Source organism: Allobosea sp. P2_A10 (assembly GCF_056405115.1).
In genome coordinates this window covers 333344-387172 of record NZ_JBFUCS010000002.1, presented here as the reverse complement: position 1 = coordinate 387172, position 53829 = coordinate 333344, and the positions used below count along the sequence as shown (strand labels likewise).

Annotated in this window: 57 protein-coding genes, 1 pseudogene and 1 riboswitch (1 of these 59 running past the window's edge); of the genes and pseudogenes, 20 read left to right on the top strand and 38 right to left on the bottom strand. The window is 66.8% G+C overall.

Going from position 1 to position 53829, the window contains the following annotated elements:
* Positions 1-157: pseudogene (locus AC1DZY_RS05975) on the bottom strand (IS5/IS1182 family transposase); the annotation flags it as partial.
* Between the two features lie 73 nt (positions 158-230).
* On the opposite strand from AC1DZY_RS05975, the gene AC1DZY_RS05970 reads away from it, so the two are divergent.
* Positions 231-401, top strand: coding sequence for a hypothetical protein (locus AC1DZY_RS05970; protein WP_476819156.1), 171 nt, complete (start codon positions 231-233; stop codon positions 399-401).
* Positions 402-516: 115 nt separating this feature from the next.
* Here the strand turns inward: AC1DZY_RS05970 and AC1DZY_RS05965 are convergent, their stop codons facing one another.
* Together AC1DZY_RS05965 and AC1DZY_RS05960 are read right to left on the bottom strand one after the other, a co-directional pair.
* A complete protein-coding gene (locus AC1DZY_RS05965; RefSeq protein WP_476819155.1) occupies positions 517-1002 on the bottom strand; it encodes a redoxin family protein in 486 nt (161 codons plus the stop codon).
* A 48-nt stretch (positions 1003-1050) separates the two neighbouring features.
* Complete coding sequence (locus tag AC1DZY_RS05960) at positions 1051-1902, bottom strand: protein-disulfide reductase DsbD domain-containing protein (protein WP_476819154.1); 852 nt, start codon at positions 1900-1902, stop codon at positions 1051-1053.
* Between the two features lie 180 nt (positions 1903-2082).
* Here AC1DZY_RS05960 and AC1DZY_RS05955 point away from each other — a divergent pair, with 180 nt between their 5' ends.
* Positions 2083-2694, top strand: a complete 612-nt coding sequence (locus AC1DZY_RS05955; protein ID WP_476819153.1) for a YqgE/AlgH family protein — start codon at positions 2083-2085, stop codon at positions 2692-2694.
* Between the two features lie 23 nt (positions 2695-2717).
* Here AC1DZY_RS05955 and AC1DZY_RS05950 read toward each other — a convergent pair whose 3' ends face one another.
* The 14 genes from AC1DZY_RS05950 to coxB all read right to left on the bottom strand — a co-directional run bounded on the left by AC1DZY_RS05950 (position 2718) and on the right by coxB (position 16816).
* Positions 2718-3302 carry a Fic/DOC family protein gene (locus AC1DZY_RS05950; RefSeq protein ID WP_476819152.1) on the bottom strand — a complete coding sequence of 195 codons (585 nt, stop codon included), beginning with the start codon at positions 3300-3302 and terminating at the stop codon, positions 2718-2720.
* Positions 3299-3556 (bottom strand): hypothetical protein, encoded by a 258-nt coding sequence (locus AC1DZY_RS05945; RefSeq protein ID WP_476819151.1) that lies wholly within the window; start codon positions 3554-3556, stop codon positions 3299-3301. Before AC1DZY_RS05945 ends, AC1DZY_RS05950 begins: the two co-directional genes overlap by 4 nt.
* A gap of 32 nt (positions 3557-3588) precedes the next feature.
* Positions 3589-6531 (bottom strand): EAL domain-containing protein, encoded by a 2943-nt coding sequence (locus AC1DZY_RS05940; protein ID WP_476819150.1) that lies wholly within the window; start codon positions 6529-6531, stop codon positions 3589-3591.
* Positions 6532-6601: 70 nt separating this feature from the next.
* Positions 6602-7198, bottom strand: a complete 597-nt coding sequence (locus AC1DZY_RS05935; RefSeq protein ID WP_476819149.1) for a GNAT family N-acetyltransferase — start codon at positions 7196-7198, stop codon at positions 6602-6604.
* Positions 7199-7321: 123 nt separating this feature from the next.
* Complete coding sequence (locus AC1DZY_RS05930; RefSeq protein ID WP_476819148.1) at positions 7322-8659, bottom strand: M16 family metallopeptidase; 1338 nt, start codon at positions 8657-8659, stop codon at positions 7322-7324.
* Entirely contained in the window at positions 8656-10071 is a 1416-nt protein-coding gene (gene thrC, locus AC1DZY_RS05925) for a threonine synthase (protein WP_476819147.1), read from the bottom strand. The genes AC1DZY_RS05930 and thrC overlap by 4 nt, the downstream gene beginning before the upstream one ends.
* A gap of 71 nt (positions 10072-10142) precedes the next feature.
* The gene (locus AC1DZY_RS05920; RefSeq protein WP_476819146.1) at positions 10143-10913 is read right to left on the bottom strand and encodes an SURF1 family protein; all 771 of its coding nucleotides are present in this window, start codon (positions 10911-10913) and stop codon (positions 10143-10145) included.
* Positions 10910-11284, bottom strand: coding sequence for a DUF983 domain-containing protein (locus AC1DZY_RS05915; protein WP_476819145.1), 375 nt, complete (start codon positions 11282-11284; stop codon positions 10910-10912). Before AC1DZY_RS05915 ends, AC1DZY_RS05920 begins: the two co-directional genes overlap by 4 nt.
* A 67-nt stretch (positions 11285-11351) precedes the next feature.
* On the bottom strand, positions 11352-12215 hold the full coding sequence (locus AC1DZY_RS05910; protein ID WP_476819144.1) for a cytochrome c oxidase subunit 3: 864 nt from the start codon (positions 12213-12215) through the stop codon (positions 11352-11354).
* A gap of 76 nt (positions 12216-12291) precedes the next feature.
* A complete protein-coding gene (locus AC1DZY_RS05905) occupies positions 12292-12903 on the bottom strand; it encodes a cytochrome c oxidase assembly protein (protein ID WP_476819143.1) in 612 nt (203 codons plus the stop codon).
* Positions 12903-13073 (bottom strand): hypothetical protein, encoded by a 171-nt coding sequence (locus AC1DZY_RS05900; RefSeq protein ID WP_476819142.1) that lies wholly within the window; start codon positions 13071-13073, stop codon positions 12903-12905. The genes AC1DZY_RS05905 and AC1DZY_RS05900 overlap by 1 nt, the downstream gene beginning before the upstream one ends.
* Positions 13070-14026, bottom strand: a complete 957-nt coding sequence (locus tag AC1DZY_RS05895) for a heme o synthase (RefSeq protein ID WP_476819141.1) — start codon at positions 14024-14026, stop codon at positions 13070-13072. The genes AC1DZY_RS05900 and AC1DZY_RS05895 overlap by 4 nt, the downstream gene beginning before the upstream one ends.
* A 163-nt stretch (positions 14027-14189) precedes the next feature.
* Positions 14190-15818: a cytochrome c oxidase subunit I gene (gene ctaD, locus AC1DZY_RS05890; RefSeq protein ID WP_476819140.1), complete on the bottom strand. Its 1629-nt coding sequence runs from the start codon at positions 15816-15818 to the stop codon at positions 14190-14192.
* A 92-nt stretch (positions 15819-15910) separates the two neighbouring features.
* Entirely contained in the window at positions 15911-16816 is a 906-nt protein-coding gene (gene coxB / locus AC1DZY_RS05885) for a cytochrome c oxidase subunit II (protein ID WP_476819139.1), read from the bottom strand.
* 351 nt (positions 16817-17167) lie between these two features.
* On the opposite strand from coxB, the gene AC1DZY_RS05880 reads away from it, so the two are divergent.
* The 6 genes from AC1DZY_RS05880 (at position 17168) to gcvPB (ending at position 23301) form a co-directional block, all read left to right on the top strand.
* Complete coding sequence (locus AC1DZY_RS05880) at positions 17168-17683, top strand: invasion associated locus B family protein (protein ID WP_476819138.1); 516 nt, start codon at positions 17168-17170, stop codon at positions 17681-17683.
* The gene (locus AC1DZY_RS05875) at positions 17680-18318 is read left to right on the top strand and encodes a hypothetical protein (RefSeq protein WP_476819137.1); all 639 of its coding nucleotides are present in this window, start codon (positions 17680-17682) and stop codon (positions 18316-18318) included. The genes AC1DZY_RS05880 and AC1DZY_RS05875 overlap by 4 nt, the downstream gene beginning before the upstream one ends.
* Positions 18319-18393: 75 nt before the next feature.
* A riboswitch (glycine riboswitch) is annotated at positions 18394-18493 on the top strand.
* A gap of 162 nt (positions 18494-18655) precedes the next feature.
* On the top strand, positions 18656-19819 hold the full coding sequence (gene gcvT / locus AC1DZY_RS05870) for a glycine cleavage system aminomethyltransferase GcvT (RefSeq protein WP_476819136.1): 1164 nt from the start codon (positions 18656-18658) through the stop codon (positions 19817-19819).
* A gap of 34 nt (positions 19820-19853) precedes the next feature.
* A complete protein-coding gene (gene gcvH / locus AC1DZY_RS05865) occupies positions 19854-20228 on the top strand; it encodes a glycine cleavage system protein GcvH (RefSeq protein WP_476819135.1) in 375 nt (124 codons plus the stop codon).
* Between the two features lie 158 nt (positions 20229-20386).
* Positions 20387-21727, top strand: a complete 1341-nt coding sequence (gcvPA, locus tag AC1DZY_RS05860; protein WP_476819134.1) for an aminomethyl-transferring glycine dehydrogenase subunit GcvPA — start codon at positions 20387-20389, stop codon at positions 21725-21727.
* A complete protein-coding gene (gene gcvPB, locus AC1DZY_RS05855) occupies positions 21727-23301 on the top strand; it encodes an aminomethyl-transferring glycine dehydrogenase subunit GcvPB (RefSeq protein ID WP_476819133.1) in 1575 nt (524 codons plus the stop codon). Before gcvPA ends, gcvPB begins: the two co-directional genes overlap by 1 nt.
* Positions 23302-23305: 4 nt before the next feature.
* Here gcvPB and AC1DZY_RS05850 read toward each other — a convergent pair whose 3' ends face one another.
* Both AC1DZY_RS05850 and AC1DZY_RS05845 read right to left on the bottom strand, forming a co-directional pair.
* Entirely contained in the window at positions 23306-23728 is a 423-nt protein-coding gene (locus tag AC1DZY_RS05850) for a PIN domain-containing protein (protein ID WP_476819132.1), read from the bottom strand.
* Positions 23725-23988, bottom strand: a complete 264-nt coding sequence (locus tag AC1DZY_RS05845; protein WP_476819131.1) for a type II toxin-antitoxin system Phd/YefM family antitoxin — start codon at positions 23986-23988, stop codon at positions 23725-23727. Before AC1DZY_RS05845 ends, AC1DZY_RS05850 begins: the two co-directional genes overlap by 4 nt.
* 185 nt (positions 23989-24173) lie before the next feature.
* Between AC1DZY_RS05845 and AC1DZY_RS05840 the strand changes: the two genes are divergently transcribed.
* The gene (locus AC1DZY_RS05840) at positions 24174-25433 is read left to right on the top strand and encodes a L,D-transpeptidase family protein (protein WP_476819130.1); all 1260 of its coding nucleotides are present in this window, start codon (positions 24174-24176) and stop codon (positions 25431-25433) included.
* 13 nt (positions 25434-25446) lie between these two features.
* Here the strand turns inward: AC1DZY_RS05840 and AC1DZY_RS05835 are convergent, their stop codons facing one another.
* The 9 genes from AC1DZY_RS05835 to AC1DZY_RS05795 form a co-directional block, all read right to left on the bottom strand.
* A complete protein-coding gene (locus AC1DZY_RS05835; RefSeq protein ID WP_476819129.1) occupies positions 25447-26256 on the bottom strand; it encodes a dienelactone hydrolase family protein in 810 nt (269 codons plus the stop codon).
* Positions 26257-26338: 82 nt separating this feature from the next.
* Positions 26339-26824: a F0F1 ATP synthase subunit B family protein gene (locus tag AC1DZY_RS05830; protein WP_476819128.1), complete on the bottom strand. Its 486-nt coding sequence runs from the start codon at positions 26822-26824 to the stop codon at positions 26339-26341.
* Between the two features lie 7 nt (positions 26825-26831).
* A complete protein-coding gene (locus AC1DZY_RS05825) occupies positions 26832-27389 on the bottom strand; it encodes a F0F1 ATP synthase subunit B (protein WP_476819127.1) in 558 nt (185 codons plus the stop codon).
* 69 nt (positions 27390-27458) lie between these two features.
* On the bottom strand, positions 27459-27686 hold the full coding sequence (locus tag AC1DZY_RS05820; protein ID WP_114830240.1) for a F0F1 ATP synthase subunit C: 228 nt from the start codon (positions 27684-27686) through the stop codon (positions 27459-27461).
* Positions 27687-27754: 68 nt separating this feature from the next.
* A complete protein-coding gene (locus AC1DZY_RS05815; protein ID WP_476819126.1) occupies positions 27755-28501 on the bottom strand; it encodes a F0F1 ATP synthase subunit A in 747 nt (248 codons plus the stop codon).
* 51 nt (positions 28502-28552) lie between these two features.
* Positions 28553-28930: an AtpZ/AtpI family protein gene (locus tag AC1DZY_RS05810; RefSeq protein ID WP_476819125.1), complete on the bottom strand. Its 378-nt coding sequence runs from the start codon at positions 28928-28930 to the stop codon at positions 28553-28555.
* Between the two features lie 189 nt (positions 28931-29119).
* Positions 29120-32575: a chromosome segregation SMC family protein gene (locus tag AC1DZY_RS05805; RefSeq protein ID WP_476819124.1), complete on the bottom strand. Its 3456-nt coding sequence runs from the start codon at positions 32573-32575 to the stop codon at positions 29120-29122.
* A gap of 147 nt (positions 32576-32722) precedes the next feature.
* Positions 32723-33343 carry a DsbA family protein gene (locus AC1DZY_RS05800; protein ID WP_476819123.1) on the bottom strand — a complete coding sequence of 207 codons (621 nt, stop codon included), beginning with the start codon at positions 33341-33343 and terminating at the stop codon, positions 32723-32725.
* A gap of 91 nt (positions 33344-33434) precedes the next feature.
* A complete protein-coding gene (locus AC1DZY_RS05795; RefSeq protein ID WP_476819122.1) occupies positions 33435-33929 on the bottom strand; it encodes a DUF721 domain-containing protein in 495 nt (164 codons plus the stop codon).
* A gap of 109 nt (positions 33930-34038) precedes the next feature.
* Between AC1DZY_RS05795 and mutY the strand changes: the two genes are divergently transcribed.
* From mutY to AC1DZY_RS05780, 3 genes are read left to right on the top strand one after another with little or no spacing between them, the layout of a single operon-like run.
* The gene (mutY, locus tag AC1DZY_RS05790; RefSeq protein ID WP_476819121.1) at positions 34039-35112 is read left to right on the top strand and encodes an A/G-specific adenine glycosylase; all 1074 of its coding nucleotides are present in this window, start codon (positions 34039-34041) and stop codon (positions 35110-35112) included.
* A 42-nt stretch (positions 35113-35154) separates the two neighbouring features.
* Complete coding sequence (locus AC1DZY_RS05785; protein ID WP_476819120.1) at positions 35155-35502, top strand: type II toxin-antitoxin system RelE/ParE family toxin; 348 nt, start codon at positions 35155-35157, stop codon at positions 35500-35502.
* The gene (locus AC1DZY_RS05780; RefSeq protein ID WP_476819119.1) at positions 35499-35795 is read left to right on the top strand and encodes a helix-turn-helix domain-containing protein; all 297 of its coding nucleotides are present in this window, start codon (positions 35499-35501) and stop codon (positions 35793-35795) included. Before AC1DZY_RS05785 ends, AC1DZY_RS05780 begins: the two co-directional genes overlap by 4 nt.
* Before the next feature lie 11 nt (positions 35796-35806).
* On the opposite strand, the gene AC1DZY_RS05775 is transcribed toward AC1DZY_RS05780, so the two are convergent.
* From AC1DZY_RS05775 to AC1DZY_RS05765, 3 genes are all read right to left on the bottom strand, one after another.
* Positions 35807-37012: a DNA methyltransferase gene (locus tag AC1DZY_RS05775; RefSeq protein WP_476819170.1), complete on the bottom strand. Its 1206-nt coding sequence runs from the start codon at positions 37010-37012 to the stop codon at positions 35807-35809.
* Positions 37013-37181: 169 nt separating this feature from the next.
* Positions 37182-37820, bottom strand: a complete 639-nt coding sequence (rnhB, locus tag AC1DZY_RS05770; RefSeq protein WP_476819118.1) for a ribonuclease HII — start codon at positions 37818-37820, stop codon at positions 37182-37184.
* Positions 37821-39035: a PA0069 family radical SAM protein gene (locus AC1DZY_RS05765; RefSeq protein ID WP_476819117.1), complete on the bottom strand. Its 1215-nt coding sequence runs from the start codon at positions 39033-39035 to the stop codon at positions 37821-37823.
* A gap of 125 nt (positions 39036-39160) precedes the next feature.
* On the opposite strand from AC1DZY_RS05765, the gene AC1DZY_RS05760 reads away from it, so the two are divergent.
* Both AC1DZY_RS05760 and AC1DZY_RS05755 read left to right on the top strand, forming a co-directional pair.
* Entirely contained in the window at positions 39161-39649 is a 489-nt protein-coding gene (locus AC1DZY_RS05760; protein WP_476819116.1) for a hypothetical protein, read from the top strand.
* Between the two features lie 206 nt (positions 39650-39855).
* Positions 39856-40251, top strand: coding sequence for a (R)-mandelonitrile lyase (locus tag AC1DZY_RS05755; RefSeq protein WP_476819115.1), 396 nt, complete (start codon positions 39856-39858; stop codon positions 40249-40251).
* A 165-nt stretch (positions 40252-40416) separates the two neighbouring features.
* Here AC1DZY_RS05755 and ypfJ read toward each other — a convergent pair whose 3' ends face one another.
* From ypfJ to AC1DZY_RS05735, 4 genes are all read right to left on the bottom strand, one after another.
* A complete protein-coding gene (gene ypfJ, locus AC1DZY_RS05750) occupies positions 40417-41310 on the bottom strand; it encodes a KPN_02809 family neutral zinc metallopeptidase (protein ID WP_476819114.1) in 894 nt (297 codons plus the stop codon).
* Between the two features lie 95 nt (positions 41311-41405).
* Complete coding sequence (gene cydB / locus AC1DZY_RS05745; RefSeq protein ID WP_476819113.1) at positions 41406-42410, bottom strand: cytochrome d ubiquinol oxidase subunit II; 1005 nt, start codon at positions 42408-42410, stop codon at positions 41406-41408.
* A 13-nt stretch (positions 42411-42423) separates the two neighbouring features.
* Complete coding sequence (locus AC1DZY_RS05740) at positions 42424-43854, bottom strand: cytochrome ubiquinol oxidase subunit I (protein WP_476819112.1); 1431 nt, start codon at positions 43852-43854, stop codon at positions 42424-42426.
* A 129-nt stretch (positions 43855-43983) separates the two neighbouring features.
* Entirely contained in the window at positions 43984-44802 is an 819-nt protein-coding gene (locus AC1DZY_RS05735) for a uracil-DNA glycosylase (RefSeq protein WP_476819111.1), read from the bottom strand.
* A 179-nt stretch (positions 44803-44981) separates the two neighbouring features.
* Between AC1DZY_RS05735 and AC1DZY_RS05730 the strand changes: the two genes are divergently transcribed.
* The 3 genes from AC1DZY_RS05730 to AC1DZY_RS05720 all read left to right on the top strand — a co-directional run bounded on the left by AC1DZY_RS05730 (position 44982) and on the right by AC1DZY_RS05720 (position 49812).
* A complete protein-coding gene (locus tag AC1DZY_RS05730; RefSeq protein WP_476819110.1) occupies positions 44982-46661 on the top strand; it encodes an electron transfer flavoprotein-ubiquinone oxidoreductase in 1680 nt (559 codons plus the stop codon).
* Between the two features lie 486 nt (positions 46662-47147).
* The gene (locus AC1DZY_RS05725) at positions 47148-48914 is read left to right on the top strand and encodes a tetratricopeptide repeat protein (RefSeq protein ID WP_476819109.1); all 1767 of its coding nucleotides are present in this window, start codon (positions 47148-47150) and stop codon (positions 48912-48914) included.
* A complete protein-coding gene (locus AC1DZY_RS05720; RefSeq protein WP_476819108.1) occupies positions 48904-49812 on the top strand; it encodes a 4-(cytidine 5'-diphospho)-2-C-methyl-D-erythritol kinase in 909 nt (302 codons plus the stop codon). Before AC1DZY_RS05725 ends, AC1DZY_RS05720 begins: the two co-directional genes overlap by 11 nt.
* 12 nt (positions 49813-49824) lie before the next feature.
* On the opposite strand, the gene AC1DZY_RS05715 is transcribed toward AC1DZY_RS05720, so the two are convergent.
* The gene (locus AC1DZY_RS05715) at positions 49825-50853 is read right to left on the bottom strand and encodes a polyprenyl synthetase family protein (protein WP_476819169.1); all 1029 of its coding nucleotides are present in this window, start codon (positions 50851-50853) and stop codon (positions 49825-49827) included.
* Between the two features lie 169 nt (positions 50854-51022).
* Here AC1DZY_RS05715 and AC1DZY_RS05710 point away from each other — a divergent pair, with 169 nt between their 5' ends.
* Both AC1DZY_RS05710 and AC1DZY_RS05705 read left to right on the top strand, forming a co-directional pair.
* Positions 51023-51247 carry a putative signal transducing protein gene (locus tag AC1DZY_RS05710; protein WP_476819107.1) on the top strand — a complete coding sequence of 75 codons (225 nt, stop codon included), beginning with the start codon at positions 51023-51025 and terminating at the stop codon, positions 51245-51247.
* Positions 51240-52031: a tRNA1(Val) (adenine(37)-N6)-methyltransferase gene (locus AC1DZY_RS05705; RefSeq protein WP_476819106.1), complete on the top strand. Its 792-nt coding sequence runs from the start codon at positions 51240-51242 to the stop codon at positions 52029-52031. The genes AC1DZY_RS05710 and AC1DZY_RS05705 overlap by 8 nt, the downstream gene beginning before the upstream one ends.
* On the opposite strand, the gene AC1DZY_RS05700 is transcribed toward AC1DZY_RS05705, so the two are convergent.
* A complete protein-coding gene (locus AC1DZY_RS05700; protein ID WP_476819105.1) occupies positions 52025-52318 on the bottom strand; it encodes a hypothetical protein in 294 nt (97 codons plus the stop codon). The two genes, AC1DZY_RS05705 and AC1DZY_RS05700, sit on opposite strands and share 7 nt — an antisense overlap.
* Positions 52319-52478: 160 nt before the next feature.
* Positions 52479-52793 (bottom strand): hypothetical protein, encoded by a 315-nt coding sequence (locus AC1DZY_RS05695; protein ID WP_476819104.1) that lies wholly within the window; start codon positions 52791-52793, stop codon positions 52479-52481.
* Positions 52794-53152: 359 nt separating this feature from the next.
* On the opposite strand from AC1DZY_RS05695, the gene AC1DZY_RS05690 reads away from it, so the two are divergent.
* A protein-coding gene (locus tag AC1DZY_RS05690) for a glycine--tRNA ligase subunit alpha (protein ID WP_476819103.1) crosses the window boundary here: on the top strand, positions 53153-53829 show its 5' portion. The gene runs 247 nt beyond the window's last position; only the first 677 of its 924 coding nucleotides appear in the window; it begins with the start codon at positions 53153-53155; the stop codon falls past the right edge of the window.

Below are 53829 nucleotides of genomic sequence, written 5' to 3'. Positions count from 1 at the left end.
CCTCGCGAAGGTCGGTCGTCGGCTTGCGTCCGCGCTTCGGCACTGGCGGCAGAAACGGCGCGATGAAGCGCCACTCCTCATCCGTCAGATCAGTCGGGTAGCGCTTCGCGCGCTTCTCAAATCCAGCCATCCGGCCACGGCTCGCTCGAGTCCACATCCCAAGCTTGAATCACGCCGCAGCGGCCGCATCAACCCATTCTCAAACAGTCTCTCAGGGGTTGCAGGTTCAGATGGTCCGCATGAAGGGAGAATTGAAAGTTGTATTTATGATGCCTTCTGCCTCCGGCTACACCGGCGGCAATCTTGATGGCACGCCAGTCATTCTTCCGTCAGCGACACTCGATGACCTGATCGCGTTTCTTCAGACATGTCGAGACAACACCGACTCGCCCGGAAACTGACCGCTTTCGACCCAACCAAGACGTTCCTCGCCGCGTCGCCTGACACCCGCCGCCCAATGAAAAGCCCGCGCCGACGGGCGTCGGCGCGGGCTCGATACCGGCAGAATGCCGCCGTTCAGAGCTTTGTCAGCAGCGCTTCCGCGCCGGAGATGTCGGCCTTGCCCGGGCCTTCCTCGACGTTCAGCGATGTCACCACGCCGTCCTCGACGATCATCGAATAGCGCTGCGAGCGCGTACCCAGGCCAAAGCCCGAACCGTCGAGCGAAAGGCCGATCTCCTTGGCGAAGTCGGCGTTGCCGTCGGACAGGAACTCGATCACGCCGGCGCCGCCGGTCGCCTTGGCCCATGCGTCCATGACGAAGACGTCGTTGGTGCTGGTGACCATGATGGCGTCGACGCCCTTGGCCTTGATCTCGGCCGCCTTGTCGAGGAAGCCCGGCAGGTGGTTCTTGTGGCAGGTCGGCGTGAAGGCGCCGGGAACGGCGAAAAGGACGATCTTCTTGCCTTTGAACAGGTCGTCCGTGGTCTTGGGTGCGGGTCCGTCCGCCGTCATGATCCGGAACGTCGCCTGCGGAAGCTTGTCACCCACCTTGATGGTCATGCGCCTGTTCTCCGTGAAGCCTGCGGCCACTGCCGCGAGGCTCACCGATTAGGGCTTGGCAGCGGGGATGTCGAGTTCGAGACGCGTCTCGACGGCGCCCGGAGGGCCGCGCAGCGTCACGATGAAGGGAATGGGCCCCGCCGCGCCCTTGGGCCGGTCCTTGAGCTTGACCCGGGCGATGACCGTGCCGTCGACCTGCGGGAGCAGGACGGGCTTGCCGAAGGACCACATGCCTGGTCCTTCGACGAAAACATCCTCGATCTTGCCCTCGGGTGGCGCGCGCAGGACGAATCGGAGACTACTTTCCGCGCCGCTGTCGTCGAACCGCGCCTCGGCGACCGAAAGCTTGTCCTTGTGCAGGCCGAGCTTGCCGGGAACGGGCACGCGCGCCTCGAATGCCTCCAGCCTCGGCGAGGTCACCGAGGTGACGCCGGGTTCGAGCCAGAGCGAGGCCTCGCCCTTGGCGGGAATGCAGATCTTCTCGCAAACCGCATAGTCGAGCTTCAGCACCAGCATGACCGGCCTCGTCGGATCAGCGGGCCGGACCGAAATCGGGATCACCACGTCGCCGACATAGCCGACCGAATAACCGGCGCCATCGGCAAAGCGCTCCGGCGCCGGCCAGCGCACATCGAGCCCGCTGACATTGTCCGAACCGCTCCAGTCGAACACCGGCGGCACGCCGAAATCACCGGGATTTCGCCAATAGGTCTTGAAGCCCGGCGTCATCACGATCTCGACGCCGACGCGCTGCTTGCCAGACGGAGAGGTCGCGCCCGCGATCAGGCGCAGCGACGAATAGGCGCCCTTGGACCAGGACGACATCGCCGCCTCCTGCGCGAGGGCAGGCAGGCTCGTTGCCGTCAGGGCGAGGACCAGCAGGGCGAGGGCGCGTTTCACGCCATGGACATATGCGTTTTGATGCAAGAAAGCCAATAAACCCCGCTCGATTATGCCAACGATTGCGTGATGGGCAGGCGAGGGCGAGGCTGGAGCATGATGATGGCGCAATCACGATGCCCGAATTTCGGCGCTGTCCCCCTGTTCCCAGCGCGGGGGAAAGTGATCTAGCATGGCGGCATGAAGATCGGCTCACATCAGCGCGTCAGAGGCCGGAGCTATCTCGATGGGCAATGCCTGATCGCGATGCCCGGCATGAGCGACAACAGGTTCAGCCGCAGCGTCGTCTATGTCTGCGCCCATTCCGAGGATGGCGCGATGGGCATCATCGTCAACAAGCCGGCGGCGGACACGAAATTCCCCGATCTGCTGGTCCAGCTCGACGTCATCCCGCCCGACGAACTCATCCGCCTGCCGAGCCAGGCCGAGCGCATGCAGGTGCTGCGCGGCGGTCCGGTCGAGACCAAGCGCGGCTTCGTGCTGCACAGCGCCGACTTCTTCCTCGAATCGGCGACGCTGCCGATCGATGACGGCATCTGCCTGACAGCGACGCTCGACATCCTCAGAGCCATCGCGATCGGCAGCGGGCCGGAGAACGCGATTCTCGCACTGGGTTATGCCGGCTGGGGCGCGGGTCAGCTCGAATCCGAGATCCAGTCCAATGGCTGGCTGCATTGCGCGGCCGATTCGTCGCTGCTCTTCGACGATGGCATCGAGACGAAATATAACCGTGCGCTCGCCAAGATCGGCATCGATCCGGCCTTCCTGTCGAGTGAGGCCGGGCACGCCTGAGGGCTGCGTCCGCGCTACGGTGGTCAATCGTCCTCCGTGTTGCCTCGAAGAGCTGCATGGATGCAGGCGCTGAAGCGCTCATAGTGTCCAGCGTGCGCTGCTTTCGAGGCCGCGACCCAGTTCTCGCGGACGATCCGCGTCAGATCGATCGGATGGCCCGCCTGTCTCGCAAGAGCCTCGAGATAGAGCGCCTGCGTCCTGCCATTGCCTTCCCGGAAGGGGTGAACGTAGTTGATGTCGCCGATGATCTCGCCGGCCTTGTCGGCGAATGCGCTTGGCGACAGACCCCTCAGGTAATCCGCTGCAACAACGCGCCTGTGGACATCGGCCATTCCGGTGGCGATGTACTGGCGGAACTGAAACTGGTTGCCGCCCTTGGCGATCTCGACCGTGCGGATGTCGCCCGCCCAGTCATATACGTCCTGGAAGAGATGGCGGTGAATCGCCCGGAGATGCGCGAGGTCGAACTTGCCTGGGGGGATGCCTTGCGCGATGCGTTGTCCGACAGCGCGGCGCTCGAAACGGTCAAGCAGGTCGACGTCGCGCAAGTCGAGTTTGTTCTTGAGAACGGCAAAATCAGGCGGATAGCAATACGCCTCATCGCTCATTCAGCAGCGGAGGCGAAGCGAGACGCAGCCGCGCGCTCAAGAATATGCGCGAGCCGCTTTTCATGAGGCCATCGTTCACGCTCGAACATTTCGAACATGGCGATGTCTTCCCCATCGAACGGATTGCGTTCGATCTCCTGCAGATGCATCGCGACCAGCCGCCGCTCATGGGCAAGCTCGACCTCGCTCTCCGTCAGGCTGGCTGGTTCCCTATTCATGCTCAAAAGATACCAGAAACGCGCGTCATGCGCCATCCGATCTGCCTTGGCATCGGCGCCGTTCGTGTCTAAGCCGCCTCGCTCGAACTCGCCGCCGCTGCACCGACGAGCCGCCGCGCTTCGGCGGCGCTCATCGGCTGGCCGAAGATGTAGCCCTGCGCGTACTGGCAGCCGAGCTGGTAGAGTTCGATCGCGTCGGATTCGCTCTCGGCGCCCTCGGCCACGACATCCATGCGCAGATCCGCTGCGAGCTGGACGATCGAGCGCAGGATGACCGGCGGTTTGCCGTTGCCCATGGCGCGCACGAAGCTCTGGTCGACCTTGATCGTGTCGAACGGAAAACGCTGCAGATAGGACAGCGAGGAATACCCCGTGCCGAAATCGTCGAGCGAGAGCCCCGCGCCGAGATCGCGGATGCGCGACAGCATCTGGGCGGCGTATTCCGGGTTTTCCATCACCAGGCTCTCGGTGATCTCAAGCTTCAGCGTGCCCGGCAGCAAGCGCCGGCGGCCCAGCACCGTCTTCACGTCGTGGAGCAGGTCGTGACGCAGCAATTGCCGCGAGGAGACGTTGACGCTGGCGAAGATTGGCGGGTCGACTTCGAGCGCCGCCTGCCAGGCTTCCAGCTCGCGGGCGGTGCGGTCCATGACATAGACGCCGAGATCGACGATCAGGCCGGTCTCCTCGGCGATGTCGAGGAAATCCTGCGGCATCAGCCGGCCCTCGCGCGGATGGTCCCAGCGGACCAGCGCCTCGAAGCCGGCGATGGTCCGGTCCTCCAGCCGCACGATCGGCTGGTACATCACCTGGATTTCGCCGCGCTCGATCGCCCGACGCAAGTCGCTTTCCAGCGCCAGCCTGTCGTTGCGGTCGGTCCGCATCGCCGGCACGAAGACCTCGATCTTGTTGCCGCCCTGACGCTTGGCATGGGCCATGGCGAGCTCGGCGTTCTTCAGCGCGTCGTCCTTGCGCGCGGCGGGCGCGGGGTCGTAGAGCGCCAGCCCGATCGAGGGCGTCAGGAAAATCTCGCGTTCCGAGAACGTCACCGGCGTCGAGATGGCGCGGCGCACCAGCTCCGCCAGGGCCAAGATCCGCTCGGGATCGCGCTCGGACACCAGGATCATCGCGAAGGTGTCGCCGCCGATGCGCGCCAGCGTGTCCTGCGCCCGCAGCAGGCGGCCGAGCCGCCGCGCCAGCGTCAGCAGGATCGAATCGCCGGCCGAAAAGCCGACCGATTCGTTGACCTGCTTGAAGCGGTCGATGTCGATCACGATCACGGTCGGGCGGATGTTGTCGTCGGCGCGGCAGAAGCCGAAGACGGCCGACAGCCGGTCCTGGAACAGCTTGCGGTTGGGCAGGCCGGTCAGATTGTCGTGGACGGCGTCGTGCAGCAGCCGCTCCTGCGCCGTGCGCTGTTCGGTGACGTCCGAGAGCGTGCCGATCACCCTGATGACCTCGCCGTCCGAGCCGATCACGGGCCGCGCCTTGAGATTGAACCAGTGATAGGCCCCGCTCGCCGCGCGCAGGCGGAAATCGAGGTTGAGCCGGCCGCGGCGCTGCTCCAGCACGGCGTCGAGCGTGACGCGATAACGGTCGCGGTCGGCGACGTGCATGAATTCGAGCCAGCGCGAAGCCGAGCCTTCGAGCGTGCCGCGCGATAGCCCCAGCAGCGACTCGATCTGCTGCGAGACGAAGATCTTGTCGGCGGTGACGTCCCAGTCGAAGACGAGATCGCCCGAGCCCGATAGCGCAAGCGCCCGGCGTTCGGTGTCGGAGACCAGTCCCTGTGAAACCGCGCCGCCGGCAAAGGCGTGCTGGATCACGGTGAAGCCGATCAGCAGCACGATCAGCACGAGGCCGCCGAGCAGGGCAGGGGCCACGAGATCGCGCTGGAACTGCCCGGTGACGGTGAAGCCGGCCGCGGTGACCCAGACCGCAAGCAGGAACCAGGTCGGGATCAGCATCACCGCCCGCTCATAGCCATGCGTGGCCAGATGCAGGATCAGCACGAAGCCGACAGCCGCCACCGCCGCAATCGAGATGCGCGCGATGCCCGACGCCATCGGCGCGTCGAACACGGCAAGGCCGACGAGCGCGGCAAGGCCCAGCATCCAGACGATGGTGACGTGGCTGTAGCGCACATGCCAGCGCCCGAGATTGAGGTATGCGAACAGGAAGACGAGCAGTGTCGCCGCCAGCACGACCTCCGCGCCGGCGCGGTAGATCCGCTCGATCGCCGGCGTCAGCGGGAAGATGCGCTGGAAGAAGCCGAAATCGAGCCCGGCATAGGCCAGGACCGCCCAGGCGAGCGCGGCGGCGGCGGGGAAGATCACCGCGCCCTTGACGACGAAGATGATGGTCAGGAACAGCGCCAGCAGGCCGGCGATGCCGATGATGATGCCCTTGTAGAGCGTCAGCCCGTTGGTCTTCTGGCGATATGCTTCCTGCTCGTAGAGATAGAGCTGCGGCAGGTTGGGCGATTTCAGCTCGGCCACGAAGGTGACCGTGGTGCCGGGGTCGAGCGTGATCAGGAAGACGTCGGCGTCGGGGCTCGCCTCGCGTTCGGGACTGATGCCCTGGCTCGCCGTCACGGCCTCGATGCGGGTGTCGCCGAGATCGGGCCAGACCACGCCCGAGCCGATCAGCCGGTGGAACGGCGCGACCAGCAGCCGATCGATCTGCTCGTCGGAATCATTCGTCAGCGCGAACACGATCCAGTCCGGCCGCGCGCCCGATTCGCGTGCCTTGACCGCGATGCGCCGGACGATGCCGTCGGGTCCGGGCGCAGTCGAAATCTGGATGACGTCGCCGTCCGACCTGTTGCGCTCGACGACATTGGTCAGGTCGAGCACCTGTGCATCGACGGGTACGCGCACGGCCTCGACGGCGAGCGCCGGTTCAGCCGTCGTCAGGGCAAGGCAGAAGGCAAGGCCGGCAAGGGCAAGACCAATCCGCAGAAGTCGATCGGGAATGGACAAGCGCGGCTCGAATCTGGGGCGGGAACTGGTCATGCGTACTCGAAGCGATCAGTCGTATCGACGGCTCATGGCAAGGGCAAGGCGTGTAAGCCTCGCTGCGACATCAGCTTGTGCCCGGCAGACGGTCGCTGGAAAGGGCGGCGTAGAGCAGATGGTCGGCCCAGCTGCCGTTGATCCGCAGATAAGCCCGCGCCATGCCTTCGTGCTGGAAGCCGACGCGTTCGAGCAGTCGCTTCGAGGGTTCGTTGTTGGGCAGGCAGGCGGCCTCGACCCGGTGCAACGCCAGTTCCGAGAAGGCGAAGCGCAGCGCGCCGCGCACGGCCTCGGTCATGTGGCCCCGGCCGGCGTGGCGCTCGCCCATCCAGTAGCCCAGCGTACAGGCCTGCGCGACGCCGCGGCGCACCAGCCCTAGCGTCAGCCCGCCGATCAGCGTGTCCGAGCGGGTCGCGAAGATGAACAGCGAATAGGCCTCGTCGCTGGCGATCTCGCGCGCGGCGCGCTTCACCCGCAGCCGGAACGAGGTTCGCGTCAGGTCGTCCTCGTTCCAGACCGGCTCCCACGGCGTCAGGAACTCGCGGCTTTCCAGCCGCAGCACGGCCCAGGCGGCATAGTCGGTCGCCACCGGCGCGCGCAGCGCCAGATGCGGCGTGCGGATCAGCGGCCGCGTCGGCGGATCGGTCGAGAAGCGAAACAGCGCCATCAGAGCATGACGCCGAAAAGTGGATGCCGGTTTTCGGAAAACGTCATGCTCGACACGCCTTCAGTCGGCATGACGCCGAAAAGTGGATGCCGGTTTTCGGACAACGTCATGCTCGACACGTCCTCAGTCGGCGACGCGGGCGGCGTGGCGCAGGCGCTTGGCCGGCGGCAGTCCCTGCAGGGGGCCAACGGCCGCAATCGTCGGCTGGTGGCCGAGCAGCGAGCGGCCGGCGGCCCGCACATCCTCGATCGTGACCGCATCGAGCCGCGCCGCCAGTTCCTCGCGCGGGATCGCGCGGCCGAAGACCAGCACCTGCCGGGCCATCTGCTCCAGCTTGCCGCCGGGGCTTTCCAGCGAGGCCAGGAGCCCGACCTTCATCTGGGCCCGGGCGCGCGCGACCTCGACCTCCGTGACGTCCTCGGCCGCCTGGCGCAGGCAGGCCAGCGCGACCTCGATCAGTTCGCCGGCATCGTCGGGCGCCGTGCCGGCGCTGATGCCGAAGACGCCACAATCGGAGAAGGGCCAGTGGAAGGCATCGACCGCATAGGCGAGGCCGCGCTGCTCGCGCACCTCCTGGAACAGCCGCGACGACAGCCCGCCGCCGAGCACCGAGGAAAAGATCTGCAAGGCGTAGTGCGCGCCGTTGGTGAAGGGCTTTCCGGGAAAACCGAGCACGAGATGGACCTGCTCCTCGTCGCTCTTGATCCTTGCCTCGCCGCCGACATAGCGGCCGCCCTCGCGCGGGGCAGGGGCCTCCGGCCGTGTCGGAAGCGCCGCCAGATGCGTCTTCGCCAGCGCGACGAGTTCGTCATGATCGACTGCGCCGGACGCCGCCAGAACCATGTTGCCGGCATGGTAATGCGCGGCGAGATAGGCCCTGATCGCCTCGGGCGTGAAGCTCTTTACCGTCTTGGCGGTGCCGAGAATCGGCCGGCCGAGCGGCTGGTCGGGAAAGGCGACTTCGAGGAAACGGTCGTAGACGAGATCGTCGGGCGTATCCTGGACGGCGCTGATCTCCTGCAGGATCACGCCCTTCTCGCGCTTCAGTTCTTCCGCCGTCAGAGCCGGCGAAGTGAGGATATCGGCGAGGATATCGACGGCGAGGGCCAGGTCGGAGCCCAGCACGCGGGCGGTGTAGCAGGTGTATTCGACACTGGTGGCCGCATTCAGATCGCCGCCGACACTCTCGATCTCCTCGGCGATCTCAAGCGCGTTGCGCCGTGCCGTGCCCTTGAAGGCCATATGCTCGAGCAGATGGGCGAGGCCGTGCTCATGGGGCAGCTCGTCGCGTGAGCCTGCTCCGATCCAGATGCCGAGCGAGACGGTCGCCGCGTGGTCCATGCGCTGCGACACGATGCGCAGGCCCGACGGCAGCGTCGTCAGCCCGACCTCGGGATCATGCCGGCCGCCGCCGGCGGGCGCCGCGAGATCGCTCGTATCGGCGGGTCCGGTCGCGCTCATGCCGCGGCTCCCCGGACGGCCCGCGCGTTCCGGCGCACGAAATCCTCGATCGTCGACTGGTCGTTCGGCAGCAACGTGAACCGCTCCTTGCGCTCCATCAGGTCGGCGAGATGCGCCGGCAGCTTCGGCGCAACGCCGCTGGCAGCCTCGACCGCCGCCGGAAACTTCGCCGGGTGCGCGGTGCCCAGCACGATCATCGGCGTCGCAGGATCGCGCGCCAGCCCCTGTCGCGCCGCAGCGACGCCAACGGCGGTATGGGGATCGAGCAGGTAGCCGGCCTCGCGCCAGCTCTTGCCGATCTCGGCGGCGATGGCCGGCTCGTCTATGGCGGCTGCGTCGAACTCGGCCCGGATCGCCGCGAGCGGCTCGGGCGCGATCTCGAACCGGCCCGACTGGTTCAGCGACTGCATCAGCCGGCGCACCGCCGCGCCGTCGCGGCCATGGACCTCGAACAGCAGCCGCTCGAAATTCGACGAGATCTGGATGTCCATCGAGGGCGAGGTCGTCGCCGAAACGCCGCGCATCTCATAGGCGCCCTCGGCGAGCGTGCGGGCGAGAATGTCGTTGCTGTTGGTGCCGATCAGCAGCCGCTCGATCGGCAGCCCCATCCGCTTGGCGACATAACCGGCCAGCACGTCGCCGAAATTGCCGGTCGGCACCGCAAACGAGACCTTCCGCCCGGGCGCGCCGAGAGAGACCGCCGAGGTGAAGTAGTAGACCACCTGCGCCGCGATACGGGCCCAGTTGATCGAGTTGACGCCCGAGAGGCCGATCTCGTCACGGAAAGCGTGGTGGTTGAACAGCGCCTTCACCAGGTTCTGGCAGTCGTCGAAGGTGCCTTCGACCGCGATGGCGTGGACGTTGTCCGCCTCGACCGTGGTCATCTGCCGGCGCTGCACGTCGGAGACGCGGCCCTGCGGGTAGAGGATGAAGACGTCGACGCAGTTCAACCCCTTGAAGGCGTCGATCGCCGCCCCGCCGGTATCGCCCGAGGTCGCGCCGACGATGGTGGCGCGCTCGCCGCGCTGCGTCAGGACATGGTCCATCAGCCGCCCGAGCAGCTGCATCGCGACGTCCTTGAAGGCGAGCGTCGGGCCATGGAAGAGTTCCAGCACGAAGAGGTTGTCAGCCAGCTGCGTCAGCGGGCAGACGGCCGGATGCCTGAAGGTCGCATAGGCCTCGGCGATCATCTGCGAGAGTGCCTTGCCCTCGATGTCGCCGTCGCTTAATGCGCCGAGCACGCGTTCCGCGACCCGCGCATAGGGCTTGCCGGAGAAGCCCGCGATCTCGTCCCGGCCGATCTGCGGGAAGGCTTTGGGCACATAAAGGCCGCCGTCGCGGGCGAGCCCGGCGAGAAGCGCGTCGGAAAAGGAGAGCGCGGGCGCTTCCCCGCGAGTGGACACATGCAGCACGGCGTCAGGTCTCGATGATCTCGGTTGTTGCTATAGGCCGGTCCGCCGGTTTCGGCAAAACCGCAGGCGCTCTAATCGGCTGCAGCAGCCGATTTCCGGTTCTGCCAGGCATAGGCTGCAAACACTCCGAGCATGGTCAGCGCCAGCCCAAACCAGGTCAGCGCATATTGCAGGTGGTTGTCGGGGATGCGGTCGATCAACTCTTTCGCATCGACGCCGGCGGGCGGGATCAGCCCGTCGCCTTGGCGCTCGGCCTCGAGATAGAACGGCGCTGCCGGCCCGATGCCAAGCGAGGCGGCGATTGCCAAGGGATCGCGCGTGTAGAATTCGCGCTGCGCCGGCAGGTCGTCGGGCGTGAACGAGCCGCGCATTTCGGCTGCGCGCAGATAGCCCGTCACGGTCGCTGCGCCCGTCGCCGGCTTGATCTCGCCCAGCCGGCTTTCCGGCACGAAGCCGCGATTGACCAGGATGACGCCGCCGTCGCCGAGGCGAAAGCCCTGGAAGATCCAGCGCCCAAAGCCCGAGAGCTGGCGCGTGCCGGGGCCGCCCGAGGCAATGGTGGTGCGCACGCCGGCAAAGCCGCTATCGATGAAGACGCCGCTGGCGGCGACGCGGGTCAGGTCGAGCCTGGCGGGGTCGAGCGAGGCCCAACTCGCGGTGGCTGGCATGTCGGCAGGCGCGCCGGCCGCCTGTGCCTCCAGCCGCTCGATGAAGGCGCGCTTCTCGCTCATCCGCGTGAGCTGCCAGTTTCCGAGCAGGCACAGCACGATCGTGCCGACAATGGTCAGCAGCGCCGGCCAGAACAGCCTGGAGCGGGTCGAAACGGGCAGGGCGGCGCTCACTTCTGCAGCCTGCCTTCCTCGGCCTTGTTGACATATTGCAGCGAGACCGCGAGCCCCTTCATCGGCCGGAGCATGGCGAGGCAGACTATGATCGCCAGCGGCAGCCAGATCACCATGTGAACCCAGATCGGCGGCTCGTAGGCGATCTCGACGGCGAGCGCCGCGCCCAGAACCGCAAAGCCCGCGATCAGCATGATGAAGACGGCGGGGCCATCCGCCGAATCGGCGAAGGAGAAGTCGAGCCCGCAGGCCGAGCAGCGCGGCCTGATCTTGAGGAAGCCGTCGAACAGCTTGCCCTCGCCGCAGCGCGGGCAGCGCCCGGCGAGGCCGGTCGTGTAGGGCGAGGGCAGTGTCGGGCTGTCGTCGGCCATGGTGGCCTCCACAAAACGCAAAGGCGGCCGCGAGGCCGCCTTTGGCAAAAGCGATGGGTCCGAAGCCTCAGTGCGCGGCGGCTACGCCGGAGCCCGCGCCCCAGACATAGATCGCGGCGAACAGGAACAGCCAGACCACGTCGACGAAGTGCCAGTACCAGGCGGCGAACTCGAATCCGAGATGCTGCTCCGGCTTGAAGTGGCCGATATAGGCCCGGTACAGGCAGATCGCCAGGAAGATCGTGCCGATCAGCACGTGGAAGCCGTGGAACCCCGTCGCCATGAAGAAGGTCGCGCCATAGACATGGCCCGAGAAGGCGAAGGCGGCGTGCGAATATTCGTAGACCTGGCAGGTCGTGAACAGGATGCCGAGGATCACGGTGAGCCAGAGGCCCCGCTTCAAGCCGTCGCGGTCGCCATGGATCAGGGCGTGATGCGCCCAGGTCACGGTGGTGCCCGAGGTCAGCAGGATCAGCGTGTTCAGCAGCGGCAGGTGCCAGGGGTCGAATGTGGCGATGCCCTTGGGCGGCCAGACGCCGCCGGTGAAGTCCTGGCGCATGTAGTTGATCGCTTCGCCGGCATAGAGGCTGGCGTCGAAATAGGCCCAGAACCAGGCCACGAAGAACATAATCTCCGAGGCGATGAACATCAGCATGCCGTAGCGGTGATGCATCTGCACGACGCGGGTATGGTGCCCCTCGCGCTCGGCCTCGCGGACCACATCCATCCACCAGGCGAGCATGGTGTAGAGCACGCCGAGCAGGCCGAGGCCGAACACCATCGGGCCGAGCTTCATGCCGCCCAGCAGCATCGCCTTCATCCACATCACCGCGCCGATGGCCATGATGGTGGCGCTGGCCGCGCCGATGATCGGCCACGGACTCGGATCGACGAGGTGGTAGTCGTGGTTCTTGGTATGGGCCCCGGCCATCGTGCTCAGTCTCCGCGTCCGACTTCAATCGCGCAGCCCTCGGGCTGCCGTCTATATTACAGGCTAGATTTGCGTTTTATAGGTTCGATCTGGCGGCGTCACCCTTGACGGGCTCCGCCTTGCCCTCGGCGACGGGCTGGCCCGCCTTCGAGGGAAAATAGGTATAGGACAAGGTCAGCGATTTGACGCCGTCGAGGTCGCGATTCCCCGCGATTTCCGGGTCGATGTAGAACACCACCGGCGCCTCCAGCGTCTCGCCCGGCTGCAGCGTGTGCTCGGTGAAGCAGAAGCACTGGATCTTGACGAAATAGGCCGCGCCCTTTTCCGGCGCGATGTTGAAGGTCGCGATGCCCGTCGAGGCGCGGCTGCCGCGGTTGGTGATCTTGTAGAACACCGTCTGCGTCTGCCCGACGCGCAGGTTGATCTCGGGGTTTTCCGGCTGGAAGGTCCAGCCCAGCCCCGGCGCGACATTGGCGTCGAAGCGCACCGCCATCGTCCGGTCGAGGATCGTGCCGGCGCCGGCGGTTCCCACCATCGGCGTGCCGCCGAAACCGGTCGCCTTGCAGAACATGTCGTAGAGCGGCACCGAGGCGAAGGAGAGCCCGGTCATGCCCATGGCGACGCCCGCGCAGATCAGCGCCGTGCGCGTCAGGTTGGCGGGCTTGCCGGTGGGGGAGGCGCTCACCATCACAGCGGCCTGTTCATGACGTTGGGGCCGATCTTCACCAGCGTCACCACGAAGAAGAACACCACGAGCCCGGCGAGCACGAGCGCGAGCGCGACAGAGCGACGCTTGCGCCGCGCCAGATCCTCCGGCGAGAACGGCGCGGCGGCGATGCGTTTGGGCGCCTCGCTCATCCGATCACCTTCGGCAGCGCCCACATCAGCCCGAGGCTGTTCTCGGCGAGCAGCACGGCAAAGAGCAGGAAAAGATAGAGGATCGAGAAGGCAAACAGCGCGTAGCAGGCCTTGTAGGCGGCCTCGCCCTCGGTCGTGCGCAGCACCCTGACCGCAAGCCCGATCATGGCGAGCCCCGTCACGACGGAGACGACGAGATAGATCAGGCCACCAAAGCCCATCAGGGCCGGCAGCACGGCGACCGGCGCCATCACCAGCGAATAGGCGAGGATCTGGCGGCGCGTCGCGGCGGGACCGGCGACATTGGGCAGCATGGGCACGCCGGCGCGGGCATAGTCGGCCGATTTGACCAGGGCCAGCGCCCAGAAATGCGGCGGCGTCCACAGGAAGATGATCGCGAACAGAACCAGCGAATGAATGCCGAAATCGCCGGTGACGACGGCCTCGCCGATCATCGGGGGAAACGCACCTGCGGCGCCACCGATGACGATGTTCTGCGGCGTCCAGCGCTTCAGCCACATCGAATAGACGACGGCGTAGAAGAAGATCGTGAAGGCCAACATTCCGGCCGAAAGCAGGTTGGCGACAAGCCCGAGCACGAGCACCGAGCCCACCGAAAGCGTCAGGCCGAAGGCGAGCGCCTCGGACGGCAGCACGCGGCCGGCCGGAATCGGGCGCTTGGCGGTGCGCGCCATCAGAGCGTCGATATCGGCGTCGTACCACATGTTGAGACAGCCCGACGCGCCCGCGCCGACCGCGATCGCGAGCAGCGCGGCCAGCCCGAGCACCGGATGAACATGACCTGGCGCGGTCGCCATGCCGCCGAGCGCGGTGACCACGACGAGGAACATCACGCGCGGCTTCAGCAAGGCGAAGAAATCGCGCGCCTCGCCGGTGGAGGTCAGCGCAATGCCGTCGGATCCGGTCTCGATGGTGTCGAACGCAGCGGACATATCGATATGTGGTCTCGTCTTGTGGTGCGCTCGACCTGCGAACGCGGTGGGCTCGGCGCTGTGAGTGCGCTGGAAGCGGCTGGGCCGCCCGTCTCCGGAACGCCTGTGCGAGGCGCTCGGGAGAGGGGCGGCGGCGGGCTGTAGAAGCCCGCCGCCAAGAGTGTCAGTGGTCCGTGCCGGTGATGCGCGGCAGGGTCTCGAACTGGTGGAAGKGCGGCGGCGAGGGCAGCGTCCATTCCAGCGTGGTGGCGCCTTCACCCCAGGGGTTCTCGCCGGCGAGGACCTTGTTCGAGAAGGCGGCGTAGAGGCCGTAGAAGAAGATCAGCAGGCCGGCCGCGAAGATGTAGGAGCCGATCGAGGACCAGAAGTGCCACCCGGCGAACGCATCGGGATAGTCGGCGTAGTGGCGCGGCATGCCGGCCAGCCCGAGGAAGTGCTGCGGGAAGAACAGCAGGTTGGCGCCGAAGAAGGCGACCCAGAAATGCACCTTGCCGACCCAGTCGGGCATCATGTAGCCGCTCATCTTCGGGAACCAGTAGTAGAACCCGGCGAAGATGCCGAACACGGCGCCCAGCGACAGCACGTAATGGAAATGCGCCACGACGTAATAGGTCGCGTGCAGCGAGCGGTCGACGCCGGCATTGGCCAGCACCACGCCGGTGACGCCGCCGACGGTGAACAGGAAGATGAAGCCGATCGCCCACAGCATCGGCGCGGTGAAGCGGATCGAGCCGCCCCACATCGTCGCGATCCAGGAGAAGATCTTCACGCCGGTCGGCACCGCGATCACCATCGTCGCGAACACGAAATAGCGCTGCGTGTTGAGTGAGAGGCCGGCGGTGTACATGTGGTGCGCCCACACGATGAAGCCGACGACACCGATCGCGACCATGGCGTAGGCCATGCCGAGATAGCCGAAGATCGGCTTTTTCGAGAAGGTCGAGATGATGTGGCTGACCATGCCGAAGGCCGGCAGGATCATGATGTACACTTCCGGGTGGCCGAAGAACCAGAACAGATGCTGGTACAGGATCGGGTCGCCGCCGCCGGCCGGATCATAGAAGGTCGTGCCGAAATTGCGGTCGGTCAGCAGCATGGTGATCGCGCCGGCCAGAACCGGCAGGGCGAGCAGCAGCAGGAAGGCCGTGACCAGCACCGACCACGCAAACAGCGGCATCTTGTGCATGGTCATGCCGGGCGCGCGCATGTTCAGGATCGTGGTGATGAAGTTGATCGCGCCGAGAATCGAGGCCGCGCCGGCAAGGTGCAGCGACAGGATGCCGAAATCGACCGACGGGCCGGGGTGGCCGGTGGATGAGAAGGGCGGATAGATCGTCCAGCCGGTGCCGACGCCGTGGGCGCCGGGCGCGCCCTCCACGAACATCGAGATGATCAGCATGATGAAGCCGGCGACCGTCAGCCAGAACGAGATGTTGTTCATGCGCGGGAAGGCCATGTCGGGAGCGCCGATCATCAGCGGCACGAACCAGTTGCCGAAGCCGCCGATGACGGCGGGCATGACCATGAAGAAGATCATGATCAGGCCGTGGCCGGTGACGAAGACGTTGTAGCTCTGGCCGTTGGCGAAGATCTGCAGGCCGGGCTGCTGCAGCTCGATGCGCATCATGATCGAGAGGAAACCGCCGACCAGGCCCGCCATGATCGAGAAGCACAGATAGAGCGTGCCGATGTCCTTGTGATTCGTCGACAGCAGCCAGCGACGCCACCCGGTCGGGTTGCCGTGTCCGTCGTCATGCCCGTAGCCATGGGCCTCGTGAGCCGCTGTTGCCATGGGGTCGTCTCCTCTTGCGAAATCGGTTCGCGTCGTCTGTCGATCGGTGCCGCCGTCCCGGTGGGTTGGCGGAAAGCGGGTCTCGAAGCGGTTTACTCGCCGGCAGCGGCGACCTTGCCGGCCGCATCGCCGGCATTGGCGAATTTCTTCTTCGAATCGGCGAGCCAGGCGGCGTATTTCTCGGCGCTGACGACGCGGAATGCGATCGGCATATAGGCGTGGTTCTGTCCGCAGATGAACGAGCACTGGCCGTAATAGATGCCTTCGCGGTCGGCCTTGAACCACGTCTCGTTCAGTCGGCCGGGGATGGCGTCGATCTTGATGCCGAAGGACGGCACCGTGAATTTGTGGATGACGTCGGCGCCGGTGACCTGCACGCGCACGATCTTGCCGACGGGAACGACCGCCTCATTGTCGACCGCGAGCAGGCGGGGCGCCTCGGCGGCGGCGATCTTGTTGGTGCTGATCGCCTCGGCGCGCTGCTTCTCGTCGAGCATGATCGAGTCGAAGCCGAAAGCGCCGGCGTCCTGCGGGTACTCATAGGACCAGTACCACTGCTTGCCGGTCACCTTCACGGTGAGGTCGGCCTGCGGGATTTCGAGCTGCAGCTTGAGCAGCCGGAAGGAGGGGATCGCGATCACGACCAGGATCAGGACCGGAAGGACAGTCCACGCCACTTCGAGCAGGGCGTGGTGGGTGGTCTTGGAGGGAACGGGGTTCGCCTTCTCGTTGAAGCGCCATGCGACGTACATCAGCAGGCCCAGCACGAAGATCGAGATGATGAAGATGATGACGTTGAGCCAGTCGTGGAACCAGTGGATGTATTCCGAGATCTCGGTCGCCGGGCCCTGCAGGTTCATCTGCCAGGGCGACGGCATGCCGTAGCCGGCCAAAGCGCTGTCAGGGGCGACGAAAAGGGCCGCAAGGGCCGCGCTCGCAAGGGTTGCGCTCGCAAGGGTCCTGCTCAGAAATCGCATCGGTCCGACATAGCTCCTCATCACGTCCTGCGCGGGCTGTCCCGGTTTGGGTTGCGGTCCACGCGAGACGAGGCGCAGCCATCAGGCTCGCCCTGCACTTCGGCATTGCGATAAATCAAAGATCACGCTTGCGCCAGTGGGGCAATGCGGGGCTTGAATGCATGCCGTGCGGCATAATCGCGCGAGGCCGCGCCTCTCGACCTGCCTGGCGCGGGCGTCGCGCCTTGACAGGACAGGGCCTGCATGGTCCCAACGCAGTCCTGATTTGACGGTGCCGGGACGCATCGGGGCAAGGGCCGGCTTTTCGCCAGAATTCTGCTCTCTTGGTAGCGCGCGCCCAATAACGGGCGCCGGTTTGGAGGTTTGGCAGGGATGGGCAACATCATCGGACCCGTCTTCGCAACCGCGTTTTCGGCGCTCCTGCTGAGTGTGGGCGGCTTCAGCGGTTCTGCGCTCGCCCAGGGCGCGGTCAGGTCGACGCATGGCGACTGGCAGATGCGCTGCGAGGTGCCGCCCGGCGCCAAGGCCGAGCAATGCGCGCTGGTGCAGAACGTCGCGGCCGAGGACCGGCCGAATCTGACCCTTCTTGTCATCGTCCTGAAGACCGCCGATCAGAAAAGCCGGCTGCTGCGCGTCGTCGCCCCGCTCGGCGTGCTCCTGCCGTCCGGGCTTGGCCTCAAGATCGACGACAAGGATATCGGCCGGGCCGGCTTCGTGCGCTGCCTGACCACGGGCTGCGTCGCCGAGGTGGTGATGGACGACGCGCTGCTCGGCCAGCTCAAGACCGGCAAGAGCGCCACTTTCATCGTTTTCCAGACACCGGAAGAGGGCGTGGGAATCCCCGTCTCGCTCACCGGATTCGGCCCCGGCGTGGAGACCTTGCCGTGATTGATGCGACGTATCTGCGGCCGCAATGGCTGGTTCTTTCCGCGCTTGGCCTGAGCCTCGCCGGTTGCGGGTCTTCTTCTTCGTCGTCGGGCGGCGAGCCGAGCGCCTTCCAGAAATTCGGCAACGTCGTGATGTTCCAGTCGACCTCGCCGCCGCCGGCTCCGCCGCGCACGCAGGGCGAGGTCCAGCGCCAGCGCGAGGACGAAGAAAACGCGCTGGTCTGTCCGGAAGTGATCATCGCCGAGGGCGGCGCCGCGATGCGCGCCCAGACCGGTCCCGACAGCGGTTCGCTGCGCCACCAGATCTCGATCCTGAATTTCGCCCGCGAATGCAAACCCACGGGCGGCGGCGGCTTCATCCTCAAGGTCGGGGTCGAGGGCCGCGTGCTGCTCGGGCCGGCCGGGTCGGCGGGCAGCTATTACGCCACGCTGGTGACGAGCGTCACGCGCGGCACGACGGTCGTGGCCACCCGCAATGGCCGCGTCGGCGGAACCATCGCCGCGGGGCAGGGCGGCACCGACTTCACCTATGTCGAGGATGGCATCGCCGTCCCGCCGGGCCGGGGCGATGTCGAGATCACCCTCGACCTGAAGCCGGGCGGCGGCGCGGCCCCCGCCCGCAAGCGCCGCAGGTAAATCGACGATTGCCGAGAAACGAGGCTGCCGCCCGATTGACTAAGGCTGCGTGTCTTGTATCTCTGCCTCAGCCGCAACATCCCCGCGGGAGAGACCGGGTCCGGACTTGTCCGGCTCCGGCGCCGAAGGCGCAACCGCCCCGGAAACGCTCAGGCAAACGGACCGCGTGGGAACTGGCGCTCTGGAAAGTGGCGGGGGAAACCCTGCCCACCGACGGGTGTAACCTGTCCGGCTGACGATCGCCGGTATGGGGAAATCTCTCAGGTTTCAAGACAGAGGGGGCGCGCTCCGGACAGTTCCGTCCGGGGCTTGCGCTTGACTCTGAAAGGGCCGCCCCATGGCAGCCGAGACCGCTGAACTCCCCGCCGGCGAAACCGCCGCCGCGCCGCCGCTCAAGACCCCACTCCATTCGCGCCATGTCGCGCTCGGGGCCCGCATGGTGCCCTTCGCCGGCTACGACATGCCGGTGCAGTATCCCGCAGGGATTCTGACCGAGCACAACTGGGCACGCGACAAGGCGGGGCTGTTCGACGTCTCGCATATGGGCCAGGCCTTCCTCGTCGGACCAGATCACGAGACGGTCGCGCGCGCGCTGGAGGCGCTGATTCCCGCCGACATCCTCAATCTCGCACCGGGCAAGCAGCGCTATTCGCAGTTGCTGAACGAGGAGGGCGGCATCCTCGACGATCTGATGGTCACCCGTTCGGTCGACCCCGATGAGGACGGCGCGCTCTATCTCGTCGTCAATGCCGCCTGCAAGACGCAGGACTACGCCCATATCGAGGCGCGGCTGCCCGCCAATGTGAAGCTGATCAAGGCCGAGCATCGCGGCCTGATCGCGATCCAGGGGCCAATGGCTGCCGAAGCGCTCGCGGTGCTCGCGCCCGAGGCCGCCGAGATGGCGTTCATGACCTCGCGCAGCATGAAGGTCGCCGGCGTCAAGGCCAATCTCAGCCGCTCCGGCTATACCGGCGAGGACGGCTACGAGATTTCAGCCGACGCCAAGCGCATCGGCGAGATCTGGGACACGCTGCTGCTCGACGCCCGCGTCAAGCCGGTCGGGCTGGGCGCACGCGATTCGCTGCGCCTCGAAGCCGGCCTTTGCCTTTATGGCCATGACATCGACACCACGACCTCTCCCGTCGAGGGCGCGCTGACCTGGTCGATCCAGAAGCGCCGGCGCGAGGAGGGCGGTTTTCCAGGCGCCGCCCGCGTCCAGCGCGAATTCGCCGAGGGCGTCTCACGCGTCCGCGTCGGGCTGTTGCCGGAAGGTCGCGCACCGGCTCGCGAGGGCGCGGAGATCGCCACGCCCGAAGGCGAGATTGTCGGCAAAGTCACGTCCGGCGGCTTTGGCCCGACCCTGAATGCGCCCTGCGCGATGGGCTATGTCGCCAGGGCCCATAGCGCGCCGGGAACCCGGCTCGATTTGATCGTGCGTGGCAAGCCGTTGCCGGCGGTCGTCGCCGCCATGCCCTTCGTGCCCAACCGCTACAAGCGCTGAGCTTTATCCTCTTTCGTTTTCGGAGACTGATCCCATGACCGAGACCCGCTACACCAAGGACCACGAATACATCCGCATCGAGGGCGATACCGGCACCGTCGGCATCACCGACTATGCCCAGGGCCAGCTCGGCGACGTCGTCTTCGTCGAGCTTCCCGCCATCGGCAAGGCCGTCGCCAAGGGCGGCGAGGCGGCGGTGGTCGAGAGCGTCAAGGCGGCCTCGGAGGTCTACGCTCCGGTCTCCGGCGAGGTCGTCGCGGTCAACAGCGAGCTCGAGGGCGCGCCCGGCACGGTCAACGAGGACCCCGCCGGCAAGGGCTGGTTCGTCAAGCTCAAGCTCAAGGACACAGCCGAACTCGCGGGGCTGATGAGCGAGGCAGAGTATCAGGATTACGTGAAGACGCTCTGACCAACCTCGCCGTCATCCCGGGCGAAGACCCGGGATCCATCGTAAGGCGCCGTCGAGTCCTGCGATGGATCCCGGATCGGCGCCGCTTCGCGGCTTGTCCGGGATGACGGCGTGGATTGGAACAGCCTCGGCATTCAACGCGACAACGGACACATTTCATGCGCTATCTCCCACTCACCGATACCGATCGCATCGACATGCTCGCGCGCATCGGGGTGCCCGATGTCGATCAGCTGTTTTCGGACGTGCCGGCCGGCAAGCTCCTGACCGCCCCGCTCGATCTGCCTCGCACCAAGGGCGAGCTCGAGGTCGAGCGCATCATGGGCGCGCTTGCCGCGCGCAATGTCGCGGCCTCCGCCGTGCCGTTCTTCGTCGGAGCAGGAGCCTACAAGCACCATGTCCCGGCAACGGTGGACCATCTGATCCAGCGCTCGGAATTCCTGACGAGCTACACGCCCTACCAGCCCGAGATCGCGCAGGGCACGCTGCAATATCTCTTCGAGTTCCAGACCCAGGTCGCCGCGCTGACCGACATGGATGTCGCCAACGCCTCGATGTATGACGGCTCGACGGGCACGGGCGAGGCCGTCCTGATGGCGCATCGCGTGACGAAGCGCCGCAAGGCGGTGCTGTCTGGCGGCCTGCATCCGCACTACGCCGCCGTCGTTCAAACACTGTCGGAGATGGCTGATGACGAGGTCGTCACACTGAAGCCCGATGTGACCGCGAGCGAGGACATCCTCTCGCAGATCGACGACGAGACCTCCTGCGTCGTCGTGCAGAACCCCGACGTCTTCGGCAATCTGCGCGACCTGACCCCGATCGCCGAGAAGGCGCATGCCCATGGCGCGCTGCTGATCGCCGTCTTCACCGAGGTGATGTCGCTGGGCGCGATCACGCCGCCGGGCGCGATGGGCGCCGACATCGTCGTTGGCGAGGGCCAGTCGATCGGTAATTCGCTGAATTTCGGCGGCCCCTATGTCGGGCTCTTCGCCGCCAAGTCGAAATACATCCGTCAGATGCCCGGCAGGCTCTGCGGCGAGACGGTCGACAGCGAGGGCCAGCGCGGCTTCGTGCTGACGCTTTCGACCCGTGAGCAGCATATCCGCCGGGACAAGGCGACCTCCAACATCTGCACCAATTCCGGACTCTGCGTGCTCGCCTTCACCATCCATATGACGCTGCTCGGCCAGACCGGACTGGCGCGGGTGGCGCAGGTCAACCACGCCAATGCCGTCAGGCTCGCCGACATGCTCGGCGCGGTGAAAGGCGCGAGCGTGCTGAACCAGAGCTTCTTCAACGAGTTCACGGTGAAGCTCTCCAAGCCAGCCGCCGAAGTCGCCGAAGCGCTGGCCGGCAAGGGCGTGCTCGCTGGCGTGCCGGTCTCGCGGCTCTTGCCCGGCGCAGGGCTCGACGACCTGCTGATCGTCGCCAACACCGAAGTGAACACGGATGAGGACCGGGCGGCCTTCGTGGCGGCGCTCGCGGAGGTGCTGTGATGCTGAACCGTCAGGGACGACCCACCCAGTCCGGCGCTGCCGCGACCGAAACCCACCCGACCTTCACCGGCAACAAGGCCCTCCAGCAGGTCGAGCCGCTGATCTTCGAGATCGGCCATCACGAGACGACGGGCATCGACATCGACGCGCCGGCACCCTTCAAATCCCGGCTCGGCAAGCATGCCCGCACTGACGGCATCGGCCTGCCCGGCCTCTCCGAGCCGGAAACGATGCGCCACTATGTCCGGCTCAGCCAGAAGAACTACGGCATCGACACCGGGCTCTTCCCGCTCGGTTCCTGCACGATGAAGCACAATGCCCGCCTCAACGAGAAGATGGCGCGGCTGCCGGGCTTCTCCGACGTGCACCCGCTCCAGCCGGTCTCGACCGTACCCGGCGCGCTCGACGTGATGCTGCAGCTCTCGCATTACCTGATGACGCTGACCGGCATGCCGGCCGTGGCGCTGAGCCCTAAAGCCGGCGCTCATGGCGAGGCCTGCGGCATGATGGCGATCAAGGCCGCCATCGCCGCCAAGGGCGAGGGGGAAACCCGCAATGTCGTACTGGTGCCGGAATCGGCGCATGGCACCAACCCGGCGACGGCCGCGCTGATCGGCTTTTCGGTCAAGTCCGTGCCGGCCCGCCCGGACGGCACCGTCGCGGTCGAGGACGTCAAGGCGTTGCTCGGCCCCGAGATCGCCGCGATCATGCTGACCAACCCCAACACCTGCGGCATCTTCGAGCCGCAGATCGTCGAGATCGCCGCCGCGATGCACGAGGCTGGCGCGTATTTCTACTGCGATGGCGCCAATTTCAACGCGATCGTCGGTAAGGCGCGGCCGGGCGATCTCGGTGTCGACGCCATGCACATCAACCTGCACAAGACCTTCTCGACGCCCCATGGCGGCGGCGGGCCGGGCGCGGGTCCAGTCGTACTGTCGGAGCGGCTCGCGCCGTTCGCGCCGGTGCCGTTCATCCATGTCGAGGCGGGCCAGCCGCGTCTCGTCGAGCAGAAAAGCGATGCACCGGAAGGCAGCGCGCCTTTCGGCCGCATGACCGCCTTCCACGGCCAGATGGGCATGTATGTCAGGGCGCTCGCCTATATGCTGAGCCATGGCTCGGACGGGATGAAGCAGGCTTCGGAGGACGCGGTGCTGAACGCCAACTACATCCGCGCCGGCTTGCAGGACCTGATGTCGCTGCCCTTCCCGGACCATCCCTCGATGCACGAGGCGCTGTTCGACGACGAATGGCTGAAAGGCACGGGCGTCTCGACGCTCGATTTCGCCAAGGCGATGATCGACGAGGGCTACCACCCGATGACGGTCTATTTCCCGCTCGTCGTCCATGGCGCGATGCTGGTCGAGCCGACGGAGTCGGAGTCGAAGGCCTCGCTGGACCTCTTCATCGCGACCTTGCGCGACCTCGCAATGGCGACCAGGGGCAACGACAAGAGCCGCTTTACCGCAGCCCCGCATCACGCGCCGATCCGTCGTCTCGACGAAACCCGCGCGGCGCGTCAGCCGGTGCTGAAGTGGGTCAAGCCGCAGCCGATCGCGGAGGCGGCGGAGTAGGGCGTCAGGACTCGTCCCAGGGGTTGAGCAATGCAAGATCAAGCTTTGCAAAATCCCTGATGTTACGAGTCACGAGTATGAGATTATGGGCGACACTGGTCGCCGCGAGCATCGCATCCATCGCTTTGATGTTGGTGCCGCGGCGTTCTGACAGAGCAGTGAGATCGCCCCATGCCTGCGCCACGGTTTGATCGACCATGAGGATGCGACCAGCAAACTGGTTTGGCAGATCGACAGACAACCATTGATCGAACGCGCTGCGACGACGACCTTCGGGCAGCAGGGCGACACCCAGTCGTAGTTCGGCGAGAGTGATGACGCTCAAGTAAAACGTCACGTCGAGCCGCGCTATGAATCGGAGGACAGCGGGCTCGGGCTGAGGTTTGATCAGTTCCGAGATGACGTTGGTGTCAAGCAAATGGCTCACAGTTCGATCTTGCGTGGCTGATGGTCCCGCCGCTCTAGATCAATTCCGCTGTCATAGAGCGGGGAGTTCCGGAAGAACTCGGCCAGGCTCTCCTTTGGCTTCGTTCGCCGCTCCCATTCTTCGATCGATACGAGAACGGCAACTGGTCTACCGTTCCTCGTCAGAGTCTGCGGGCCGTTCGACCGCGCCTTTTCGATCATCTCGGAGAAGCGCGCCTTGGCATCTGCAACGCTCCAGCTCAGCTTTTCGATTGCGTTCATCGTCACCTCCGATGCTAGATGACCATAATAGTCATTATGACTATGTGGTCAATCTGGTCATAAATCCGTGACGACAGAGTTCGGCAACATACCGATACGTAATTCCCGCGCGGCCTTAAGGCTTCCTTGACCATGCGCGATGGAAGCTCCTGTCATGCGTCCATGACGCATTGTGGGATCGTTTCATGTCTTTGCGTTCCGTCCGTGCCGCTTTCGCAGTCTTCGCCCTCGTGCTCGGGGCTTCGGCCTTGCGCGCCGAGGAGCCGAGCTACGGCCCCAACACCTATGACCGCACCCTCGAGGCGCTGACCGCGCATGAGGACATCGCCAATCGCGGCGGCTGGCCGAAGGTGCCCGGCTCCGTCACGGCGCAGAAGCCCGGCGCGCAGGGGCCCGATATCGCAATCCTCAAGCAGCGGCTGATGCTGAGCGGCGACCTGCCGCCGACGGCGCTGCCGGGCGATGTCTATGACGATGCCGTTGTCGAGGCCGTGAAGCGCTTCCAGACCCGCCACGGCCTGTCCGATCTCGGCACCGTCGGCCGCCTGACGCTGAAGGCGATGAACGTCCCGGTCGAGTCGCGCCTCAACCAGCTCACCGCGACGCTGGAGCGGCTCAAGGGCAACGGCTTCAACTTCGCGACGCGCTATGTCGTGGTCAACATCCCCGGCGCCAGCGTCGAGGCGGTCGAGAACGGCCAGGTCCAGCGCCGTCATCTCGCCATCGTCGGCCGGCCCGACCGGCCCTCGCCGGTGCTGCAGGCCAGCATCACCTCGGTCAACCTGAACCCGTACTGGACGGTGCCGACCTCGATCGTGAAGGCCGACATCATCCCGCATATGCGCAAGGAGCCAGATTTCCTCGCCAAATCGAACATGAAGCTGCTCGGGGCGGAGAATCGCGAGATCGACCCCGCGACCGTCAAATGGGCCAGCCTGACCGCGCCCTATTTCACCGTGCGGCAGGATCCCGGCCCGACCAATTCGCTCGGCCAGCTCAAGATCGACATGCCCAACAGCGAGGCGGTCTATCTCCACGACACGCCCAAGAAGACGCTGTTCCGCAACGATGTCCGCTTCAATTCGTCGGGCTGCGCCCGCATCGAGGGCGTGCGTGATCTCGCCGCCTGGCTGCTTGAAGGCAGCGAATGGACGCTGCCCGCCATCGAGGCCGAGATCGCCAAGGGCGAGCGCAAGAACATACCCTTGAAGAAGTCCGTCCCCGTCGCCTGGGTCTATCTTACGGGCTGGCAGAGCGGCGACGGCCTGATCCAGTTCCGCGAGGACATCTACGGGTTGGATACGCCCCAGGGCATCGTCACCTCGACGATCCAGCCGCGCAAGCCCCGGTCGAAAGCGCCGCCGGTCGCCGCAACGCCGGCTGTGTCCGCGAAACCGGTGGCGGCGAAGGCGACGACGACCGCGACCGCGACCGCCATCAACTGACAGCGCCGGTAGGTCAGATCCCGCGCAGGATCGCCATCACCGCGACGATCGCCTGCTGGCGCGCCTCGGGATTGCTGCCGATCGTCACCTTGCCGTCCGATCGCTCCGAGAAGGCGGCCTTGCGCTCGCGCAGCGACAGGTTCGGGTGGTCGAAATTGTGATAGGCGCCCTCGAAGCCGGTGAAACGCGCGCCGCCGACCCGCGCCAGCTCCTGGCAGGGCCCGGCCGGCGTCCAGTCGTCTGAGAGCCCATGCAGGATCGTGGTGGGTACGCGCGCGCTCCAGCCCTGGCGCAGGATGACGCGGCAACCGGGATAGAAGGCGATGACGGCGGCAAAGCCGCCCGGTCCCATCGCGGCTCTGTCGCCAGCGACATGCAGCACCGTCGAGCCGCCATTCGACCAGCCGATCAGGCCGACGCGACCGGTTGAGATGAAGCGCTGCTGCGCCAGCCAGTCGCGCGCGCCCAGCGCATCCTGAGCCCGGCCGGCAGGCGTGAGGCTGCGGTCGCGATCATTGCAGAGCGAGACCAGCCCGCGCGGCCGGAAGCTGTCGGGCAGCAGCACGGCATAGCCCTCCGCGACCAGCCGCGCGCTCCAGTCGCTCTCTCGCGCGCTGATCTTGCCAGAGCCCGTCCAGAGCCCGGCGCAGCCATGCATGCCGACGACCGCCGGGAAGGGGCCGTCTCCAGCGGGTTTGGCGAGCCAGCCGATCAGCATCGTGCCATCGCGCGAGGCGAAGCTGACCTGCTCCATCGCGCTGGCGGGCGCGGCGATCCCGAGCAAAAGGCCGAGCGCGGTGAGGCAGCAGCGCATAACCGACATGACGGGCTCCGATCCTGCTGTAACGAAAAACGCCGCGACCCTTCCGGACCGCGGCGTCGAAATCATGACGAACCGGCTTGTGTCAGTTCAGCTTGGCCTTGACCTCGAGCAGTCCAGCCGAGAATGCGGTGTCGCCGGCCTTGCCGCCCATCTGGCTGCGCAAGATCGTCTCGGCCGCACGCGTTGCGGCTTCGGCGGCCGCGGCGCGAACCTCGGCTTCGGCCTGGACCTCGGCCTGCGAGATCTTCTCCTCGGCCGACTTCGTGCGGCGCGTGACGAATTCGCTCAGCTTGGCCTCGGCCTCGGAGGCGAGACGCTCGGCGTCCTCGCGCGCTGCCTTGACGATCTGCTCGGCCTCGGCTTCGGCGGCTTTGCGCTTGGCTTCATAGGCGGCCAGGATCGCGGCCGCCTCGTCGCGCAGGCGACGAGCCTCGGCGAGTTCGGCTGCCACCATCTCGCCGCGCTTGTCGAGTGCGGCGGTGACGGCCTTGGCCGCGCCCATATAGACCGCCGCCCCGACGAAGATCGCGGTCGAGATCAGAACCCAGAAGGTCGGATTGCTCAGCATGGTCCGGTCACCCCTTGGACGTGGTCTTGACCGCCTCGTCGGCGACGGCCTTGGTCGGAGCGGTGCCGGTGATCTGCGCCACGATCGCGGCGGCGGTTTCCGACGCGATGCTCGCGACATTGCCCATCGCGCTGGTCTTCATCGCGACGATCTTGCTTTCGGCATCCGCCAGCTTGGCGGCGAGGTCGGCCTCGACGCCCTTGCGACGGGCATCGCTTTTGGCGTTGACGGTGTCACGCGTTTCCTGGGCGATCGCCTGGGACTTGGCCCGAGCCTCGGTCAGGGACTTCTCATAGGCGGCGCCGGCCTCCTCGGCCTTCGCCTTCATCGAGGCGGCCTCGTCGAGATCCGTACCGATGCGCAAGGCGCGGTCGGCCAGGATAGCGCCCAGCCGCGGCACGATGACCTTGTCGGCAAGCCAGTAGAGCGCGCCAAACGTGATCGCCAGCCAAAGCAGCTGGGACGCGTAGGTCTCGCTCTGGAACGGCGGAAATGCGCCGCCGCCATGGGCGTCGGCTCCGCCATGGGCGGTGGTGCCGGTGGTGGTCGCGGCTGGCGTTGCCATCACTGAACCTCATCGGCGTCGCGGAGAAATCCGCGACGCGACCCTAGGGAAGGACGAGAGCGGTCTTGATCAGACCGCGAACAGCAGCAGCAGCGCGATCAGCAGCGAGAAGATGCCGAGCGCTTCCGTCAGAGCGAAGCCGAGCAGCAGCGTGCCGCGCTGGCCTTCGGCCGCCGACGGGTTGCGCAGGGCGCCCGAGAGGAACTGGCCGAACAGGTTGCCGAGGCCGATGCCCGCGCCGGCCATGCCGAGGCAAGCGAGACCAGCGCCGATGTACTTGGCAGCGATCGGGTCCATGGGAAAACTCCTTGAGAGGTTTGGTTAGGGTCGGGAAGGGTGGGGAACTACCGGTCGCTGACTGAAAATCAGTGGCCGGGATGCAGGGCGTCGTGGAGATAGATGCAGGTCAGGACGGCGAAGACGTAGGCCTGCAGCACGGCGACGAGGAATTCGAGCGCGGTCAGCGCGACGGTGAGCGCGAGCGGCAGCGGCGAGAGCACAGCCCAGCCACCGGCAAACAGAAGCGTGGCGATGAAGCCGGCGAAGATCTTCAGCGCGATGTGGCCCGCCAGCATGTTGGCGAACAGACGCACCGACAGCGAGATCGGCCGCGAGACGAATGAGATCACCTCGATCGGCACGAGGATCAGCAGCATCGCGGGGTGAACGCCGGACGGCACGAAAAGCCCGAAGAAATGCGTGCCGTGCTTGTAGATGCCGAAGATGATGACGGTGAAGATGACGAGGCCGGCAAGCGCGGCGGTCACGATCAGATGGCTCGTCACCGTGAACGAGCCGGGCACCATGCCGAGCATGTTGCAGAACAGCACGAACATGAAGAGCGAGAACACCAGCGGCAGGAAGTGCATGCCGTCATGGCCGGCGGAATCGCGCACCGTATTGGCGACGAATTCATAGCCCATTTCGGCGAGCGACTGGATCCGGCCTGGGATCAGCGAGCGATGACGCGTGCCATAGACGAAAAGCAGGACGATCAGCGAAACCGCGATCACCATGAACAGCGCGGAATTCGTAAAGGCGATCTCGCTCTTACCGATCGTGCCGAGCTTGATGATCGGCTTGATCTCGAATTGTTCGATGGGACCGGCCATCTGTCGCCTTCAGCTCCGCATGTTTTCGGAGCCTCGCGGGGCCCCGGATCGCTAGTTGACGCTCGACTTATCGCCAGTGCGGGATTTCAGCAACCCCGCTGCGCGCGCCACATTGAAAAAACCCGCACAGGTTCCCAGCAAGAGCAGCACGATCATGCCCCAGGGCCTGGTTCCGAGCCATCGATCCAGGCCCCAGCCGGCTCCGCCGCCGACGATGATGCCCGCGATGAATTCGGTGGAAAGGCGCATGGCCTGCCCGATTCCGGAGCTGTCGGACGCTCCGTCGCCGCGCCTGCCCGGGGGCGCCTTGCGCGCATCGAGCTCGCGAAGCCCGGCGCCGAGCGAATTCAGCCGGGCCGACAGGGCCTCGTCCTGATCGTCGGCGGCCTTGCCGGGCTCGGGGCCTTTTGCGTGATCGCCTTGAGACATGAGCGGGAATTCGAGCCTTGCATCGAACGGAAAGACCGGCCGGGGGCGGAGATGAAGCTCACGCTGGGCCGGTGGGAGCGCCGCACCCTATGAACCGTCGGCCGGCAAGTCAAGCTGCATGGGCATAACGCTCTGACAATGCTCGTCTTTTCGCCTGAATTTCGATGCCGGCCGGAGACGCCCGCAGTGTCAGACCGCTTCGCGGATGCGCTCTGCCGTCGCAAGATCGACCGACACCATCTGGCTGACGCCACGCTCGGCCATCGTCACGCCGAACAGCCGGTTCATCCGCGCCATGGTGATCGGATTGTGGGTGATCAGGATGAAGCGCGTCTCCGTGGTCCGCGACATCTCGTCGAGCAGGTCGCAGTAGCGCTCGACATTGGCGTCGTCGAGCGGCGCGTCGACCTCGTCGAGAACGCAGATCGGCGAGGGGTTTGTCAGGAACACCGCGAAGATCAGCGCGGTCGCGGTCAGCGCCTGTTCGCCGCCCGAGAGCAGCGTCATCACCTGCGGCTTTTTGCCCGGGGGGCGGGCGAAGATTTCGAGTCCGGCCTCCAGTGGGTCATCCGAATCGACCAGCTTCAGTTCGGCGGTGCCGCCACCGAAAAGCACGCTGAACAGGCGCTGGAACTGCTCGTTGACGATCTCGAAGGCGGCAAGCAGCCTTTCGCGGCCTTCCCGGTTGAGCGCTCCGATCGCCTGACGTAGCCGCCTGATCGCCTCGCTCAGATCGTCCCGCTCGCTAGTGAGGCCCTCGCGTTTGCCCTTGATCTCGGAGAGCTCATCCTCCGCCCGCAGGTTGACCGCGCCGAGCCGCTCGCGCTCGGCCCTCAAGGCCGCGAGCCGGTCCTCGACCGCGCGTGGCTCGGGCAGGTCAGCGCCCGGCTTGAGGCCCGTCAGGTCCTGAAGACCGGCGAGCGTCGTCTCGAGACCGTCCTCGATCTGGCGGGCGACATCACCGAGGCGCTGGCGCGCCGCTTCCAGCCGCGCCTCGGTCGAGGCACGCACTTCGCGCGCGCCCGATAATCCTTCCAGCGCCGCCCGCGCCTGCCGGTCGGCTTCCGCAAGTTTGATTTCCCCGGACGCGAGCCCGTCCGCCGCCTGCCGCCGCGCCGCCTCGGCCGTTTCGATCTCGGCGAGCAGCCGCCGGCGCTCGACCAGAAAAGTGTCGGGCGCATCCAGCAGCGCCTTCTGTTCGGCGCTTACGGTCTCGATCCGGCGGCGTGTTTCCTGCGCCGTCTGGCCACTGGCGGCGGCGCGCTCGCGCCAGGCCGCGACATCGGCCGCGATGGCGCCGCGCCGGCGAGCCCGCAATTCGTTCTCGCGCGACAGCGTCTGCACGCGCGCCCTCGCGTCGGACGCGACGACGCGGCGTTCACTGAGCGCGACGCGCGCCTTCAGCAGCGTGTTTTCCAGTTCGGTCAGTGGCGCCAGCGCGGCAAAGGCCTCCTCGTGGCCGGCGGCCTGGGTCGTCGCTTCGGCTTCCGTCTGGCCGAGACGCCCGATCGCCTCGCTCAGCGCCGAGCGCTTCGCCGCGACATCGCTCGCCCGGCGCTCGGCAGCCGTAAGTTGCTCGCGGGCCTGGTCGAGCGAACGCCGCGCCAGCCGCACCGCCTCCAGCGCTACGGTCTCGGCCTGCGCGGCTGCTTTCGCGCCCGCGCTCGCCTCGTCCAGCCCTTCGCGCGCGGCTTCGGCGGCTTCGCGCGCGGCTTGCGCCTCGCGTTCGAGATCGCCGAGCCGGTTTTTTTCGGCCAGCCGTCGCGCGGCAGGCGAGGGCGCTTCGGCGGCGCTGGTAAACCCGTCCCAGCGCCAGATGTCGCCCTCGCGCGAGACCAGCCGCTGCCCCGGCTTCAGCGCCTCGCGCAGTCGCGGGCCGTCGATGCGGGCGACGATGCCGATCTGCGCCAGCCGTCGGGCGAGCGCCGCCGGGCCGCGCACATGGCGCCCCAGCGCCTCGACTCCGTCGGGCAAGGCGGCGTCGCCGACGCCCGCGCCGGTGTCGCGCCAATGGGTCGGCGCGGAGGTTTCGACCGCGCCATCGAGATCGTCGCCGAGCGCCGCGCCCAGCGCGGTCTCAAAACCCTTGGCCACGCTGATCGACTCGATGATGGCGGGCCAGAGATCGCCCGTCGCTGGCGCGAGCAGCTTCTGCAGCGTCCTGATTTCGGTTTCCAGCCGCTGCGCCTTGCGGTCGGCCTCGGCCAGCGGACCGCGCAACTGCGCCTCGCGCTCGCGCGCCGCCGCCAGTGCCGCGCGGGCGGCGGCCGCCGTCGCATCGGCCTCGCGCATTCCCGCGTCCTGATGTTCGACCGCCTCGCGCAGCGCTTCGAGCGGTGTCGCGGCCGTGCTGGCATCGAGCGCTGCGAGATCACGGACGAGGCGCTCGCGCTCGGTCGTGGCGCGGGTCAGGCGTTCACGCGCCTCGCGCAGGGCGCGCTCCAGCGCGGCGCGCCTTGCGCCGAGGTCGGACAGGGCAGCCTGCGCGGCGGCATGCTCAGCCTCGGTCGTCGCGAGCGCGGTTTCGGCTTCGGTCAGGCCACTGGTCGCCGCACCGGCGGTCGCGGCCGCCGCTGCTCCGTCGCGGGCCAGTTCCTCGTCTTCCTGCGCCAGACGCGACAGGCTTTCGCTGGCGTCGCGCGCGACATTCTCCTGCCGGGCGAGATCGCCCTGCAACTCCTGAAGCCGCTTGCCGAGTTCCTCGCCGCGCTGCTTCGCCCGCCGGTTCTCGGCCTCCAATTCGTCGAGCCCGCGCTTCAGGCGCACCAGCGCGGCGGCCGCACCGGCTTCGTTCTCGCGCAGGGCCGGCAGAGCGTGCGCCGCGATGGCCTGAAGCCGGGCGGCTTCCGCCTGCACGCCGGTCTGGTCGGCGACGCCGCGCACGGCGGCCTCCAGCGCGCGTTCGGCCTGTGCTTCCTGCGTGCGCGCCTCCTGATGCGCGATCAGCGCCAGCATCGCTTCGGCGCGACGGATGTCGGCGGCGAGGCTGCGATAGCGCGACGCCTGCCGGGCCTGCCGCTGCAGGCCCTCGATCTGCCCGTCGATCTCGCCGAGCACGTCCTCCAGCCGGGTGAGGTTCTCTTCGGCGCCGCGCAGGCGCAACTCCGCCTCGTGCCGGCGGCTGTGAAGACCTGCGATGCCAGCCGCGTCCTCCAGAATGCGCCGGCGCGATTGCGGCTTGGCCGAGATGATCTCGCTGATCTGGCCCTGCCGGACCAGCGCCGGCGAGCGCGCGCCGGTGGCGGCGTCGGCGAAGAGCAGCTGCACGTCGCGCGCGCGCACCTCCTTGCCGTTGACGCGATAGGTCGAGCCCTCGTCGCGCTCGATCCGCCGCGTCACTTCCAGCACGTCGGTTTCGTTGAAGGCGGCGGGCGCCTTGCGGTCGGCATTGTCGAGGGTCAGCGCGACCTCGGCCATGTTGCGGCCGGGCCGCTCGTTGGAGCCGGCGAAGATGACGTCGTCCATCCCCGAGCCGCGCATGTTCTTGAACGAGCTTTCGCCCATCACCCAGCGCAGGGCCTCGACGAGATTGGATTTGCCGCAGCCATTGGGGCCGACGACGCCGGTCAGCCCCGGCTCGATCAGGAATTCCGTCGGCTCGACGAAGGTCTTGAAGCCGGTGAGCTTGAGGCGCGTCAGCTGCATTATTCCTTCTCCCCTCGGGGGAGAAGGTGGCCGCGAAGCGGACGGATGAGGGAAGTCACGCGCCGCCCTGCCATCCGTCCCTCATCCGACCCGGCTGCGCCGGGCCACCTTCTCCCCCAAGGGGAGAAGGACAAACCCCGCGCGTCCTCAGCCCGCGACGAGCGGCTCGAGGATCTTGTCGAATTCGGCGATCGTAAGCGCACCTGAACGCTTCTGCCCGTTGATGAAGAAGGTCGGCGTCGAGTCGACGCCAGCCTTGGCCCCACGATCCTTCACTTGCGTGACGGCGTCATAGATATCCTGCCGTTTCAAGCAGGCCTCGAACGAATCCTGTGTGAAACCGGCCTGCTTGACCATGCTGGACAAGGCATCGACAGGCTTGTCCGTGAAGGCCCAGGCCCGCTGCTGCGCAAACAGCATGTCGGTCATGGCGATGTATTTGTCGTTGCCGTTGCAGCGCGCCAGCATGAAGCCTGCGGTCGCCAGCGGGTCGAGCGGGAATTCGCGCAGCGTGAAACGCACCTTGCCGGTGTCGATGTACTTGGCCTTCAACGCCGGCCAGGTGTCCTTGTGGAAGGCGGCGCAGTGGCCGCAGGTCAGCGAGGCGTATTCGATGATCGTGACCTTGGCGTCGTCCTTTCCGAGCCAGACATCGCCGAGCGGCCCTGCCGTCGTCAGGTCGGCCTGGGCCTGCGCCCCGCGCGCACCCAGCGTCACGGCTGCCGCGAGCCCGGCCGTAGCCGTCAGAAGCTGTCGCCTGTTCGTCATCACGATCGATCCTTGAAATTTAAAAACCTTGCCCGGACCATAGTCGCCATCACGATTGTGGCAAGATCGGTTCGGCACGGCAGGCGCACGCTCACGAAGCCGTGTCGGCGTCCGCTCGCGCCCGCTGCGCCACCGATTGGCCAAGCCGCGCCAGAGCCTCGCGCAGGCCGGGATCGGCGATGCCCGCGACCTGGCTCGCCACCTGCGCCACCACGGCAGGATCGGGCGGGGCCGCGGCCTTGCGCTGGGCCGGCGCATCGACCGGCCCCTGCTTCAGCACGAGCTTACCGACGGCGCGCCAGCCAAGATGCGTGTTGACCCGCTCCAGCACGAGCGGCGCGAGTTGCTGCATCTCCAGCGCGAAAGCGCCCTCGACCCTCACGACCATCGTCGCCGGCTCCGACATCTCGCCGGGAGCCGGACGCCGGCGCGGCCAGTCGATCTTGAGCGGGCGCGTACGCTGGCTCAGCCGCTCGCCGACGATTTCTGGCCAGAGCGAGACGATGGCGCGCCCGGCAAACCCCTGCGCCGCGAGCGCGGGCGCAAGACAGTCGTCGATCAGATCCGCGAGGGGTTTGGGAGCCATGCGCCATTGTGCGGGAGCGAGACTGTAGCGGCAAGACTGTAGCGGCAAGACTGTGCGTTGCATGCGGTCGAACTCTTGTCCAAATCGTTCGGCGCGCTACACCCCTGCAATGCCCGCCTCAGCCCGCGCCGCCGATCTCCTTGCCTGGTACGACCGGCATCGCCGCGTGCTGCCCTGGCGCGCGCTGCCCGGCGAACGCGCCGATCCCTACCGGGTCTGGGCCTCCGAGATCATGCTGCAGCAGACCACGATCGCGGCCGTCAAACCCTATTTCGAGCGCTTCATGGCGCGTTTCCCGACCGTTGAGGCGCTGGCGGCGGCGCCCTCCGAGGCGGTCATGCAGGCCTGGGCCGGCCTTGGCTATTACTCCCGAGCCCGCAATCTCCACGCTTGCGCCAAGGCTGTGGTCGAAAGCCATGGCGGGCTGTTTCCCGATACGGAGGAGGCGCTTCGCAGTCTGCCGGGCATCGGGGCCTATACCGCCGGCGCGGTCGCCGCGATCGCCTTCGACCGGCCGGCCGCCGCAGTCGACGGCAATGTCGAGCGCGTCATGACCCGGCTCTTCGCCATCGAGGAAGCCTTGCCCGGCGCAAAACCGGCGATCAGGGACCACGTGCTCGCTCTGCTGCCAACGGCCCGTCCGGGCGATTTCGCTCAAGCCCTGATGGATCTGGGCGCCACGATCTGCACGCCGCGTTCGCCGGCTTGCGCACTCTGTCCCTGGCGCGAGCCCTGTCGCGCGCGGGTCGAAGGCACGCAGGAGAGTTTTCCGCGCAAGGCGGCGAAGAAGGCGGGCGTCACGCGCTACGGCGCCGCCTTCGTGCTGCTGCGCGAGGACGGCGCGGTCCTGCTGCGCACCCGCCCGCCAAAGGGCCTGCTCGGCGGCATGGCGGAAGTGCCGACCAGCGATTGGGGCGCCAGATACGAGATGGATGGCGCAGTGCAGGACGCGCCCGTGGCCGCACGCTGGCGCAGGCTGCCCGCGCCCGTGCGCCACGTCTTCACGCATTTCCCGCTGGAACTGACCGTGTTTGTCGCGCAGGCGGCGACGACAACGCCGGCGCCCGCCGGCATGCGTTTCACGCCCCTCCTGCGCCTGCGCGAAGAGCCATTGTCGAGCTTGATGTTGAAGGTGGTCGAGATGGGGCTGGCGGCGCTCAGGCCGTCTGGCGGAGTTCGGTAAGTACGCCATTGACGTAGTGCGTCATTGGCGTATGATTCCGAGATGAGCGGCCTTTCATCCGTCGTCGAGACGCCGGGATATCTGACGCGAGCCGACCGCCTGATGACGTCGGAGGAGCGGGCGGCGGTCGTTGATGCGATTGCCGCCGATCCGATGATCGGGGCCGTCATTCAAGGCACCGGCGGCTTGAGAAAGGCGCGCATTCCTTTGGCTGGACGAGGCAAGCGTGGTGGCGGCCGCGTGATCTACTGGTTTCATTCTGCCGGATTCCCAGCCGTGCTTCTCTGGGTTTTCGCCAAAAACGAAGCCGATGACCTGACATCCGCGCAGCGGCAGGCCTTGGCTGGCGTGACGCGCGACCTTTTGGCTGATTTTCGGAGGCCGAGATGAAAGACGCCGATTTTGAGGGCTTGATGAGCAGCCTCGGCGAGGCAGGCGCCTATGCCAGAGGCGAACAAGTGCAGGGCCTGCGGATTCACGTCCCCGCGCAGGTCGATGTCGCAGCGGTTCGCGCCCGGACCAAACTGTCGCAGGTCGCTTTCGCCCGACGGATCGGGGTTTCGCCGGGCACGTTGCGCAACTGGGAGCAGAAGCGGCGCGCGCCCGAAGGTCCGGCGCGCGTCCTGCTTGCGATGATCGCGCGCAATCCGAGGGTGGTCGAGGAAACTCTGGCTGCCGGATGAACTGGCGGCGCTCAGGCCGCCGCCATCTCCGCTCTGATCTCGCCGCGCAGTATGTCGAGCAGCACGAGCCCGCTTGCCCGCTCGACATGCCAGAAGGTCCAGCCATTGCAGGCGGGCAAACCCTGCGCCAGCGCGCCGGTCTTGTGGATCGAGCCGACCGCCGGGCCCAGCATCAGCGTACCGTCGGCGCGTATGATCGCCTTGTGGCGGCGCTTTTCGTCGGTGACGACTTCGCCGGCCTTGACCAGCCCCGCCTCGACGAGGCTGAGGAACGGCACGCGCGGTTCGCTGCGCTTCGAGGGCGCGGTCGCGAAGGCTTCCGGCGGCAGCGGTGTGATCGCGGCGATGCGTTTTTTGGCGGCTTCCGCATAGACGCCGTCGCGCTCGCAGCCGATGAAATGGCGCCCGAGCGCCTTCGCCACGGCCCCGGTCGTGCCGGTGCCGAAGAACGGGTCGAGGATGACGTCGCCGGGATTGCTTGCCGAAAGCATGACGCGGGCGAGCAGGGCCTCGGGCTTCTGCGTCGGATGCACTTTCGCGCCCGCGCCGTCCTTCAGCCGTTCCTCGCCTGTGCAGAGCGGCAGATACCAGTCCGAGCGCATCTGCAGATCGTCGTTGCCGCCCTTCAGCGCCTCGTAGTGGAAGGTGTATTTCGAGCGCTCGCCGCGCGCCGCCCAGATCAGGGTCTCGTGCGCGTTGGTGAAGCGGCGGCCGCGGAAATTCGGCATCGGGTTGGCCTTGCGCCAGACGATGTCGTTCAGCATCCAGTAGCCGAGATCCTGCAGGATCGAGCCGACGCGGAAGATGTTGTGATAGGAGCCGATCACCCAGATCGCGCCGTCGGGCTTCAGTACGCGGCGGCAGGCGGTGAGCCAGGCGCGGGTGAAGGCGTCGTATTCGGCAAAGGACGAGAACTTGTCCCAGTCGTCATCGACGGCGTCGACGAGGCTGTCGTCGGGCCGGCGCAGATCGCCGCCGAGCTGGAGGTTGTAGGGCGGGTCGGCGAAGACGAGATCGACGCTGGCCGCGGGCAGGGCGTCGATCGCGGCGACGCAGTCGCCGACGAGCACCTGATCGAGCGGCAGTCCCGGAGGAAGGCCGGTTTTTTCGTGACGAAGGCTCGTGGCCTTCATCCGGGACTCCAGCGCGGGCCGTCCGGTACGCGAGACTTGAATCCGGACGGCGGCGCTGGTGGTCCCGGTACGCAAGATACCCATGACGCCCAGACCATTACGCAACTTCAACAGTCGCGATCATGGCGAGTCAGGGTAAAAGCCGGGTTTCCCGGTTGAAATAAATCCGTCTCGTTTTGGGGCTGCAGTTTTTGCCTAGCCCTTTGGCGAACAAGGCGAATTCCTAACCGCAGGTTAATGCCCGGCCAGCGCCTCAGCGCCGCCAGACGCCCTTCACCGGCGCAAACGAGAAGCGGTGCTCGGGGCAGGGACCATGCTTCAGGATCGCGGCGCGATGCACGGCCGTGCCGTAGCCGGCATGGCCGGCAAAGCCATAGGCCGGGTAGCGTTGCGACAACCGCGCCATCATCGCGTCGCGCGTCACCTTGGCGACGATCGATGCCGCCGCGATCGAGGCGACCAGCGCATCGCCCTTGACGATCGCCTCGCAGGGGTAGGCCAGCACCGGCGGGTCATTGCCGTCGACCAGCAGCTTGGCCGGTAAGAGTGGCAGCGCCGCGATCGCCCGCCGCATCGCCAGCAATGTCGCCTGCCGGATGTTGAGCGCGTCGATCTCGACAGCCGTCGCGCTGCCGACGCCGATGCCGAGCGCCGATTCGGCGATCTCTTCAAACAGCGTCTCGCGCCGCGCCACGCTCAGCTTCTTTGAATCGTCGAGACCGGCTGGCACGTATGCGGGATCGAGAATGACAGCCGCCGCGACCACCGGCCCGGCCAGCGGTCCGCGCCCGACCTCGTCGACCCCGGCCAGCGGCCAGAAGCCCTCGGCGATGGCTTTCGTCTCGCGGCTGAAATCGGCGGTCATGCCCGGCTTATGGCCGAGACCGTTCATCTAGAACAGGTTCAACTGCGCCTTCTCCTTTTCCGGCTTCAGGAACAGGTCGCTGCGCAGCCTCAGCCGCGTGCCGTTGAAGCCGAGCCGCTCGGCCGCCCTCTCGAAACGGCGGCCGATCATCCAGGCATAGGGACCCGAACCGACCTGCCTCTGGCCCCAGGCGGCGTCGTAATCCTTGCCGCCGCGCGTCGAGCGGATCAGCGAGACGACATGGCGCAGCTTGTCGGGATGATGCGTCAGGAGCCAGTCCTGCACGAGATCCTTCACCTCCAGCGGCAGCCGCAGCAGCACATAGCCGGCCTCGCGCGCGCCGGCCGCCTTCGCCGCGTCGAGAATCCGCTCGATCTCGTGCTCGTTGATCGCGGGGATGATCGGCGCGACCAGCACCGTCACGGGGATGCCGGCTTCCGACAACGCCCTGATCGTCTCCAGGCGCTTGGCGGGCGAGGCGGCGCGCGGCTCCATGGTGCGCGCGACCTTGGGGTCGAGCGTCGTCAGCGAGATCGCGACCTTGGCCAGCCCCTTGGCCGCCATCGGCGCGAGGATATCGATGTCGCGCTGGACCAGCGCCGATTTCGTCACGATCCCGACGGGGTGGTTGAAACGCTCCAGCACCTCCAGGATCGAACGCATGATCCGCAGCTTCTTCTCGATCGGCTGATAGGCATCGGTGTTGGTGCCGATTGCGATCGTGCGCGGCTGGTAGGAGGCGGCCGAGAGCTCTTTTTCCAGCAGCAGCGCCGCATCGGGCTTGGCCGTCAGCTTGCTCTCGAAATCGAGCCCCGGCGACAGGCCGAGATAGGCGTGGCTCGGCCGCGCGAAGCAGTAGACGCAGCCATGCTCGCAGCCGCGATAGGGGTTGATCGAGCGGTCGAACGAGATATCGGGCGAATCGTTTTTGGTGATGATCGTGCGCGGCTTCTCGATCGAGACCTCGGTCCTGAACGCCGGCAATTCGCCCAGCGTGCCCCAGCCATCATCATCGCTGATGCGCTGCTCGGCTTCGAAGCGTCCGCCGGGGTTGATCGTTGCGCCACGCCCGCGTCGCCGCTCGGGGTCGATCCGGTGCCCGGCATAGGCCAATGGATCGACGGGGGCGACGCGCGCCGAGATCGAGGCGGGCTCGCCATCCTGCCGCCGCAGCATGCGCGCCGCGATCGGCCGGGCCGAGGGCCTGGCAGAGGGCGTTGCAGGGTGCGGGCTTGAGGCCATGGCGCTGAACCGTCCTGAAAGCAGCCGGGAATCGGCATGTTTCTCTGCCTTCAATGTGAACATATCAGGAACAGATTGCAAGTGACAGGATTGCGACATGCTGCGCTGCGCCATATGGATTGCACATGCTCACAGCCGTGATCCGGGCCGATGGCTCGCCCAATCTGCTCGCCGCGACGTTCTCGGTCCTGATCCCCGCCGTTGCCGACGGGTTTCTCGGGCATGCCGTCGTGGTCGATGCCGCCGGCGACAGCGATGTCGAGCGCCTGGCCGACGCCACGGGTGCGAGTTATCTGCGTGCGGGCGGCGCCGAAGGCTGGCATCTCGGCGGGGCGCAGGCGCGCGGCGACTGGCTGCTCCTGCTCGAGGCCGGCGACGTGCCGCAAGCGCATTGGGCCCAGGTCGTCGAACGGCATCTGATGCTCGCGCCCGACATGCCCGGCCTGATCCCGCTGCGCGGCGTCGCCGGCTCGCTGCGCGAGCGCGCGGCGATCTCGTTTGGGGCAAGGCGGCTGCGCGCCGGTCTCGTCGTGCCCAAGGGCATCGTGCTCGCCGGCCGTCTCGGCGGCGCGCCGCGCCGGCTTTCGGTCAGGCGCGAGCGCGCCGGCGTCTAGAGCACGCGCCGATCAGATTGCGCCGCAATCCGATCGGATAACGCGTTCTCTATCATGAGTTTAGAGGCGGATTTACCGATCAGATTGGTTCAAACTGATCGGATCCGGCTCTGGGCGTCGCGGCTTCGCCGCAAAGGCGCTCTATCCCGTCATTGTCGGATTATGCTGGCGCCGGATGCGGCTGCGGCGAAAGCAGGAGAACGGGCATGGAGATCAAACGCAGCGGCTCGCAGCCCTCGGGTAAGGGCCCGGCGGAGTATTTCACCGGCACGGTCCGGGTCGATCCGCTCTTCAATCCGCCCGAACCCGCGCGCATCGCCACCGCGCTGGTGACGTTCGAGCCGGGCGCGCGGACGGCCTGGCACACCCATCCCCTCGGGCAGACCCTGATCGTCACGGCCGGCTGCGGGCGGGTCCAGCGCGAAGGCGGGCCGGTGGAGGAGGTCAGGGCCGGCGACATCGTCTGGTTTCCGCCCGGCGAAAAGCACTGGCACGGCGCAACCGCGACCACGGCGATGAGCCACATCGCGCTTCAGGAAAAGCTCAACGGCTCACCGGTCGACTGGATGGAGCACGTCACCGACGCGCAGTACGGCGGCTAAGGGCGCGCTAATTTTATACCGAACGACGCCGTCATTCCGGACAATCGGAAAAGCCGCGCCGATCCGGAATCCATCATAAAGCACGGCGGCGCTCTATGATGGATTCCGGGTCTGCGCTTCGCTTCGCCCGGAATGACGGCGTGCTTCCATGTCAATCAACAGGTTCTAAAGCTGCTGCGCTTTGAACGTGTCGCAGCTCTGCATCGAGCCTGAGCGCAGGCCGGTGGTGAACCAGCGCGTGCGCTGCGCCGAGGAACCATGCGTGAAGGAATCGGGCACGACCTGACCCTGCGAGGCCTTCTGCAGCCGGTCGTCGCCGATCGCGGCGGCGGTCTTCATGGCTTCGTCGACATCGCCCTGGTCGATGCGCCCCATCGCCTGGATGTTGTTGGCCCAGACGCCGGCGAAGCAGTCGGCCTGCAATTCGATGCGCACCGAGATCGCATTGGCGTCGCGCTCGGAGGAACGCTCGCGCAACTGGTTGGCCTTGGGCAGGATGCCAATCAGGTTCTGGATGTGGTGGCCGACCTCGTGGCCGACGACATAGGCATAGGCGAAATCACCGCCGCCGCCGAGCTTGCGCTGCATCTCCTGGAAGAACGACAAATCGAGATAGACCCGCTTGTCGGGCGGGCAATAGAACGGCCCCATCGCCGACTGCGCCGTGCCGCAGGCCGAGCTGGAAACGCGGTCGAACAGCACGAGGCGCGGCGCGACATAGCGGGTGTTGGCCTGCTGCGGCAGCACCTTCGACCAGACGTCCTCGTTCTGCGCCAGCACGGCCGAGACGAAGCGGCCCATCTCGTCGGTCGGCGGCCCCGACGACTTGCGCGTCTCCTGCGTCGGCGCCTGCCGGCCGCCGATGCCGCCGATCAGCTCCGCCCCGCCGATCAGCAGGCGCGGATCGATGCCCAGCGCCCAGCCGACGAGCCCGAGCACCACCATCGTGCCGATGCCCATGCCGCCGCGCCCGCCGGGGATGCCGGCAAAGGTGCCGCCGCCGCCATCGCCGCGCCGGTCCTCGACATTCTCGGACTGGCGATAATCTTCCCACTGCATGGCGTCGTCCCCGGAAAAGCTCCGCGCAATCTCGGGGAGACGCGGCCGGAACTCAAGCCGTCATTCAACCCGGCGCGCGCAAGGCGGTTCCGTCCTCAGTGATATCCGCCCTCGGCCTTCACCTTGCCGCGGAAGGTCCAGTACACGAACGCCGTATAGAACAGGATCATCGGCAGCAGGAAGGAGACCCCGATCAGCACGAAGATATGCGAGGCCGGCGTCGCCGCCACGTCCCAGATCGTCAGGCTCGGCGGCACGAGATAGGGGTAGTTCGAGATCGCCAGCCCCAGAAAACACAGCACGAAGATCGCGATGGTGAAGGCGAAGGGCGTGAACTCATGCGCCCCATGCAGCCGCTTCCAGGCCATGAAGGCGCAGAAGGCCGTCAGCAGGGGGAAGGGCCAGAGCAGCACGAGGTTCGAGAGGTTGAACCAGCGCTCGGCGATGCGCGGATGGGCATAGGGCGTCCAGAGCGAGACGACGACCGCGAAGACCATCAGGCCGATGAGCAGCGATTTTGCTTGGCCTCGGGCCCGCTCCGCCACCGGCCCCTCGGTCTTGTAGATCAGCCAGGTCGCGCCCAGCAGCCCGTAGCCGACGACGACGCCGGCGCCGCACATGAAGGTGAAGGGCGTCGCCCAGTCAAACGGCGCGCCGGCGAACTGCCCGTTCGCGACCGTGATGCCCTGGATCATGCCGCCGAGAATCAGCCCCTGCGCGAAGGCGGCGATGGTCGAGCCCAGCCAGAAGGCGAGGTCCCAGATCCGGTGATGCGGCTTGGCGACCCAGCGGAATTCGAAGGCGACGCCCCGGAAGATTAGCGCCAGCAGCATCAGGATCACCGGAATGTAGAAGGCCGGCATGATGATGGCGTAGGCCTGTGGAAACGCGACCCACAAACCGCCGCCGCCCAGCACCAGCCAGGTCTCGTTGCCGTCCCAGAAGGGAGCGACCGAGTTCATCATCTGGTCGCGCTCGCCCTCGTCCTTCGTCGTCGGGAACAGGATGGCGATGCCGAGGTCGAAACCGTCGAGCACGACATAGAGCATCACGGCGGTGCCGATCAGCCCGGCCCAGATCACGGGAAGATACCATTCCATGGTCTTTGCTCCCTCAGGTCTGGGGCTGGATGCGGTCGTCGCCGGGATGGCCGTCGCCGAAGAGATCGGACGCGGGCGCCTGCGCCGCCTTGAGCGGCCGGCTCGAGGGCTGCTCGGGCGGGTCCTCGCCGGTGATCTCGTCGGGGCCCTTGTCGATCAGCCGGTTGATCAGCAGGATCCCGGCCGTGAACACGACGCAATAGACGCAGACAAACAGCGCCAGCGAGATCGCGACCTCCAGCGTGGTGATCGGCGAGACCGCGTCCTTCGAGCGCAGCACGCCGGTCGCGATCCAGGGCTGGCGGCCGACCTCGGTGACGAACCAGCCCGACAGGATCGCGGTGAAGCCGGCCGGCCAGGTGTATTGCGCGACCCAGAGCCAGCGCCGCTCCTCGAAGACCGCGCCCTTCCACCACAGCCAGGCGCCGAGCCAGCCGAAACCGATCATCAGAACGCCGATGCCGACCATGAGCCGGAAGGCGAAGAACGGCACCTTCACCGGCGGACGGTCCTGGACCGCGAAATCGTTCAGGCTCGGGAAGAGCGCGTCCATGCTGCCATGGGTCAGCAGGCTGGCGAGGCCGGGGATCGAAATCTCGAAGCGGTTGACGCCGGCCGCCTCGTCGGGCCAGGCGAAGAGCACGAGCGGGGCGGGCTTGGACGAATCCCAGTGCGCCTCGATCGCGGCGAGTTTGGCCGGCTGGTATTTGGCTGTCTGCTTGCCATGGAAATCGCCGATCAACGCCTGCGCGGGGGCCGTGATCGCGATCATCAGGATCGCCATCCGCACCATCGTCCGGGCCGATTCGGTCCGGTGCCCGGCCATGAGGTGGCGCGCGCCGGTCGCCAGCACGACGAAGGCGGTGGTGAGATAGGCCGCCGTCATCATATGAGCGAAGCGCAAGGGGAAGGTCGGGTTGAAGATGATCTGCACCCAGTCGAGCGGGTAGGCGATGCCGTCACGAACCTCGTGGCCGGCCGGATACTGCATCCAGCTATTGGCCGAGAGGATCCAGAAGCCCGACATCGCGGTGCCGCCGGCGACGATGCAGGCCGATAGGAAATGCAGCCAGGGCGGCACGCGCTTCCAGCCAAACAGCATCACGCCGAGGAACGAGGCCTCGAGGAAGAACGCGGTCAGCACCTCGTAGCCGATCAGCGGCCCGATGACGTTGCCGACGACGACCGAGAACCGGCTCCAGTTGGTGCCGAACTGGTAGGACAGCACGATCCCGGAGACGACGCCCATCGCGAAGGAGACGGCGAAGATCTTGGTCCAGAACCGCGCCAGCAGATGGAACTTCTGGTCCCCGGTCTTGAGCCAGAGCCCGAGCAGCGTCGCGATATAGGCCGAGAGCCCGATCGTGAAGGCCGGGAAGACGATGTGGAAGGAGATCGTGAAGGCGAACTGGATTCGCGACAGCAGAAACGCGTCGATCGTCATGTCAGCCCCCCGGCTGTTGCCATGTCTCGCATCCGGTTCCGAAGGACTATGTTCCAGTCCCGGGCCGAACGCCAGAATGCAGGTTTAGACCAGCCGGCCTGCCGCCCAAACGGACATGGCGACGCGGCGTCACGGTGTCGCGGGCTGGTCCAGCGCAGCCTTCAGCGCCCGCCAGTCGCGCCAGGCCAGCCGTTTCTGTAGCGGCTGCCGCAGCAGATAGGCTGGATGAAGCGTCGCCATCGCCCGAATCTTGCGCGTTCCGGTGTCGTATTCCAGCCATTTGCCGCGCGAGGCGAGGATGCCCGTCAGGCCGAGCAGCCCTTGCGTCGAGGGCGCGCCGACGCAGATCAGGATGTCGGGGTCGGCGAGTTCGATCTGGCGCTGGATGAAGGGCAGGCAGATCGCGACCTCCTGCGGCGTCGGCGTGCGGTTGCCCGGCGGCCGCCAGGGCAGAAGGTTGGCGATGTAGACATGCTCCTTCCGGCTGAGGCCGATCGCGGCCAGCATCCGGTCGAGCAACTGGCCCGATTTGCCGACGAAGGGCAGTCCGACGCGGTCCTCTTCCGCGCCCGGCGCCTCGCCGACCAGCATGACGCGTCCAGCCGGGTTGCCGTCGGCGAAGACGAGGTTCTTGGCCGTCGCCTTCAGCGCGCAGCCTTCGAAAAGCGACAGCGCCTCCTTCAGCGCGTCGAGGCTCATTGCGCCCTGCGCCATGGCCCTGGCGCCGAGCGCAGCCTCGTCGGGAGCCGCCAGCGCGGCAGGGGTGGCCGGCCGCGCTGCAGGCGAGGCGACGAGGCGCGGCGGCAGCGTCCGGCGCTCCGCTGGCGCGGCTTGCCGTGGCGCATCCGCGAAATGGTCGTGCGGCGCTTCGTCCAACGCCTCGGTCACACCCATCTCGGCGTACCAGGCGAGAAGTTCGGCAGGGTTTGGTGTGTCTGTGGCGATCATCGCAACCGGTTCTAGCACGCCCGCCGCCATCTTCGCGAGCCGGCGCGGTTGCAAATTGGAACGCGCCCTTCGATAGAGGGTTTCCAGACTGGCGCAGCGCGTGGCTTGAACGGGCGGGCGATATAGTTCATATATAAACTATTCAGAATTGGGGCCCGTGTGGCCTCTCGGAGGGCGGCATGAATCTCGAGGAAGCGCAGAGCGAACCGCGCGAGAGCATGGACTACGACGTCGTCATCGTCGGCGCCGGTCCCGCCGGCCTTGCCGCCGCGATCCGCTTGAAGCAGCTCGACGAGAACATCACGGTCGTCGTGGTCGAGAAGGGTGCCGAGGTCGGCGCCCATATCCTGTCGGGCGCCGTCATCGACCCGATCGGCCTCGACAAGCTGTTGCCTGATTGGCGCGAGGACGACGCCCGCCCGCTGACCACCGAAGTCAGCGAGGATATCTTCTACTTCCTGACCGAACCCAACGGCATCCGCCTGCCCAATTTCGGCATGCCGAAGCTGATGAACAATCACGGCAACTTCGTCGGCTCGCTCGGGCTGGTGGCGAAATATCTAGCCGGCCGGGCCGAGGCGCTCGGCGTCGAGATCTATCCGGGCTTCGCTGCGGCCGAGTTGCTCTTCGATGAGAACGGCGCGGTGCTCGGCGTCGCGACCGGCGACATGGGCATCGCCAAGGATGGCACGATATCCGAGCGCTATACGCGCGGCATGGAGCTACGCGGCCGCTATACGCTGCTGGGCGAGGGCGCGCGCGGTTCGCTCTCCAAGATCGCGGTCCGCAAGTTCGGCCTCGACAAGGATCGCGAGCCGCAGAAATACGGCATCGGCCTCAAGGAAATCTGGCAGATCAAGCCGGAGAAGTTCCACAAGGGCCGGGTGCAGCACTCCTTCGGCTGGCCGCTCGACGGCTCGACCGGCGGCGGCTCCTTCCTCTACCATTTCGACGACAATCTGGTGTCCGTCGGCTTCGTCGTGCACCTGAACTACACCAACCCGACGCTTTCGCCCTTCGACGAGTTCCAGCGCTTCAAGACGCATCCGCTGATCCGCGACCTGTTCGAGGGCGCCAAGCGGCTGTCCTACGGCTCGCGCGCCATCACCGAAGGCGGCTACCAGTCGGTGCCGAAGCTCTCCTTCCCCGGCGGTGCGCTGATCGGTTGCTCGGCCGGCTTCGTCAACGTGCCGCGCATCAAGGGCAGCCACAACGCCATCCTGTCGGGCATGCTGGCGGCCGAGGGTCTGGTTCCCGCGCTTGCCGCCGGGCGCTCGCATGACGAGGTCGTCGAGATCGAGAACAGCTGGCGCGACAGCCCGATCGGGCGCGACCTCAAGCCGGTCCGCAACGTCAAGCCGCTCTGGTCGAAATATGGCACGACGGTCGGCATCGTGCTCGGCGGCGTCGACATGTGGCTGAACCAGCTCTTCGGCTGGTCGCCCTTCGGCACGCTGAAGCACGGCAAGCCCGACCATGCGACGCTCAAGCCCCTGAGCGAGGTCAGGCCGATCGTCTATCCCCGGCCCGACGGCAAGATTTCCTTCGACAAGCTGTCATCGGTCTTCCTGTCCTCGACCAATCACGAGGAGGACCAGCCGGCGCATCTCAAGTTGGCCGACCCCTCGATCCCGATTGCGCAGAACCTGCCCGTCTATGGCGAGCCGGCGCGGCTCTATTGCCCGGCCGGCGTCTACGAGGTCGTCTACAAGGACTCGGAAGCGAAGACCGAACCGCGCTTCGTCATCAACGCGCAGAACTGCGTCCACTGCAAGACCTGCGACATCAAGGACCCGGCGCAGAACATCACCTGGACGGTGCCCGAGGGCGGTGGCGGGCCGGGCTACTCGAACATGTGACCGGCTGCTCCGCCGAAAATGTCGTCAGCGCAAATGAAAAGGCGCGCCGCGGGAGCGGCGCGCCTTTGGTCTTCTTCCGACTGGAGAAGTCGGATCAGCCCTTGCGGACGACCGACGGGGCCGGCTTCGTGGGCTGCGCGCAGCCGGCAGCGAACCCGGCGAGCAGGGCGACGGCGGCAACGCTGAGAACAAGCTTTTTCATTGGAATGATCCTGGACGAATCGTCGCGACACATGCGAACGCCAAAATCGTAGCGCTAAATTCTTGACGTATCGGCAACGAAATCGGCCAAACGCCCCACGCTGTCGCACTTTTGCGCGATTGTTGCATGATTGCTACGGAATTGGGCGCGGCCGCCGGCGAACGGCTTGCCCGGTCGCCCGGAAACGGCCATCTTGACGGCCTACTGCGAAGCGGTCCCGGTCGAGCTGACGCTAAGCGCCTTGCGCGACAGGCAAGGCGGCGGACCGAGGGAGAATGGCAATCGTGACGTTTCGAATGAAGGGCCGTGTTCCCAGCACGGCGGTCGCCCTGGCGCTTTTGCTTGCTTTGCAGGCCGGGGCCGCCGCGCAAGGCGCTGCCGCCACCCGCACGACCGAGCAGCTCGAACCGGCCGAAAGCCTCGAAGGCAACTATCTCGCGGCGATCGTCGCCGGCGCCGGCCGCGATCTCGGCGCGGCCTCGGTCTATCTGCGCGAGGCGATCAAGGGCGATCCGCAAAACAGCGACCTGCTGGAGCGCGGCTTCGTCGCCTTCCTCGCCGATGGCGCGATGACCGACGCTTTCCGCGCCGCCGAGAAGCTGATCCAGCGCGACCCCAGCAACGGCCTCGCCCAGCTCGCGATCGGCATCCGCGCGATCAAGCAGAAGAGCTACCAGACCGCCCGCAACCATCTCCAGCGCGGCGGACGCGGCCGCGCCGCCGACATCACGGCGACACTGCTCTCGGCCTGGGCCTATGCCGGCTCCGGCCAGGCTCCCAAGGCGCTGGAGACGCTGGATCGTCTCAAGGGCGAGCCCTCCTACAACCTGTTCCGCGACTATCACGCCGGGCTGATCCTCGATGCGGCCGGCCGCAAGGGTGATGCCGAGAAGCGCCTCAGGAGCGCCTACGAGGCCGAGAAGACGACGCTGCGCCTCGTCGATCTCTGGGCGCGCTTCCAGGCGCGCAACGGCAATTTCGACGCGGCCGCCGCGACCTATGGCGAGTTCGACCGCCTGCTGCCGAACCATCCGATCGTCCGCGACGGCCTTGCGCGTGTGGCCGCGAAGGAAGCTTTGCCCCGGCAGGTCGGCACGCCCCAGCAGGGCGCGGCCGAAGTGCTCTATGGCCTTGCCAGCGCCGGCAATCGGCAGGGCGACGAGGCCGCGGCGCTGCTCTATCTGCGCCTGGCGATCTTCCTCGACCCCGGCCATGACCTCGCGATCCTGACGCTCGGCGACATTCTCGAACGTTCGAAGCAGCCCGAGGACGCGGTCGCCGTCTACGAAAAGATGCCGGCGACCTCGCCGCTGCGGCCCAATGCCGAAATCCAGGCCGGACTGGCGCTCGAAAGCCTCGGCAAGCCCGAGGAAGCCGTGAAGCATCTGCAGGCGCTGGTCACCGACCGGCCCGACGATGTCGACGCGCTCTCGGCGCTCGGCAACATCTATCGCTCGCGAAAACTCTTCGCGGAAGCCGCCGAGAACTACGACAAGGCGATCTCGAAGCTCGCTTCGCCGGGCCGCTCGAACTGGGATCTGTTCTATTTCCGCGGCATCGCTCGCGAGCGCACCAAGCGCTGGCCCGAGGGCGAGGACGATCTGCGCAAGGCGCTGGAACTGATGCCGGAGCCGCTTGGCCGCGAGCGCGCGCTGGTGCTGAACTATCTCGGCTATTCGCTGGTCGACCAGCACCTCAAGCTGGACGAGGCGCTGAACATGCTGCGCCGCGCCGTCGAATTGCGCCCGCGCGACGGCTACATCACCGATTCGCTCGGCTGGGCCTTCTTCCGGCTCGGGCGCTATGAGGAGGCTGCGCGCGAGCTCGAACGCGCCATGGAGCTGCGCCCCTCCGACCCAGTGATCAACGACCATCTCGGCGACGTCTACTGGAAGGTCGGCCGCCAGCTTGAGGCGCGGTTCCAGTGGAATGCCGCTCGCGACCTCGGTCCCGAGCCGGAAGATCTGGAGAAGATCAAGCGCAAGATCGAGCGCGGGCTGGAGGATTCGCCCTCCGCCAACGCAGCCGAACCAAAGAAGGATGGCGGCTGAGCCGCCGCCGTCGCGCGCCAGCATGCCGGCCGCGCTGACGACCCGCGCCCGCGCCAAGATCAACCTGAACCTGCGCGTGCTCGGCCGCCGTGCCGACGGCTATCACGAACTCGAAAGCCTCGTCGCCTTCGCCGGCGTCGGCGACGAGTTGAGGCTGGAGCCGGGCTCTGACCTCGGCCTGACGATATCGGGTCCGCGCGGAGCGGGACTGGAGGTTGACGAGCGCAATCTCGTCCTGCGCGCCGCCCGCATTCTGGCTGAGGAGACCGGCCCGTTGCCGTTGGGCCGCTTCCATCTCGTCAAGCGCCTACCAATCGCGTCCGGCATCGGAGGCGGCTCGGCCGATGCGGCCGGCGCTCTGCGGCTGCTGGCGCGGCTGAACGGCATTCCGTTGTCGGACCCTGTCTTGCTGCGGGTAGCAGCGAAGATTGGAGCCGATGTGCCGGTCTGCCTCGATTCGCGTGCCCGTGTTATGGCGGGGGTCGGGGAGCGGCTCGGCCCGCCGCTGCGCTTGCCGCAGCTCTTTGCCGTACTGGTCAATCCCGGCGTGCCTGTCGAGACGGCGGCGGTGTTCAAGGCGTTGGGCTTGCAGGCGGGAGAAGCCAAGCCTGGCGCAAATCGCTCGATCCTGCCGCCGACGCAAACGCCTTCAGAGCTCATTGCCGCGCTGACGTCGAGCGGCAACGACCTTGAAGTCCCCGCGCGCCACGTCGCGCCCGTCATCGACACCGTGCTGGCGGCGCTGCGCGCGTCGCCGGGCTGCCGGCTTGCCCGCATGTCGGGCTCTGGCGCGACCTGCTTTGCCATCTTCGACGACTGCCGACAAAGCGCGGCGGCGGCGAAGATACTATCGCGCGAACACCCACACTGGTGGGTCAAGACGACGATTCTGCGGTAGCCTCCGCAGCCTTCAATGCGCCCGCGAGACGCAGAAATCGACGGTCTCGTTCAGCGCCTGCTTCATCGCCGAATTCGGGAACAGCCCGAGCGCATCCTTGGCCATCTTGGCGTAGTGCTCGGCGCGCTCGATCGTATCGTCCAGCGCGCGGTGCCGACGCATGATGCCCTGCGCCTCCTCGAAGTCACCGTCCTTGATCTCGCCGTCCTGCAAGGTGCGCCGCCAGAACGCGCGCTCGCTCTCGGCGCCGCGCCGAAAGGAGAGCACCACAGGCAAGGTGATCTTGCCTTCGCGAAAATCGTCGCCGGTGTTCTTGCCGAGCTTGGCGGCGACGCCGCCATAATCCAGCGCGTCGTCGATGAGCTGGAAGGCGATGCCGAGATTCAGACCGTAGCTGCGACAGGCCGAGGCCTGGGCCTTGCCCGATTCGGCGATCACCGGCCCGACCTCGCAGGCGGCCGCGAAGAGCTCGGCGGTCTTGCCACGGATCACCGCCAGATATTCATCCTCGGTGGTTTCGGTGTTCTTGGCGACGGCGAGCTGCATCACCTCGCCTTCGGCGATCACGGCCGCCGCGGTGGAGAGAATGTCGAGCGCACGCAGCGAGCCGACCTCGACCATCATCTTGAACGCCTGGCCGAGCAGGAAATCGCCGACGAGCACGCTGGCCTCGTTGCCCCAGAGCATGCGCGCCGCGAGCTTGCCGCGCCGCATGTCGCTCTGGTCGACGACGTCGTCATGCAGCAGCGTCGCCGTGTGCATGAACTCGACCGAGGCCGCGAGCTTGACATGGCCCTCGCCGCGATAGCCCGCGAGCGCGGCCGTCGCCAGCGTCAGCATCGGGCGCAGCCGCTTGCCGCCCGACGAGATCAGGTGGTTGGCGACCTCGGGGATCATCGTCACGTTGGACCCCGTGCGCGACAGGATCATCGCATTGACGCGCTCCATGTCGGCGCGGGTCAGATCGACCAGCGTCTCGATCCGGGCGTTGCCGGTTCCATGGCCCGCTTCCTTGTCCTCGAACGCGACGACGACGCCCATCATGTTCACTCCGGCCAGTCCAGGCGCCTTGCGGCGCGTCTTTTCCTTGCCACAACCGTCGCATGCGTGGCCAGCCCCCGCAATCCGACGCTGACGCCGCACCCTGGGCGCGGCATGGCTGACGCAGCAGGACTTGCGCAGCGCCGCCGGCTTGGGCTCCATGGCGCTCATGCACGAACTCCTCCGCACCAACGACATCGTCCTGCTCGGCGCCATCGAGGCGTTGCTGGCCTCGGCCAATCTCGACTGCCTGATCGCCGACCAGCACATCAGTGCGCTGGAGGGCATGATCGGCGCTTTCCCGCGCCGGCTGCTGGTGCGCGAGGCCGACCGGATGCGGGCGCGCGCGCTGCTGGTCGACGCCGGCTTTGGGCCCGAACTGCGCGATGGCTGATTCAGGCCTCGCATCGCCGCTCGGCGAGATCGTCGAGGATCGGCTGCTCGATGGCCGCCTGATCCTGCGCCAGCCGAAAAAGGGCCACCGCGCCGGAAGCGACGCGATTTTGCTCGCAGCCGCGCTGGGCGAACGCGGCGCGGGTCCGCTGCTCGACATCGGCGCGGGCGTCGGCACGGTCGGGCTGGCAGCAGCGCTCACGCAGCCGGCCCTGCATGTGGTGCTGGTCGAGCGCGACGCGGAGATCGCGGCCCTGGCGCAGGCGAACGCCAAGTCGAACGGCCTGACCGAACGCGTCCGTGTCGTCGCGGCCGATGTCGAGGCGTCGGCGGGCAAACTCGCTGCCGCGGGATTGCAGCCGGCAAGCTTCGCCTGCGTCGCGATGAACCCGCCGTTTTATCCAGCAGGCGAGACCCGCGCCTCGCCGGTGCCCAACCGGCGCGCCGCCCATGTCGCCGATGGCGCGCTGGAGAACTGGCTGAAGGCGGCGCGCCGCCTGCTGCGGCCGGGCGGCGAGCTCGCGATCATCCACCGCGCCGAGGCGCTGGCAGAGATTCTGGCCGGACTCGCGACAGGCTTCGGCGGCGTCCAGATCCGCCCGGTCCACGGTCTTGCCGACCGACCTGCGATCCGCGTCGTCGTCACCGCCACGCTGAACAGCAGAAAGCCGGCAGCTTTGCTGCCGGCTTTCGTTCTCAATCGACCCGAGGGCGGCTTCACCGAGGCGAGCGAAGCGCTCCACCGCGGCCTCGTTGCCCTCGATGGACGCGCGCTGGCTCAGTAGAAGTAGCGCGGGCCGTAGAAGGGCAGCGGCGCATAGACCGGCGGCGCATAGTAGCGCGGGCCGTAATAGCGGCGCGGTCCGTAATAGCGCGGCGGTCCATAGTAACGGCGCGGTCCGTAGTAGCGGCGCGGGCCGTAGTATTGCGCCTGCTGCAGCAGAGCGCCCGGCTTCTCGATGGACTGGACCGGGGCCATGGCCACGGGCGCGGCGATGGCCGGCGCCGCGACGAAAGCGACGCCACCCAGCGTGCCGGCGGTCGCGAGACCGAGAACGAGCTTGCGTAACATGAGTCTGATCCTCCTCGACATGGCGCCGGCGGCCCCTGCCGCACGGTCGATCGCCCAACTCCGATAGTGAACCCTATGAGACCGAACCTGAACGGCGCAGAGCGGCGTCGTTCAGGCTGGCTTCATTCTGCGGCCAAAAAACGGCCGCATCCTGCGCCGCTCAGCGGCAGACGCGGACGGGGCGGATCACCCAGCCATAGCCGGTCCAGACGCGCCGGTTGGTCACGAAGCAGCGCGGGCGGTAGACCGGCCGGCCGTAGAAGCGCGGCGGCCCGTAATGCCGGCGTGGTCCGTAGTAGCGACGCGGGCCGTAATAATACTGCGCCTGCTGGACGAGATCGTCCTGGCCTTGGGTCGCCTGTGTCTGCACAGCGCCGGCGGAAACCGGGGCTGCGCTTGCAGGCGCGGAGCCGAACGCCGCGACCGTCAGGGCGAGGGCGCCGAAAGCGGCGGTTACGATGCGAGATGACAGCATAGGGATACTCCTGCTGGCGTTATGCCGCCGGTCCGGCTCAAGCGCTCGCCCCCGAACGCCGCGGATCGTGCGGTTGCCTGGATGACTACCGCGTGCCGTATGAACGAAAGCTGTCCGCGCAGGTTCCCGGCTCGGCCATGCTTGACCGCGGCGGGGGGCAGACCCGAGAGCCGGATGATTTTAGGTCGAATCGACCTAAAATCTGAATCCGCCTCTGAAACAGACGGTTAGAGCATGATGTCGCCCGAAAACCGGTTTCCACTTTTCGGCATCATGCTCTAAGCACGCGTAAATCGCGATATCGAGACATTCCGGAAGGCTCTACGACCTTGTCCGCCTCCACCTCCGCTTTGCATTCCATGCCCGCGCCATCCCCGGCGATGGACCCGACCCGTTCCTTTCAGGGATTGCTGCTGACGCTGCAGCAATTCTGGGCGCAGCGCGGCTGCGTCATCCTGCAGCCTTACGACATGGAGGTCGGCGCCGGCACCTCGCATCCCGGCACGATGCTGCGCTCGCTTGGCCCGAGGCCCTGGAACGCGGCTTACGTCCAGCCCTCGCGCCGCCCCAAGGACGGGCGCTATGGCGAGAATCCGAACCGCCTGCAGCATTATTACCAGTTCCAGGTCATCCTGAAGCCGAACCCGCCGAACCTGCAGGAACTCTATCTCGACTCGCTGGCGGCGATCGGCCTCGATCCGCTGCTGCACGACATCCGCTTCGTCGAGGACGACTGGGAAAACCCGACGCTCGGCGCCTGGGGGCTGGGCTGGGAGTGCTGGTGCGACGGCATGGAAGTCAGCCAGTTCACTTACTTTCAGCAGGTCGCCGGCATCGAATGCGCGCCGGTCGCGGGCGAACTGACCTACGGCCTTGAGCGCCTCGCCTGCTATCTGCAAAACGTCGAGAGCATCATGGAGCTCAACTTCAACGGCGGCGAGGGGGCCGACAAGGTGACCTACCGCGATGTCTTCCTGCAGGCCGAGCAGGAATACTCCCGCTACAATTTCGAGCATGCCGACACGGCCGCGCTGTT

Coding starts and splice junctions, on each gene's coding strand:
- AC1DZY_RS05970 (WP_476819156.1), top strand. CDS start 231: ATGGTCCGCATGAAGGGAGAATTGAAAGTTGTATTTATGATGCCTTCT.
- AC1DZY_RS05965 (WP_476819155.1), bottom strand. CDS start 1,002: ATGACCATCAAGGTGGGTGACAAGCTTCCGCAGGCGACGTTCCGGATC.
- AC1DZY_RS05955 (WP_476819153.1), top strand. CDS start 2,083: ATGAAGATCGGCTCACATCAGCGCGTCAGAGGCCGGAGCTATCTCGAT.
- AC1DZY_RS05950 (WP_476819152.1), bottom strand. CDS start 3,302: ATGAGCGATGAGGCGTATTGCTATCCGCCTGATTTTGCCGTTCTCAAG.
- AC1DZY_RS05945 (WP_476819151.1), bottom strand. CDS start 3,556: ATGGCGCATGACGCGCGTTTCTGGTATCTTTTGAGCATGAATAGGGAA.
- AC1DZY_RS05940 (WP_476819150.1), bottom strand. CDS start 6,531: ATGACCAGTTCCCGCCCCAGATTCGAGCCGCGCTTGTCCATTCCCGAT.
- AC1DZY_RS05935 (WP_476819149.1), bottom strand. CDS start 7,198: ATGGCGCTGTTTCGCTTCTCGACCGATCCGCCGACGCGGCCGCTGATC.
- AC1DZY_RS05930 (WP_476819148.1), bottom strand. CDS start 8,659: ATGAGCGCGACCGGACCCGCCGATACGAGCGATCTCGCGGCGCCCGCC.
- AC1DZY_RS05915 (WP_476819145.1), bottom strand. CDS start 11,284: ATGGCCGACGACAGCCCGACACTGCCCTCGCCCTACACGACCGGCCTC.
- AC1DZY_RS05910 (WP_476819144.1), bottom strand. CDS start 12,215: ATGGCCGGGGCCCATACCAAGAACCACGACTACCACCTCGTCGATCCG.
- AC1DZY_RS05905 (WP_476819143.1), bottom strand. CDS start 12,903: ATGGTGAGCGCCTCCCCCACCGGCAAGCCCGCCAACCTGACGCGCACG.
- AC1DZY_RS05900 (WP_476819142.1), bottom strand. CDS start 13,073: ATGAGCGAGGCGCCCAAACGCATCGCCGCCGCGCCGTTCTCGCCGGAG.
- AC1DZY_RS05895 (WP_476819141.1), bottom strand. CDS start 14,026: ATGTCCGCTGCGTTCGACACCATCGAGACCGGATCCGACGGCATTGCG.
- coxB (WP_476819139.1), bottom strand. CDS start 16,816: ATGAGGAGCTATGTCGGACCGATGCGATTTCTGAGCAGGACCCTTGCG.
- AC1DZY_RS05880 (WP_476819138.1), top strand. CDS start 17,168: ATGGGCAACATCATCGGACCCGTCTTCGCAACCGCGTTTTCGGCGCTC.
- gcvT (WP_476819136.1), top strand. CDS start 18,656: ATGGCAGCCGAGACCGCTGAACTCCCCGCCGGCGAAACCGCCGCCGCG.
- gcvH (WP_476819135.1), top strand. CDS start 19,854: ATGACCGAGACCCGCTACACCAAGGACCACGAATACATCCGCATCGAG.
- gcvPA (WP_476819134.1), top strand. CDS start 20,387: ATGCGCTATCTCCCACTCACCGATACCGATCGCATCGACATGCTCGCG.
- gcvPB (WP_476819133.1), top strand. CDS start 21,727: ATGCTGAACCGTCAGGGACGACCCACCCAGTCCGGCGCTGCCGCGACC.
- AC1DZY_RS05845 (WP_476819131.1), bottom strand. CDS start 23,988: ATGAACGCAATCGAAAAGCTGAGCTGGAGCGTTGCAGATGCCAAGGCG.
- AC1DZY_RS05840 (WP_476819130.1), top strand. CDS start 24,174: ATGTCTTTGCGTTCCGTCCGTGCCGCTTTCGCAGTCTTCGCCCTCGTG.
- AC1DZY_RS05835 (WP_476819129.1), bottom strand. CDS start 26,256: ATGTCGGTTATGCGCTGCTGCCTCACCGCGCTCGGCCTTTTGCTCGGG.
- AC1DZY_RS05830 (WP_476819128.1), bottom strand. CDS start 26,824: ATGCTGAGCAATCCGACCTTCTGGGTTCTGATCTCGACCGCGATCTTC.
- AC1DZY_RS05825 (WP_476819127.1), bottom strand. CDS start 27,389: ATGGCAACGCCAGCCGCGACCACCACCGGCACCACCGCCCATGGCGGA.
- AC1DZY_RS05820 (WP_114830240.1), bottom strand. CDS start 27,686: ATGGACCCGATCGCTGCCAAGTACATCGGCGCTGGTCTCGCTTGCCTC.
- AC1DZY_RS05815 (WP_476819126.1), bottom strand. CDS start 28,501: ATGGCCGGTCCCATCGAACAATTCGAGATCAAGCCGATCATCAAGCTC.
- AC1DZY_RS05810 (WP_476819125.1), bottom strand. CDS start 28,930: ATGTCTCAAGGCGATCACGCAAAAGGCCCCGAGCCCGGCAAGGCCGCC.
- AC1DZY_RS05805 (WP_476819124.1), bottom strand. CDS start 32,575: ATGCAGCTGACGCGCCTCAAGCTCACCGGCTTCAAGACCTTCGTCGAG.
- AC1DZY_RS05800 (WP_476819123.1), bottom strand. CDS start 33,343: ATGACGAACAGGCGACAGCTTCTGACGGCTACGGCCGGGCTCGCGGCA.
- AC1DZY_RS05795 (WP_476819122.1), bottom strand. CDS start 33,929: ATGGCTCCCAAACCCCTCGCGGATCTGATCGACGACTGTCTTGCGCCC.
- mutY (WP_476819121.1), top strand. CDS start 34,039: ATGCCCGCCTCAGCCCGCGCCGCCGATCTCCTTGCCTGGTACGACCGG.
- AC1DZY_RS05785 (WP_476819120.1), top strand. CDS start 35,155: ATGAGCGGCCTTTCATCCGTCGTCGAGACGCCGGGATATCTGACGCGA.
- AC1DZY_RS05780 (WP_476819119.1), top strand. CDS start 35,499: ATGAAAGACGCCGATTTTGAGGGCTTGATGAGCAGCCTCGGCGAGGCA.
- AC1DZY_RS05775 (WP_476819170.1), bottom strand. CDS start 37,012: ATGGGTATCTTGCGTACCGGGACCACCAGCGCCGCCGTCCGGATTCAA.
- rnhB (WP_476819118.1), bottom strand. CDS start 37,820: ATGAACGGTCTCGGCCATAAGCCGGGCATGACCGCCGATTTCAGCCGC.
- AC1DZY_RS05765 (WP_476819117.1), bottom strand. CDS start 39,035: ATGGCCTCAAGCCCGCACCCTGCAACGCCCTCTGCCAGGCCCTCGGCC.
- AC1DZY_RS05760 (WP_476819116.1), top strand. CDS start 39,161: ATGCTCACAGCCGTGATCCGGGCCGATGGCTCGCCCAATCTGCTCGCC.
- AC1DZY_RS05755 (WP_476819115.1), top strand. CDS start 39,856: ATGGAGATCAAACGCAGCGGCTCGCAGCCCTCGGGTAAGGGCCCGGCG.
- ypfJ (WP_476819114.1), bottom strand. CDS start 41,310: ATGCAGTGGGAAGATTATCGCCAGTCCGAGAATGTCGAGGACCGGCGC.
- cydB (WP_476819113.1), bottom strand. CDS start 42,410: ATGGAATGGTATCTTCCCGTGATCTGGGCCGGGCTGATCGGCACCGCC.
- AC1DZY_RS05740 (WP_476819112.1), bottom strand. CDS start 43,854: ATGACGATCGACGCGTTTCTGCTGTCGCGAATCCAGTTCGCCTTCACG.
- AC1DZY_RS05735 (WP_476819111.1), bottom strand. CDS start 44,802: ATGATCGCCACAGACACACCAAACCCTGCCGAACTTCTCGCCTGGTAC.
- AC1DZY_RS05730 (WP_476819110.1), top strand. CDS start 44,982: ATGAATCTCGAGGAAGCGCAGAGCGAACCGCGCGAGAGCATGGACTAC.
- AC1DZY_RS05720 (WP_476819108.1), top strand. CDS start 48,904: ATGGCGGCTGAGCCGCCGCCGTCGCGCGCCAGCATGCCGGCCGCGCTG.
- AC1DZY_RS05715 (WP_476819169.1), bottom strand. CDS start 50,853: ATGGGCGTCGTCGTCGCGTTCGAGGACAAGGAAGCGGGCCATGGAACC.
- AC1DZY_RS05710 (WP_476819107.1), top strand. CDS start 51,023: ATGCACGAACTCCTCCGCACCAACGACATCGTCCTGCTCGGCGCCATC.
- AC1DZY_RS05705 (WP_476819106.1), top strand. CDS start 51,240: ATGGCTGATTCAGGCCTCGCATCGCCGCTCGGCGAGATCGTCGAGGAT.
- AC1DZY_RS05700 (WP_476819105.1), bottom strand. CDS start 52,318: ATGTTACGCAAGCTCGTTCTCGGTCTCGCGACCGCCGGCACGCTGGGT.
- AC1DZY_RS05695 (WP_476819104.1), bottom strand. CDS start 52,793: ATGCTGTCATCTCGCATCGTAACCGCCGCTTTCGGCGCCCTCGCCCTG.